The sequence below is a fragment of the Paenibacillus barcinonensis genome, assembly GCF_003217495.1.
Lineage (GTDB): Bacteria > Bacillota > Bacilli > Paenibacillales > Paenibacillaceae > Paenibacillus > Paenibacillus barcinonensis.
Genome location: NZ_QJSW01000029.1, coordinates 1 through 57671 on the forward strand (window position 1 = coordinate 1; position 57671 = coordinate 57671).

A 57671-nucleotide genomic window follows, 5' to 3' on the forward strand; every position below is an offset into this window, starting at 1 on the left:
TTCCAGAACATCGTGGAATCCTATCAGGATGCATGGCGTGAAGTTGTGGCAGCTGCAGTGAAGCAAGGTATTCCGGTACCAGGCTTCTCCAGCGCACTGTCCTACTATGACAGCTATCGTACAGAGCGTTTGCCAGCAAATCTGTTGCAAGCACAACGTGACTATTTCGGAGCGCACACATTCCAACGTGTGGACAAAGAAGGCTCATTCCACTTCCAATGGATGGATAGCAACGAATAATATAGGCATATAACAATAACACCTCTTCTGCCTTTCCTTTTGAGTATGCTTGCTCATGGGAGGCGGAGAGGTGTTTTGTTTATTTTAAAATTAAATATCATCAAATTGTAATAAAATGTACCCATCTGTAGTCTGCAAAAGATGCTGGAACCCCTCTATTTACGTTATACTAGTTCAGACGGTTTAGTATCCGTTAAAATAGCAGTATATAACTTTTTGAAGGTGGGGGTTAGGAAAGGCATGTTTGTATTTGTGGGTATTCTATTTGTGCTTGTATATGGATTATTAGTATTCTACATAGGCTGGAGCGGCTGGAGCTGGATGAAGCCGGTTGTCTCGGCCAGATTTCGCTGGTTGTATATTGTAGCGCTTGTGTTTCTGTCCGTTTCCTTTATATTGGCGAGATTGTTTGGGAGCGTATCATTTCTCGGTATTATCGGTTCTTACTGGCTGGCAGTGTTCTCGTTGTTGCTTCTAATTCTGCCGGTTATACATCTGACGCTTTGGCTGCTGCGGTTGACACGTATTCCGAGGCATCACGCTCATAAATGGGCGGGAGTTGTTACCCTGGTGCTACTTGTTACAACGATGGGGTATGGTATTTATAATGCATACAGCCCAGTCGTCAGACAATATAACATCCAGATTGATAAAAAGGTGGAAGGGCTGGACAAGCTGAACATTGTGATGGCAGCTGACATGCATTTTGGTCTGTTGTCAGGTCCTGCCCATGCGAAACGGATGGTGGAGGAGATCAATGCACTAAAGCCAGACCTCGTGTTATATCCAGGGGATCTGATTGACGACAATCTGGCTATGTATGAGAAAAGTGGAATTGCCGATATCATTCGTGACATCCACGCACCTTATGGTGTGTATGCTTCACTCGGAAACCATGACAAATTTGATGGACCCGTCGAGGAACTGATTGCAGCATTGGAGAAAAGCAACATGCAGGTGCTGTATGACGACAAGATCGTTTTGGACAACAAAATTACCCTGATTGGACGTAAAGATCGCACCGAACAGGATCGGGCAGATGTGGCAACCCTGATGAAAAATACAGATCTAAGTCAGCCTGTGATCATGATGGACCATCAGCCGTATGATCTGGATATCGCCGAGCAGAATAAAGTGGACCTGGTGGTGTCCGGTCACACCCATCGGGGCCAGATTGCTCCAGCACAGTGGATCACACAAGCCATCTATGAAAATGATTGGGGTTATCTGCAGAAGGGCTCCATGCACTCGATCGTTACCTCAGGCTTTGGTTTCTGGGGGCCTCCGATACGGACGAGCAGTCGTTCGGAGATCGTACAGATCAATGTGACCTTTGGGCAGTGAAAACAGCCCCTGTAAGGGCGAGAGGGCTTCTGGTAAGGTATAAGATGCTTCATGATAAAAGCAAGTAAAAGAAATGCATATGAGAACTAAGGGGCTTTGCTTCGTAGGATTTTGCTACGGAACAAAGCCTTTTTGTTACTGCACAATGTAAAAAGAATGACTGTATCCCAGATGAGATGATATACTGTGTTCGTATCAGGGAGGAATGGCGATGACAAAACCGATTATTGCCGTGGATATGGATGACACGATCTGTCATCTGGTCAAGCGGGCGATATACCATAACAACATTAGCTTCCCGAGCCATCCGCTTCAATATGAAGATATGGTGCACTGGGATACTACACATTTACGTCACCCGGACAGCACACATGAGGTGTTTTACGGTCGGCCGGGTCTGTTTGAGGAACTGGAGCTTTATGATGAGTACGTAGTGGAAGAGATGAGAAAGTTAAACGAGGCGTATGATCTGATTATCGTTACAGCAGCAGAGCCGAAAACGGTATTGGAGAAATGGAATTGGCTGCAGAGGCACATGCCATTTATTAGACTTGAACAGTTTATTACATGCAAACGAAAGAATCTGCTGGCCTTCGACCTTTTGATTGATGACGGGCCGCATAATCTGGTTCCGGCTTTTGAGAGTGGGCGGAAAGTGATCTGCATCCCGCATCCATGGAATAGGCAGCAGCTTGAGCATTACGGGTTTCCACAAATGTCTTCCTGGAAAGATGCGAAGGCACTCATTGATGAGCTCTTACATAACACCAGTGCTAGAATTTGATGTTGCCTGAGATCCTGAAGAATGACTAGCATATCATGAGGTGCTGGTGGATAGAAAGCAGAGCGCTGATCACAGCTATAGGAGATGGCAAACGCAGCTAAACCTTGTTTAATGAAAATTTTAGAAATATAGATTGTAATCTGGCCTACAGGTGATTAAAATAAAATTTGGAATCTGGATTGTAGCCGGAAACTATCTTTCTACTAACAGTCACAAGTGAGGTTATATGTATGAGTCAACCGGTTGATCGGCCCCGGCGCATAGAGTATCTGGATCTCTACCGTGCGATTGCGATTATGGCAGTTGTGGCAATTCATGCGACATCCACAGCTGTTGCGCATTATCCTAAAAATACGTTTGATCATGATTTGTTTTATTTCTGGAATACGTTTTTGCAATTTGCAGTGCCAGCCTTTTTATTTCTATCTTCCTTGGTGTTGTTTTACAACTATAACGGGAAGCTGAATGAACAGGGATGGGTGCGTTCTTTTTACAAAAAGCGTATGTTCTACATCTTTATTCCTTACATTGCGTGGTCCTTCATTTATTTTGTCATTAAGAAGCTGCTGGCCGGCAAGGAGCCAATGGAAGACAGTATGCAGCTTGTCAAGCAGTTGCTAATGGGCACGGCTCATACACATTTGTACTTTTTTTTAATTATCCTTCAGTTTTATATCGTGTTTCCCTGGATACTTGCCTTAACGAAACAATCTTGGTTTAAACGATATATGCCGTTGTACTTTATAGCGGGGCAAGCGCTGTTCTACATATTGCATTTACAATTTCATTTTGAACGAACAGGCAGCCTGTTACCGAGTTATTTGATTGTCATTGGTGTTGGGGCATGGATTGGGCTGAACTTTGATTCCATAATGAAACAAATGAATCGTTTCCGTTATTTATTACTAGGTGTGCTTTTAGGTACAGGGTCACTAACCATGTATGCCACCGAAACAATCAAAACCGTGCTGATGGAATGGCCGATTCTAACCTTTACGAGCCTGTTCTTCATTCGCAATGCCTTTACACTATCTGCTTGTTTGCTTTTGTTAATGGTTAGTGAACGAGTAGGCACGAGAAAGCGGCGGAACGAACACAAGTCTGCTCGTTTAATGGACTCTTTAGGCACTGTAGCTTTTGGTATTTTTTTAATTCATCCCTTAATTCTACTGTTTTGGAGACGAGAGTTTACGGATGATCTTGCCCGTCATTTTAATTTGGGAATTGTATTATCCTACATCGCAGCATTGCTGATATCCTGGTTATGCGCCATCGGGTTACGCCGTTTGAAGTGGGGATGGGTACTCATCGGACGTTAAGAATAGTCATCATCTGTTTAATAGAATAGGTTAATAAGTACAAAGAGAATTTAAGCACCTTTCTGCGGAAAGAGCTTGAATTCTCTTTTTTATTTGCGTGATAGCAGGTATGATGAATAAATGTCCAATAAATAGAATTTATGGGATGAGGATGCGTTGCTGCTCGATATATACTATACAATACAAAGATCTAGGGAGGGGCATATTTTGAAGCTGGTTATTATTTTTGGGCCACAGGCTGTGGGGAAAATGACTGTTGGACAGGAATTGGAGAAAATCACCGATCTCAGGTTGTTCCATAATCATATGACCATTGACCTGGTATCCCCATTTTTCAGTTACGGTACCCCGGAAGGGAAACATCTGGTCGGATTATTCAGGGAGGAAATGTTCCAGGCTGTTGCCAAGAGTGACTTGCCAGGGCTTATTTTCACTTATGTATGGGCCTTTGATCTCGAACAGGATGTTGCTTACATTCGAGATCTTACCAACATGTTTGCGGCTCGGGGTGCTGAGGTGTATTACGTAGAACTGGAGGCAGAAGTGTCGGAACGGCTGGAACGCAATAAAAGTGAGAACCGGCTTCAACATAAACCGACAAAGAGAGACCTTGCTTGGTCTGAGCAGGATTTGCTCGATTCCATGAAGTATTATCGATTGAATTCGAAACCGGGGGAGATTACACATGAGCCTTATCTTAGGATAAATAATACAAATATAAGTCCCGAGCAAACGGCACGGTTAATTCAGGAGTACTTCAGTTTGTAGTTTATTACAATTTACGAGATCGTCACAAGGAGGAGAACAATGTACTTTTTTATGCTGTTTTTGGTTGGTGTCGTATTATGTTTTTTGTTTCCGTATGGTCCAATCATCGTTGGAGGGATTGTTTTTGCAGTGGTCATTGATCACTATCGCCAAACGGCATATATGCGTGAAGATATTCAGGCAATCAAAAACCATTTGAAATTAATGAACAAGGCGGAGCAGGAGGAGTACGAGATGGAGCAGGCCTATCAAAGTGTAGATCGGATTCCGTCGGAAAGAATGGAGGTTATTAATCGTAAAATTGAAATGGAGCTTGAGCGGGAGCGCAAAAATAAAGAAACATAACAATTCTTTTGATGATTACAACATATTTAGGATAAAAACTATAAATATCCTTTTGTATCGTGTGCACGTTTGTTATCGGGATATGAGGATGGGATTTTACGTCATCAAGTGATTGTTTTTGTGTTGCATTAAACAGTGAAATGATATACCATGAACGCACATATAGTTCACATTGAAGAGATTAGGGCATTTCCAGAAACCTCAAGGCGCAGGTATGGTTTGCCTTTTTCTGTATATTGGAGTGATGAAGTGAAAATCGAGAAGGTGTTAAACAATAATGCGGTTGTAGCCATCAAGGATGAACAGGAAGTTATTGTTATTGGCCGAGGGATCGCTTTCCAGAAACGGGCGGGCGATATGATCTCGGACCAGCATGTTGACAAGGTATTTACTTTACAGAATGAAGATATTCAGGAAAACTTCAAGGCATTAATCGCCAGTATCCCGCTTGAGTACATGAAAGTGTCTGAAGAAATTATCGCTTATGCCAAGCTGAGGCTGGGCAAAAAGTTAAATGACAGCATTTATCTGCATCTGACGGATCATATTCATTTTGCTATTGAGCGTTACCGAAACAACCTTCCGATTCGCAATGGCTTGTTATGGGAGACCAAACAGCTGTACAAGGATGAGTATGAAGTAGGACTTGAGGCGTTAAATATGATTTGTGATCAGTTTGGTGTGCTTTTGCCTGAGGATGAGGCGGGGTTCATGGCGCTGCATTTTGTCAATGCTGCACTGAATGAGGAGATGCCTAACATTCGTAATATGACACAAGTGATGCAGGAGATTCTGACCATTATCAAATATCACTTCAAAATGGACTTTGATGAGAATGCACTGAACTACACTCGTTTTGTGACACACTTGAAGTTTTTCGCCCAGCGTCTGGTGAAGGGAAAACACTACAAGAGCAACAACGACGAGGAATTGTTCCAGATGATTAAGAAAAAGTACCCAGATGCACATAAGTGCTCTGAAAAAATAAAAAAATTCATTGAAAATAACTACACTTATCAACTGACTGACGAAGAAATGATGTATTTAACGATTCATATCGAGAGAGTAGTTAATGCGACTTCCGAGTAATCATGCGGATGGATGGATCAAATAAAAAAAATGCTTGCAAATGTAGTTCAGATGTACTATGATGATCCCAAGAAGTAAGCGCATACATGATCAAACGGGTTGTGACTGTTCAATCAGGCAATTCCGGCCGTAAGGCCCAAGGGTTGATCGTTGTGCTTGCCAAGCATCTTAATCAAATACCAATGTGTACAGCCTTACAGGGTTGCAACCGTTAAGGGCAAAACCTGAATTGCTGAATAACATGACTGATTTCCGGATATTCCGGTACGTTGTGATTGTTCAGTAGTTCAGGTTTTCTTTGTTTCACAGGCATGGGGAGTCTACTTAGAGAGGAAGAATGACAATGAGCAACTACGATCAATTGGCAAAAGACATTCTGTCACGGGTCGGTGGCCCGAAGAACGTAAACAGTGTATTTCATTGTGTGACAAGATTGCGGTTTAAACTGAAAGATGAAAGCGTAGCCAAAACAGAAGAATTGAAAAATATGCCGGGTGTCATTACGGTAATGCAGAGTGGAGGGCAATACCAGGTCGTAATCGGCAATGAAGTGCCCGATGTATATAAAGCGGTAGTTAAAGCAGGTAATTTGTCTGCTGAAGGCCAAGTAGATGAGAACGATGCCGATTCAGGCCCGAAGGGCAATTTATTTAACCGTTTTGTAGATATGATCTCCGGGGTATTTACCCCAGTGCTTGGATTGCTTGCAGCGACGGGGATGATTAAAGGTTTCACAGCGATGTTCGTGTCCTTGGGATGGATCACAAATACTGAAGGCACGTATGCCTTGTTAAACGCCATTGGGGATTGTTTATTTTACTTCTTCCCGATCTTCCTTGGATACACAGCCATTAAAAAATTTGGCGGAAGTCCATTCCTGGGTATGGCCATCGGTGCTTCGTTAGTCTACCCGACACTTGCGGGAATCCGCGCTGGTGAGCCGTTATACACCTTGTTTGCCGGCACCTTGTTTGAATCACCGATTCGGATTGAATTTCTAGGTATTCCGGTCATTTTGATGGATTATGCCTCATCCGTTATTCCGATTATCATAGCAACGTTCTTCGCAGTCAAAATTGAACGTTTCTTCAAAAAGGTAATGCCTAAAGTAGTTAGCAACTTCCTGGTTCCATTCTGTACTTTGCTTGTAATTGTACCCCTTACATTTTTGCTTATTGGCCCGATTGCGACATGGGCAGGTCAGCTGTTAGGTGCTTTCACATCTTCCATTTACGGATTGAGCCCTGTACTTACAGGACTTGTAATCGGCGGTTTGTGGCAAGTATTCGTCTTGTTCGGACTCCACTGGGGACTTGTGCCATTGGTATTTGTTAACCTGGCAACCCTTGGCTATGATTCGATTCTGGCGCTCTCTTTTGCAGCTTCCTTTGCTCAAATCGGTGCAGTGCTTGCGGTTATGCTGAAAACCAAAAGCCAAAAGCTCAAAACACTTGGTGCACCTGCTTTTATCTCGGGTATATTCGGTGTTACGGAACCAGCGATTTACGGTGTGACCCTGCCACTTAAAAAACCATTTATTATGAGCTGTATTGCCGGTGGTATTGGTGGCGGTATCCTTGGTCTTGTTGGTACGAAAGGTTACATCATTGGTGGTCTTGGCGTCTTCGGTTATCCGAGCTATGTGAGTCCTACAGAGGGAATGAACTCCGTATTCTACTGGACCGTGGCAGCAACCATTATCGCATTCATTCTTGGTTTCATCTTGACGTATGTTGTAGGCTTCAAAGATCCGGTTGAAAAAACAGCTGCTCCAGCGCCAGTGCTTGATCCTAACCCGAACAACCGTTATGAAATTGTAAGCCCAATGGCAGGTGAAGTGGTTGAACTGAAAGAGATTAATGACGTTACGTTTGCAGGAGAGCATATGGGTAAAGGCATTGCAATTCGTCCTGTCAGTGGCAGAGTTGTATCACCAATTACAGGTGTTGTGCAAACTGTTTATCGTACGAAACATGCGATCGGTCTTGTATCCGATGATGGTGTTGAAATGTTAATTCATATTGGTCAGGATACAGTTCAATTGAAGGGCCAGCATTTCACTGCACATGTGAAGGATGGGGATCGTGTCAATGCAGGTGATCTGATTATGGAGTTTGACCTTCAAGCGATCAAAGATGCAGGCTATGAGACGATTACTCCAATTATCATTGCTAATACTTCTAATTATCTGGATGTTGTCACTACCAAGATCGCCAGTGTGAACGAGAAGGATAAGCTGTTAACGGTACTCGGCTAATCGGGATTGATCTAGTCTGACTCATCCGATAGCAAGCCCAAGCCCTATGATGAATAGGAGGAATACTTCAATGCTTGAACAAATAAAGGCCTTCCCGGATAACTTCTTATGGGGAGGAGCAACGGCCGCCAATCAATTGGAGGGTGCCTATCTTGAAGGAGGAAAAGGGTTAACCACGGTTGACCTGATTCCGATTGGGGCAAATCGTTTTCCGATCGCACTCGGAAATCTGGATTCATACGAACCCAAAGAAGGAGAATTCTATCCCTCGCATGAAGCGATTGATTTTTATCACCGGTACAAGGAAGATATTGCGTTATTCGCTGAAATGGGATTGAAGTGCCTCAGGCTTTCGGTGGCCTGGGCACGGATTTTCCCGAATGGGGATGACGCCGAGCCGAATGAGGCAGGGCTTCAATTCTATGATGATGTCTTCGACGAGCTGTTAAAGTATAATATCCAACCTGTCGTAACAATCTGTCACTTTGATGTACCTGTAAGTCTGGTTCAGAATTATGGCGGCTGGAAAAATCGCAAGATGATCACTTTTTTTGAAACGTATGCGAAAACATTGTTTAACCGTTACAAGCACAAAGTGAAATATTGGATGACCTTTAACGAGATCAACATGCTGTTACATCTGCCTTACATTGGAGCAGGCGTTGTACTTCAGGAGGGTGAGGACAAGGAGCAGGTGCTCTATCAGGCAGCTCATCATGAGCTTGTTGCAAGTGCCTTGGCTGTCAAAGCTTGTCATGAGATCATTCCAGGCGCACAAATTGGATGTATGCTGGCAGCGGGGATGGTTTATCCTTATAGTTCGCATCCGGAAGATGTGTGGAAGGCGATGGATAAAGATCGCGAATCCTTCTTTTTTATCGACGTGCAGTCCAAAGGGGAGTACCCCGGATACACAAAGCGGTTTTTCAGAGAAAATAACATTTGTATTGAAATGCAGCCGGAAGATGCCGACATCTTGAAGCAGCATACGGTCGATTATATTGGTTTCAGTTATTATGCAAGTCGTTGCACAAGTGCCGATCCTGAAGTGCTGAAGAACTCTACAGAAGGTAATGTTTTCGGTTCAGTGAAGAATCCGTATCTTGAAGCATCGGAGTGGGGCTGGACGATTGATCCCAAAGGACTTCGCATCACATGCAACCAGCTTCATGACCGCTATGGTAAACCGCTATTTATTGTAGAAAATGGTCTTGGTGCAACCGATGTATTACTGGATAATGATACGGTTGAGGATGATTATCGTATTGCCTATCTGAACAGCCACTTTGCCGAGATGGCCGAAGCAATTCAGGATGGTGTAGAGCTGATCGGTTACACGAGCTGGGGTCCGATTGACCTGGTTAGTGCAGGCACAGGAGAGATGAAAAAACGTTATGGCTACATCTATGTAGACAGAAATAATGATGGGAGCGGAACACTTCGACGTGTGCGAAAGAAAAGCTTCCATTGGTACAAAGAAGTCATTGCAAGCAATGGTGCACAATATTTCGGATGAAGATGCTTAGCTTAGGCCTGAAAGCAAACAAAGAACATTCTCGTTATAACGGGATGTTCTTTGTTTGCTAAGGAGCATATTTGACCAGTGATGGAGTAACTTATATAATTTATTAATGTAGAAAATCTTGTAAACTAAAGTGGGGAAGTGGCCAGTCATGAAGAAAAGTCACTTGTGTCTATATCTTTCGGATATGGATACGCCACTGCGATATGTTTCCAGAATCCATTAAATACATGTCAAGGCATTCCCAGAAGTGCAGAGTTGATCGTGACCTCATTGGAATTTTGGCAGCCAATTCGTAAAATTAAAATAAAGAGTATCTAATAGAACTATGGAGCGTCTATTGTATAGAGGCTCCATGGTTTTTCATTTATTTGTGTACTGTTGTCAAAGAGATGTCGTTCGTTCTTACGCTTGAACGGATGGGGCTCAGGGTACTTGCAAGCTCTGATATGCATTAAGTCTTCCATAGGTCCAATAGATGCCGGAACCCGAGACCGGGTCTGAGGCGAAGCATAATGCATCTCGAATTTGTGCATTGTTTTTCCCTCTCGATGCGAGCAGTGCTGCTACGCCGGCAACTTGCGGCGCTGCCATTGACGTTCCGCTAAGATAGGCATATGAGCTGCCCAGATAGGTGGAAAGGATCGCATCCCCTGGTGCTGCTATATCAACCCAGGAGCCATAATTGGAAAAGTTGGATTTCAGGTCATACGAGTTGGTGGAGGCAACTGCAATGACGTTGGGGTATGATGCAGGAACGATAGGGTAGGATGTGTTATCATTGCCTGCTGCTGCAATAATGACAGCTCCGTGATCCCATGCATACTGAACAGCGGCCTGAAGGAACGCATCTCCTGTTGGTCCGCCCAGGCTGAGATTCACGACTTGAACTCCGTTATTTGCTGCAAATACAAGCCCATTGCCCACGTTGCCAATTGTGCCTTGGCCGTTATTATCCAGCACACGAAGCGGCACAATGGAAGCGAGTGGTGCTGTACCTGCGATACCAACGCCATTATTGGTTATGGAAGCGGCAATGCCAGCAACATGTGTACCATGACCATTTCCATCTTCAGGGATGTTGTCGTAATCAACATAATCGTAACCGGGCAGAAGTTTGGCGGCCAGCTCAGGATGGTTTAACTGCACTCCTGTATCAATGATGGCGATTTTAATGGAGCTGCTGCTCTGAGTGATGTCCCATGCAGCTGGAGTGTTAATTTTGTTCAAATTGTACTGATAAGGAAAGAATGGATCGTTGGGTGTAAACGAAGCATTAACGAGATAGTTGGGATGTGCATGTTCTATGAGCTCGTGATGCTTGTAATATTTCAGCATGCGGTGCATGGGGATGCGAGATTCAACTCGGTACCATCCCAGATTTTCATAGGTTTCAGCGACTTTGCACCTGCTCTTCCGATGAAGGGTGTGCATCTGATCAGCGGTTGTGCCTTCCTTGAACTTGAGTAGCAGCTGATGAGGGGCGTGGGGATCGAATGTACTTGCAGCTTTTTGGTCTGCATATCGAAGAGTGAACCAGGTGGAGAACAAAATGATAACTGCTGAGAAGCCAAACCATAACCACATGCTTGGTTTACTCCTTTCAGATTTGGATGGATGATACGCCTTATCGTATGCGCAGTCTATCAGAATGCGAGGGCCTTCTCTCAAAATGGTCGGGAGTATAGAGTTGATTGGTAGGTTTGTGTAAGCTCTTCAAGAAGAGAGGAGCAGCTCGAAAATGAGAATGAAGGGAAGGGATGTTTTGACAGAAGTTCACATGAAGCCTGTAGTAAAGCCTGTTCAATCCAACGAGATTGAGGAGGTGATTGAGTTTGCCATGCGTGTACGCGCCGAGGTGTTTCCCATGATTGATCCGAGCGTACTTCCTAAGGACTTTCAGCATTTTACCGAACAGTACCTGGATCGTGACGACGCCATTTTTCTTGTTGCCCGGTTGGGGGGAAAAGGAGTTGTTGGTTCCATCGGCGTTGTACCTTATGATGCACGTATCGAGGCCATTGAGGGCCGTTACCCGGTTGATGCCGCAGCTGAGATTGTAAAATGTTATGTTGATCCTGCCTACCGCAGGTATGGCATCGGTTCACTATTAGTACAAGAACTTGAACAGTTTGTAACCGGAATGCGGTATACAACGTTATATCTGCATACCCATCGTTTTCTACCTGGGGCTGTGGATTTTTGGGAACGTCAAGGATTCACATGTATTGCGGAAGAGCAGAATGAGTGGCAAATTGTGCATATGGACAAGCCCAGCAATTTTTAGATCAGAGAGATGTAAGAATGTAAACAAATTTGATATACGAACACCTGATGAACATGGGCAATTTGTAGTCAGGGGAATCATACCGTTTCAGACAGAGAATGCAATTGGGGGAAAACACAGATGAAGAGCATAACACGAAAAATAGTATTTATTGATATTGATGGAACGTTGGTTAATGACGATGGCAGCATCCCTGTGTCTGCACAAGAAGCGTGTAAACAAGCGCGTAAGAACGGACATCTGCTGTATTTGTGCACGGGTCGCTCCAAGGCAGAAATTTACGACTCCATCTGGGAGATTGGATTTGACGGATTAATTGGTGCAGGTGGAGGGTATGTAGAGTACGGAAATGAGGTCTTATATCATAAAAAGGTAACGGATGCAGATGTTCGTCATATGGTCGATTTTTTCAATGAACACGGGATTGATTTCTATCTTGAATCCAATTCGGCCCTGTATGCCAGCAGCAATCTTCAAGCGCATCTGGAGCGCCGAATCTATGGTGATGTTGAGAATGACCCGGCTGCACGAGCGAAAAAGGAAACGAAACCGCATCCGTTTATTACCGGATTAACCTACGGTGAAGCGGATCTGTACAAGAATGATGTCAACAAGGTGTGCTTTCTGGAAAGTCCGGTGGTTCCGTTTGAACGGATCAAACAGGAGTTTGAGGGCAAGTTTGAAGTCATTCAGTGTACGGTGCCTGTCTTTGGAGAGGGCAGCGGTGAGCTGATGATCCCTGGTATTCACAAAGCGATTGCCATCGCGGATCTGCTGGAGCATCTGGGCATGTCGCGAGAAGATACACTGGCGATTGGAGATGGCATGAATGATGCCGAGATGCTGGAATTCTGTGCAGTAGGTATAGCGATGGGCAATGCCAAACCGGGGCTGAAAGAAATTGCTGACGACATCACAGCCTCTGTCGAAGAAGATGGATTGTATCATAGCTTTGTGAAGTATGGCTTGATCAGGGAATAAATATTTTTGAGCGCAGAGAAAGGGAGCTGAGTACATGTTCGAAGGCATGAAAGTGGAATTTGAGATTAGTGCTTGGGGACATGCATTGAGTCAAGATGCCGGGGATTTTTTTCAAAAACATGAAATGCTGAGAATACGTATTTTGCCTAAAGAAACAGACGGCAACCTAACCTATCTGGGCTAACGATCTTATAAACGGATCAACTGTATTATCATAGGGTGTCAGGGTAAACAAATCGTAGTTGATGAAAATTCAAAATGCAGTTCATAGAGGAGCAGCCGCAACTGCTTCTTTTTGAATGTACCTTATTATCGGAGAGCTGGAAAATTACAGTTGCCGGGAATACTAAAACATTGGAATAGTCAGATAAATTCTGTGAAGTTATCAATGAGACAAAGCAATTATCAGCTTTACGTCAGTTTATTCATGGCATCGTTGAGACAAGAGCAGTATATAAGGCGTTACCCGATGCCATGGGCGGATATCAATAAAGGATATAATTGTAAATTTTATCTATAATGGTTAACATCTGATCCCGTCTGACCGATATAATAGGAGGTACATCAACTGTCAAGACGTTGTGAAAGGAGTGCAGATCATGGATATTGCAGCATTATCAATGGGCATGAGTCAGGCCACAACAGCGCAAGCAGCAAGTCTCCAAGTCATGTCAATGGCCAAAGATATGGCTCAGCAGCAAGGTCAGCAGATGGCTGAGATGTTAAAATCAATGCCCGCTCCTCACCCCAATCTGGGCGGTAGCTTGGATATTTCCGTATAGCCGAGCTCAGATTGCAGTACAACGCAAGCTTTTTGGTTGTTATCAAACATGCAGCAAGCAAAACCCCGTGCAGCTTCAATTCACAAGAATTGGGGCTGTTCGGGGTTTGCTCTGTCACACAGAATGTTGATTCAATGCACACGTCAATCGGTTCCGCAATTAGAGTGAGCCGGATAAGTTCGGGGCAGGGCTTTCAAAAGGCAGTGTATCCTTCATTGTCCACAGCTCGTCATAACTGGAGACTTGCAGATCGGCTTGGGACAGATTCTGGTTTCCTGAGCCTGGATTGCGATAGCCAATGCAGCGCATACTCGCACTCTTGGCAGCCTGTACGCCGTTACGTGAATCTTCTATGACCAGGCAATTCGCTGGTGATATGCCGATCTGTTTGGCTGCTGCAATGAAAATATCCGGCGCCGGTTTTCCGTGTTCAACCTCCTCGCCCGTCATGCGTACTTCAAAGTACGGCGCCAACCCTGTTTTGTCCATAATCAGATCAATCAGGGCGCGGGGGGATGAGGAAGCAACAGCAATGGGGATGCGCTGCTCATGCAGCCACTGTACCCATCGTTCTACGCCAGGCATAGGCGTAAGTCCGGGATGGGCAAGCATTTGTTCCATAACCTGCTGCTGATGATAGACAAGAATCTCCTCCAGCGGTGTGTTAACCTGATATTTGTCAATGACCTGCTGCCACATGGATTCAAGCGTTACCCCCACAAACGAATGATGCTCCTGGATGGTAACGTCTGCACCGAAATGATGAAATGAACTCCGCTCAATCTCAAAATAGATCGGTTCACTGTCAATCAGTACGCCATCCATATCAAAAATGACCGCCTGAATGGGTGCATGCCCATCCTCATTGATATTCCTATCCAGACATCCAGTCTCATGGTTTGCTGTCATGCTGCTTCCTCCTTCTGAATGATGTGCTCCTGTATTCTGTAAATCCAGTGTATCTGCTTTTGATTCAGCATTCCAGCCATAAGTCCGCGAAGAGAGTTAATTCGATTGCAGCACAACCTTGATCGCGCTGGATGAAGCCTGCAATGTGCGTCCTTGAATATCACATCCAAGTGTGCGAAATGCTTCTTCATAATCTTGCAGAGCGAAGGAGTGGGTAATGATTTTTTTGGCGGGTATAATCTGCTGCTCGATCATGTAATGTGCTGTTGCGAATGTTCCAAGTGAATCAATGGAGCCGATGATTTTTAAGCTGCGGTCCACCACTTCCTTCGGATTGAAGGAGGTATTTCCGTCTCGCAAACCAACCAGCATCAAATAGCCCCCGCTTGCAAGCTGGGATAACACTTGTGTGCCCACAACGCCAGTCGTATCCACAATCATGTCGACTTGCCCGGTTGAAGGAGCGATGTCTGCGATGGCCTGTTCGAAGGAGGAATGAACCTGCCAGCGGTCTGGTGCAATGGAGCCTGCAATAGCAAGACGTTCTTCCGAGATATCAACAATACTGCCGGTTACTCCTTTGGAAGCGAGGGCATAGCTGTACAGAATGCCAATCGGCCCGGCCCCGAGAATAATGGTTCTGAAATTCGGTAACAGATGAATCTGGTTGATACCTGTCAGCATGCAGCTTAGCGGCTCGGTTAACGTAGCTTCTTCATAGCTCACATGGTCTTTTAATTTGTATAAAAAGCGATCTTCCGTCACGTAATAATCTGTAAACGTTCCATCTGCACTTACACCCGTTTCCGTAATGGATTTATGAGTACAGTGGTTCTGTCGGCCTGTTCTGCACATCTCACATTGGCCACAGTAATACGTAGGATCAATGACGACACGATCTCCCGGCTGCAGTGTGGTAACAGCAGAGCCGACAGCAATCACTTCACCTGCTGATTCATGGCCTAGGATGACGGAAGGGGATGCATGATATTTTCCGCTAACAATGCCCAGATCCGTACCACATACACCGGTTGCTTTGATACGGACAAGGACCTGGTTATCTCTGGTGATTACGGGAACGGGACGTTCCTCCAGCGCAACATCCCATGCGGATTTATAGACTAAGGCAAGCATGATAAAACCTCCTAATCAGTTATAGTTGCTGCATATGTGCAGGGTATCTTTAAACGTATTTAATGCACGCTTGCCAGAACCGAGTCCAATCGGTCAACAATCTCAACAAGTTCTTCCTCCGTTGTGGTCAGGGCTGGCCGGACTTTAACAACGTTACCGAAGCCATAACGTGAACTGCGCAGAATCAGGTGCTGATCTGTAAAAGCGCGATCAATGATAGCATTGGTTTTGGGTGTATCCGGTTCGTTCTGATCACCGACAATTTCCAGCCCCCACATCAGACCGACACCGCGTGCTTCACCAATGATCGGGTATTTCTGCGCAAGCTCTTGCAGCAAGCTTTCGAGCAAAATGCCTTTGCGTTTCACCGCATCCAGAAAGCCGGGCTCAGAGACAACCTCCAGCGTGGATTTGGCTGCAGTAACCGAAATCAGATTACTTCCAGAGGTGAAGGAGTGCTCGTGTTTCTCCAGCACATTCAATCGGGATTGCATCAGTACAGCAGCTACGGGTACTCCGATGCCTCCCAGACCTTTGGCAAGTGTAATCATGTCAGGACGGATATCAAACAGCTCGCTGGCAAACATGGTGCCTGTCCGTCCGATTCCTGTCTGGACTTCATCGGCAATAAGCAGCATGTTGTTCTCATCACATAGCTTTCGAATACGTTGGAAGTATCCAAGTGGAGGCATGATGTTGCCGCCATTTCCGAGAATTGGCTCAATGATCATGCAGGCAACGGAGCCTGAACTTGCGTAGTCGATTGCATCTGATATGGCTTCAACACACTGATAGCCACATTCGCTGCTCTTGCTTTTGAACGGGCACCGGTAACAATACGGGGCGGGTACATGAACTGCATTGGCGGCAGAGGAGTTGGGGAAACGTTTGCGTCTGAAGGCATTGCCTGAGATGCCCGTTGCAAATTGGGTCTGCCCATGGTGAGAGAGATACAGGCTGACGATATCTGTTGAGCCTGTATACTTTTGAGCTATTTTCGTTGCGCACTCATTGGCTGTGGACCCGGTAATATCCCGCATCCATCCGGCATCAATATCGTTTGGAGCATATTCGATCAAGTGATCCAGCACCTCATTGACATAAGGTTCGGTGAAGGAGGAAGACATATGGGTAAGATTGCCGACCTGTTCCTGAATTTTATGGACGACATGTGGGTGATTGTAACCCAGTGACAGGTTAAACGTGCCTGAGACGCCGTCAAGGTATTCCACACCTGCATCGTCAATCAACTTAATCCCTTTTCCGACTGTGAAGCGGTTGTTGGTTAAAGTCTGCATGCGATTTCCTCCAATATAATGGTGTACAAGCTGGGGTAAACTACACGAATTTCTTCCGGATGGGCTCTGCATCACCCCTTTCAAGATTTCATGTAAAAATATTGTGATGTGCTTAAACCTATATTTCCCTCGTTTGATGTGTGAATGTTGAGCCTAACTTGTCGTTTCGAGTGTTAAAGAGATGGGAAAGCAGGAGGGTTAGTAATAAAAGGAGGCAGAATCCTGCCAAAATCCAGATGGTGCCAACGACAGGCCATGCACTCATGCTCCATCCGGTAAGATACTGCAAGACGGCTCCGCCGATGCCGCCGGAAGCGATCAAAATGCTGGTTGTTCTCTCCGTCATGCCGGGGATCAGTACGTTGGCATAGACCAGGGCGATACAGAATAACCCGGACATAAACAGTCCTGTTCCAAAAATCAGCACATACGTTACCCATTGTCCAGATACGAATACCATGGATAATGTGAATAGCAATGTACCGATGGTGCTCCAGATCAAGAACGGCATATATTGCACGGCTTCAGCAATTTTGCCTGAGAAGAGACGACCGACAATCATCGCAACCCACAGAATGGACACACTCAGCGAAGCGATAGATTCTGACAAATCCAGACGCTCCACAAGAATAGAGGGAAGGAAATTCATCAGACCAAGCTCAAGCCCCATATATACAAAGAAAAACAGAACAAAAATGGTGAGTAGCCCTAGCTGTTTTTTTGAATAACGGGATTTTTTTTCTGTTTGTGGGTCAGACATGTTTTTTCCGGCTTGCTCCAGATATTGTGCGGCAGATCGTGGCATCGTTACCCACAGCAGCATGAGAATCAAAGCCAGAATCGCAACGGTAAAAAAGGTGAGATGCCACTGTCCCAGCCAGATGAACAACGCAGCTGCCGCCGGAATAAGAAGGGCTCCCAGTGCGAAGAACACATCCAACTTGGACATAGCAACTGCTTTCTGGTTTTCTGTAAATTCAATGGTGAATGCGCCTACGGAAGGTTCGATAATCCCTGAGCCGAATCCCACGATCATAGTTAACAGCAGCACGATTCCCCATGTGGGTAGCCAGCCGAGCAGAAGATAGGCTGCTACAATACAGATTAATGCAAGAGTAAGCATCCATTTTCGACCGATTCGTGCTGTCATGTAGGGGGACACGAGAACACCGACAAGAAATCCGAGGAACTGCAAAAATAGCAAAAATCCACCGTCACTGTAACCTCGTTCGTAATGCGGCAGCAAAACAGGCAGAAGTGCACCAAGCACAACGCTGGTTATGCCGATTAACAAATAGAAACCGCAGCTCAAAGCGAAAATGGTTCTCAAATGTCTACCTCCTGGATGGATATAAATTTTATAAATTGAAATAAATGTTTATTTTCACATCTAATTTATACCATAAATTTGAAATTGTACAAGCCTTTTATTGTAAAATTATGTTAAAGCTTGACGAAGAGACGTTTTTCCTCCCCTAATTTGACATGTATTTGATGTTGAAGGGGTGCAACGTTGCTTCATGCGACGATCCATGAGAAGATGGAGTTTGGTTGTGGATGATGAGTACATGTACCTATAGATGAGACCCGTAAATGTGCTTATAGATGAGATAAGGGAATGTGGTGCACGATGTTAATCAACAAATATATAAGTGAGACGGGATACTGCTCCCGGAGGGAGACCACAAGGAGAATTGCAGCAGGCAGAATTACGATTAACGGCAAGGTATGTGTAAAGGGAGATATGGTGCAGCCTGGGGATGTTGTGCTTATGGATGGGGAGAGCATTCCGAGGATAAACGCGGAGCCGGTATATATCGTTCTGAATAAACCTGTGGGCATCGTCTGCACCGCTGCTGAGCATGTGGAAGGAAACATCATTCAATATGTCAATTATCCTTCACGGATATTTGCAGTAGGACGATTGGATAAAGCGTCGGAGGGCTTGATTCTGCTGACCAATGACGGAGATATTGTGAACAAAATGATGCGCTCAGAGTATAATCACGAAAAAGAATATATCGTCACGGTGGATAAGCCCATCTCGGATTCATTTGTAGAGCAGATGTCAGCAGGTGTGGAAATTTTAAATGTGGTGACCAAGCCTTGTGAAGTGCAAAGGGAGAGCGAGAAGGTGTTTCGCATCATTTTGACACAGGGGTTGAATCTGCAAATTCGCCGAATGTGTAAAGCGCTTGGATACAGGGTGCTGAAGCTGGAACGGGTTCGCATGATGAACATTACCCTGGATGAGCAGTTAAAGCGCGGAGAATGGAGACACTTGCAGGAGCAGGAGCTGGAGCAGTTCATGTCTCGTTTGAAGCATTCTGATCATGAGGAATAATCAAATAATCGGTTCATTCAATGGTAGAGAAGTGTAGCGTATTCCACAAGGCAGCACGGTATGGCAAGCAGACAGGAAGACACGGTCCCAAGGAAAGGGGGCGTGTCTTTCGTGTCTGTACACACCCGTTCAAACTTCACGATTCATGCTGCACCTTCATCAGGGAATTCATTTGAGTTCAGAACAGGTTTAATTTAAAATAATATAAACAGGTGACAGAAGTAAGATTTTCTTCGAAGGAGCTGGAACTGCATGTTCGAACACTTGGTCGTTTTCAAGTTTAATGACAAGATTACTCCTGCCAAGCAGCAGGAGTTTGTATCACAGTTGCTTGCGCTTCAGGACCAGATTCCGGGCATTATTGACCTGACAACCGGGGTGAACGTCACGGAAGAGACCGATCGCATTCAAGGGTTTACGCTAGGATTAAGAGTGACATTTGAAGATCAGGAGGCGTTGCGCGCATATGGTCCGCATCCTGCTCATCAGGCGTTTGTCACCTCCTTGAACGGCTGGATCGAGAATGTTATCGTAACGGATTATCCGATTCCTCCCAAAGTAAGTGCAGAATAAGCTGAATGCCGTTAATTCCGTCTGATATGAAAAGGATTGACCTTGGAATGTCCATGTGACTACATAAATGAGCATGGGTTCACAAAGGCCACAAGAAGATAAACAAAGGATCGCCCTTTGTTATGGAGAAGGAGTGTGACCCATGGAAAAGAAAGCTACAGCAGCAGGCTGGAATCTGGAGCATAGCTATGCTGAGCTTCCGGAAGCCTTTTATACTAGCCAGAATGCTGTGCCTGTTCAGTCAGCTGAATTGATTATATTCAATAAAGCCTTGGCGGCCAGCCTTGGATTGCAGGCAGATGCCCTGAACAATGCTGAAGGCGCAGCTATTTTTGCAGGCAATACTATGCCTGAGGGCGCAAAGCCCCTTGCGCAAGCTTATGCGGGCCATCAATTTGGCAACTTCAATATGCTTGGGGATGGACGTACTCTGCTGCTTGGGGAACAGATTACCCCACAAGGGGAGCGAGTTGATATTCAGCTAAAAGGCTCGGGACGTACACCATACTCTCGCGGTGGCGATGGACGTGCTGCTGTCGGTCCGATGCTTCGTGAGTATATTATCAGTGAAGCAATGCATGGTCTGGGTATCCCGACAACACGGAGTCTGGCTGTCGTGTCTACGGGAGAGCATATTTACCGTGAAACCGAACGCCCAGGAGCTATCCTCACCCGGGTTGCAGCGAGTCATATCCGTGTGGCTACATTCCAGTATGCAGCGAGGTGGGGGGCGGTAGCGGATTTGCGTGCCTTGGCAGACTATACCTTGCAGCGCCATTTCCCACAGATTGAAAATGACGAGCAGCGTTACCTGCGTTTACTTCAGGAAGTAATCCAGCTTCAGGCGCAGCTTGTCTCGAAATGGCAGTGTGTAGGTTTCATCCATGGTGTGATGAACACGGATAATATGGCCATCAGCGGAGAGACGATTGACTATGGACCGTGTGCCTTTATGGATACGTATCATCCTGCGACGGTGTTTAGTTCTATTGACACGCAGGGCCGTTACGCTTATGGCAATCAGCCGTACATTGCAGGCTGGAATCTGGCACGTTTTGCGGAAACCTTGCTGCCGCTGCTGCATGAGGATGAGGAGCAGGCGGTACAAATTGCTCAGGATGCCATTGCACAGTTCTCGGAGCTGTACCATCAGTACTGGTTAAAGGGTATGCGTGCGAAGCTGGGACTATTTTCCGAAGAAACGGAAGATGAAGTGCTGGTGAAAGACCTGCTGGATTTAATGGAAAAACATGCAGTGGATTACACAAATACGTTTGTGAGCCTGACGTTGGGCAGGTGGGAAGGCTTCACGCTGAAGGGTCATTCCGATTTTGATGAGTGGCATTCACACTGGCAGGCCAGATTAGGCAGACAGCCGGAATCCAGAGACGAAGTGATGCAGCAGATGAAACGGAACAACCCTGTGGTTATTCCACGGAATGAAAGGGTAGAGGAAGTGCTGGAACGAGCAGAAAAGGACGGAGACTACAGCTTGATTCAGCCTTTGCTGGATATGCTTCAACAGCCGTACGCGTACACGGAGGAACAGCAACGGTATGGAGTTATACCTGTGTCATGTGATCCTTCGTATAAAACATTCTGTGGAACCTGACATGTACGAACTAACATAAAAGAGATGACAGAGCTGCCGCAGGGCAGCTTTTTCATTAAGGTGCAATAGAAGGGTGCAACAGACAGCGGGGGCATCAAGGCATGGTGACATGTAAACCTGCTGAATAAAAGATACAAAGAAAGGACCATCCGCTAAGGGTGGCCCTAAAAACATGCCGTTACAGATCATACGGTTGAATCGCATGATGTTTCAATTCCTTGAATTAAAGCGCTCTCTTTAATGCAGTTTTCCAGCGACAAAACCGCCATCAACAGGTAAGATTACGCCGTTAATTTGACTTGCTAAATCGGAGCAAAGAAATACGACGGCATTAGCCTGATCCTCAGGTTTGGTTGCTTTTCCGGAAGGAATGTTCCCCAGTGTCGCTTTTGCTTGTTCGGGAGCTGCTTCAAACCAAGCTTCGACTTGTGGGGTTAAGGTCAGACCAGGAGCAATAGCGTTTACCCGAATATTCTCTTTACCGTATTCCAACGCAACCGATTTGGTCATTCCTGTAACTCCCCACTTGGAAGCCGAATAAGGAACAATGTTTGTCATGCCTTCCAATCCTGATCCAGATGAAGTGTTAACTATGGAGCCACCGCCTGTTTTTAACATTTCGATAATTTCGTATTTCAATGCGTAATACATGCCGTAAAGATTTATTTTGATAACTCTATCAAAATCTTCAGACGGGGACTCCGCAATAGGAACTGGTTTAGGTCCCATACCGGCATTATTGTGGGCAAAATCAAGCTTCCCGAATTTTGCCACGGTTGCTTCAACGAGTCCTTTAACTTCTTCTTCGATAGCAACATTGCATTTGAAGAATGAAGCGCTTCCACCAGCTTCCTCAATTAAACGTACAGTCTCTTTACCGGACTCCTCGTTAATATCGGAAACCATAACTTTGGCTCCTTCTTTAGCAAGAGCCATTGCACTGGCTCTTCCTATACCTGAGCCTGCGGCAGTTACCAAACCTGCTTTATTTTCTAATAATCCCATACCCTTACCTCCAGTTTAGACATCTGTCTATTAATAGTATAGATGTACTGTTATTTAACGATTGTCACTTAAATTATAATATCTTGAATTCAATATTCAATAATCATATAATTTCAATTGTATGCATTTTAGATATTTGGATTCAAAATGTCTAAAAAATAAAATAATGTTTTTCTTCGAAGGGGATTACATGTCCGATATCAAAGAAGATCGCAGAGTAACTCGTACTAAAAGAGATTTAAAAGAAGCTTTCTTTTCCTTGCTGAAGGAAAAAAAAGATGTTAAAAAGATATCCATTATTGAAATTACCAATAGAGCAAACTATAATCGTTCCACATTTTATGTGCATTATCAAGCAAAAGAAGAGCTGATTGATGAAATTGTAAATGAGGCGATCACGGGCTTTTTACGTACATTTGAAAAGCAATTTACGGGTGTTACGTCTTTTAATCCTAAAGTTTTATCAAGCAATGCGGTGAAGATTTTTAAATACATTGAAGAACATTCACAAATGTTCGGATTATTATTTCGATCCAATTCCTTCCTTTATTTTGAGTTGCAATTCAGAAGTGCATTGGAAACGATCTATGATGATCTGTTTTTGTATGAAGAGGATTATTTTAAAGATATTAACAAGGGTTTGTATATTAGAGGTCATGTCAGTCTGCTTATTGGTTTGATATCGTATTGGATCGAGCATGACTTTTCCTTCTCGGCTGATTATATGGCAGATCAATTGTTGAAAACGGTGAACATCATCCCCTCAGATGTGAAAATTTCAAGGGGGAACAAATGATGCAAACACTCGTCGAGCAACTCCATGAACTATTATCACTGACTTCGTATCCGAAGGAACAAACGGAGAGTTATGTGAACCGATTGCTGGAGGCCTTTAAGTGGGAAGGTGTACCTTACGTGGAGATTAAAGGCGAGCATTATATCGTTACGATTTACGAACGCGGTGTACCTTCTTTGACTAAAAAGCTGAAACAGAAAGAAGAAGTGTTATATTGGCTACTGGAGGATATCCTTTTCACAGCTGCACATGTCAACCTGCTCAAGAAATATGGTGTTGATAATGTCAATACACATCTCGATTATACAAATGAAGTGTGGCGGGAAATAGAGCACAACGTTCGTGCGGCTTTTGACAATATCGGTGATCCTTATCTCTCCTGGCACCTAAACGGCAAACGAAGGGAACTGGAAAGATATCAACCTAAGAATGAGGGGGAAGCTTCTTCATGAGTGAGCGGAATATCCAGGATGTGTATGGTATGACTTTGCACTCGCTTTTGTAGAGAAAAAGAATAGCGCTGAAGGGGGCTGGGCCGCGCTTTCTGCACATGAACAGGAGATTGCGCAGCGTCTTGACGAACTGGACCAGCAGCTTTGGAACAACGACGATCAAGTTGCCGAGAAGGCGTACGTTTATTACCATGTGACCAGCGTAAGGTCTAATCTTGCGCTTGCAATGCCTCTAACGTTCCGCTATACTGGCTATAATTCAATACATGAAATACGTTGATAGAGCGCAGTAGCGGCTTTGTCCCTGTTACAGAAAGTCAGGGGGTGATGGAACCTGATACATACAAGGGCTGCGAATTACACTCTGGAGTACTTGGGTAATGCCAAGCGGATGGGCAAACGATAACTTGCTGAAAGTGGTATGGATTTCGGATTGGAACGCTGAGATGGTTCCCGATGTGTTGTCCATGCAATTTGGGTGGTACCACGGTTATTCTAATCGTCCCTGTGTCTATGTAGACAAGGCGGCGATTTTTTTGTGTCCAAAAACGCCGTTGGCAATGTTTTTTGGTACTAGAACGTAGGTCATGGCTACATTTTAATTATTGAAAAGGGGTTTAATACATGAACATTATTGATGAACTACAGTGGCGCGATGCCATTAACCAGCAAACGGATGCAGAAGGGCTGCGTGAACTGACAGAGACGAAAGCCATCTCGCTGTACTGCGGTGTAGACCCAACGGGTGACAGTATGCATATCGGACATTTGATTCCATTCATGATGCTGAAGCGCTTCCAGCTGGCAGGTCACCGTCCAGTGATCCTGATCGGCGGTGCAACAGGTACGATTGGTGATCCAAGTGGTCGTCAGTCCGAGCGTTCATTGCAGACGCTGGAGCAAGTGCAGGCGAATGTGGACGCCCTGACGGCACAGATGAAAAAGCTGTTTATGACCGAAGGTGACAATCAGGTTCGCATGGTGAATAACTATGATTGGACTCACAAGATTAACATCATCGAGTTCCTTCGTGACTATGGCAAAAACTTTAACCTGAATACGATGCTTGCCAAAGATGTGGTGGCGAGCCGTCTTGAAGGCGGAATTTCGTTCACCGAATTCTCCTACCAGATTCTGCAGTCTCTCGATTACCTGCACCTGTTCCAAACCGAGGATGTGCAGCTGCAGATTGGTGGATCGGATCAGTGGGGCAACATTACCAGCGGTCTGGATTTGATTCGCAAAAAAGAAGGATCAGAGGCTAAAGCTTACGGCTTGACGATTCCGTTGATGCTGAAGTCTGACGGTACGAAGTTTGGTAAAACGGCGGGCGGCGCAATCTGGCTTGATCCGAACAAAACGACACCGTTTGAGTTCTACCAGTTCTGGGCGAACACGGATGACCGGGATGTCATCAAATACCTGAAATACTTCACGTTCCTGAGCAAAGAAGAGATTGAGGCTTTGGCTGACAAGGTGGAGACCGAGCCGCATAAACGAGAAGCACAGAAGGCACTTGCCGAGGAAATGACCAGATTTGTGCATGGTGAAGAGATGCTGGAGCAGGCGAAACGTATTACAGCTGCACTGTTCAGCGGGGATATTCGCTCCCTGACAGCAGATGAGATTGAGCAGGGCTTCAAGGAAATGCCCACCTACGAAACCGATGGCGAAGCCAAAAATATTGTAGACTGGCTTGTGGATTTGGGTCTGGAGCCATCCAAACGCCAGGCGCGTGAGGATATTACCAAGGGCGCAATCTCCATGAATGGTGAGAAAATCACAGAGCTTGATTTTACAGTATCGGCAGAGCATGCCATCGGCGGCAAATTCATTATTATCCGCAAAGGTAAAAAGAACTACAGTCTGGTTAAGCTTCAATCCTAGGCTTCATAACAAAAAGACCGTCTCCCATCTCTGTCATACAACAGAGGGGAGACGGTCTTTCGTATAATAGCCCAATGGTTGACCTGTTAGTTTTGTTGATTCACAATCGCTGTAATCTCTTCATCGAGATCCAGAGTCACATCTTCACGGTACGCTCGAATGTTATATTCGCTGTGCAGGTAACGCAGAATCGCTTCAATCATGTTGGACTCTACCAAAAACTGACTGCGGCCTTGAATCCAGACCTCTGCGGAATATCCTGTATCTTCTTCCCAGCTCAGCTCTACATCCACGTCCGTAGGTCGTACACCCTTACGCTCTGCCATGTGAATACAGATCGCATTTACAATCTCATCCATACTCAGAACCATAGAGCTTAGTACCGTCCGTTTCTGTTACGATCATCGTCGCGATCATCGCGGCGGTCATAACGGCCATCAGCTGCAGGTTTGCGGCGATTCGTAATGGCTCTGAACAGTGCCATAGCCAGCATGACAATCAGCATAATAGCAGCCACGTTTACGAGCAGACCGAGAATGTTACCAAATGCTCCCATGTTGCCGAACAATCCGCCAAACAACATACCTGCCAGACCACCCAGCATCATACCTTTCATAAATCCGCCGCCACCGCCGAAGAATCCACCACGGTTGTTGGCTGCTGCGCCAGTATTGGAATTGTTACGCGAATTGGACTGACTTACGTTATTGTCTGATTTTTTAGGGGTGTTAGTATAACTTTTAGTTCCAGATTTGAAACCGCCGCCGCCCCGTCTTGCATCAGCACTGTCCGGATTCGTAACACCAACGGTTGCAAACAAAAGGGTAAATGCCATAAAAACCATCATGAGATGTTTCATTCCGAATTTTTTCTTCATTGTATAGATCGTAACCCCCTGATTAAAATTGTTTGATTCGCCCAAAAATGGGCCTTACTCAAGTAATACGGTTAACTTGCTGGAACGTTTCAAAATTTAAATTAAATTTCTGAAATACTTGGAGTGGGGTCCTGAATGGCCGCTTGACCATCGAGAAGCTGTGTCACCCAATTACACCATTCCAGACCGGTTTGGGCGTTCATGAGCCCTTTCTGTACCAGGATGTAACTGCCGAATTCACGGCTGCCTACGCGAAGGTTGTCCTGAGGTATACGTGATTTCAGATCTTCAAAATACCGTATCCGCTCCATAAACCAGCTCTTGCGCTCATTCAGAATACGTCTCATGCTTCCATCTTCAGCGATGCCAACACAAAGAATACGCAGATTGAATTCATCACGTGTCACGGGTGCAGTAACTGGAGTAATCATCCACTCCAGCAACTTTTGAATGCCTTTATCCGTAACTGCATACATTTTTTTGTCCGGCTTGTCAGACTGTTGTACCCAGCGGGAGGCGAGTAACTCATTGTTTTCCATCTTGGACAGGAGCGGGTAAATCTGGCTGTGTTTGGCCTGCCAATGCGGCTGAATCTTCAGCATCAGATCATAACCGGAAGACTCCTCGCGGGTAAGCAGCCCGAGCAATCCGTAGGAAAGTATGTTCATGCACATGTCTCCTTAATATTAGGGCTGGGTCAAGGAAAACAATCTTTTTGCTTTCGTTGACCGCTTTCATAAAAGTGTACACTGAAACTGTATGGTTTGACAACCTGACAGCTTAACTGCCTTAATTTAGACAAAAAAAAGCAGACCCAAGGGTCCGCCAGTGTAAAATATTTTTAGAGAGATGCCTGTTCTTCGTACCCGTCAGCAACAAGATCGAGCTTACCTGTGTAAGAATCAATAACCATGCCGTGAACAGGCACATTTTGTGGAAGCAGGGGATGCTTCTTAATGACTTGCACAGTACCTTTTACCCCTTCTTCGACGCTGTCAAACCCGCGCAGCCATTTTTGCAGACGAATGCCGGAGTTTTCCAGTGTAGACATGACTTCCTTGGAAACACCGCGTTCCTCCATATGACCAATCATCGTTTCTGCATGCAGTGACGCCATGCCACATTCCGTATGTCCGACGACGAGAACCTCATCTGCGCCCAGTTCATAGATGGCTACCAGAACGGAACGCATAACACTTCCGAAGGGTTGAGAGATAATCGCACCGGCGTTTTTAATAATTTTCACATCGCCATTCTTCAGATTCATGGCTTTGGGCAGCAACTCGACCAGACGGGTATCCATACAAGTGATGATGACCATCTTTTTGGTTGGAAACTTGCTAGCCGTATACTTCTCGTATTCTTTAGTCTCGACAAATGATTGGTTGTGTTGCAAAATCTCTTGAATGTTATTCATGTCCATTGCCTCCTGTTATCCAATACGACGAGCACGGCTACTTGCATGAGCAGCTTGTCCTACACGCCCTTGATTAGTGTTTGGGATATCGTCATCCGCAGACCACGATCCTTTTTTTAGAAGAATAATGCAATATGCTTCTGTCAAAAGTTGATTATACGCAATGCAAAAAGTATCATCAATAGGGTGTACACATTTTTTTTTGAAGAGGTGAGCGTTACCATGGAAAAACAAATACAGCAGCAGCTGCAATCCTTCCTTATTTTGACCCGTAAAATTAAAAGTTATCATGAAGCCATTGGTTTGCTTCACTGGGACTTGCGCACAGGTGCGCCGAAAAAAGGCGTGCCAACCCGTTCGGAAACCTTAGGTATGCTATCTACCGAAGCCTTCAAACTGCAAACATCGGATGAAATGAAGGCATATCTGGAACAATTGTCTCAGCCGGAAGTGCTGGAGCAGCTTGAAGATCACGACCGTCGTCTCGTACAAGAGTGTAAAAAGGAATATGACCGCAGTCAGTCGGTTCCGCCGGAAAAAGTACAAGCCTATACCGTGCTTACAGCCAAATCGGAGACGGCCTGGGAGGATGCCAAACATCAAAGTGATTATGCTGGCTTCTCACCTTACCTTACGGAGATCGTCAAGCTCAAACAGGAGTTTATCGACTACTGGGGTGTGAAGGATACAAGATATGATACGTTGCTTGATATGTATGAACCAGACCTGACTGTTGAAAAGGTGGATGCTGTGTTTGCACGCCTCAAAGCTCGTCTCGTTCCACTTCAGGAGAAGATTAACGCTTCCGGGAACAAGCCGAAGACGGAGTTTCTACAGCAAATGTTTGATCCCAAGCAGCAGGAGAAGTTCAGTCTGTTCATTCTGGAGCAGATGGGGTATGACTTTGAAGCAGGTCGTCTTGATGAAAGTGTGCATCCATTTGCGACAGGGCTTAATCCGGGTGACGTTCGTATTACAACGAACTATCTGCAGGATGATGTCACCAGTGCGATTTTCAGTTCATTGCATGAAGGTGGACATGCGCTCTACGAACAAAATATTGACGAGAGCCTGGCGGGCACACTGCTTGCTGAGGGTACCTCGATGGGGATACATGAGTCCCAGTCCAGATTGTGGGAAAACATGATCGGTCGCAGTCTGCCGTTCTGGACGCGTTATTATCAAGATCTGCAGCAACACTTTCCGCAGCTGAGTGAAGTGAAGCTGGAGGATTTCTATCGTGCCATTAACCGGGTGGAAAGCTCACTGATTCGGATCGAAGCGGATGAGCTGACCTACAATCTGCACATTATTATTCGCTATGAAATTGAGAAGATGCTGTTTAATGAAGGTCTTGCGGTGAAGGACTTGCCGGAAACGTGGAATGCCAAATATAAAGAGTATCTTGGAATTATGCCGACCAATGACGGTGAGGGTGTTCTGCAGGATGTACATTGGTCCGGCGGCGATTTCGGTTATTTTGCCTCCTATTCTCTTGGTAACATGTATGCGGCGCAAATGATGCATACGCTGCGTAAGGAAATGCCTGAGCTGGACAGCCTGATTGCTGCAGGTAATCTGATCCCGATTAAAGCGTGGCTTACTGACAAAATCTATCGGTACGGCAAGAGCCGCACACCTTCCGAATTGATTCTGGCTGTTACGGGTGAAGAGTTGAATCCGGATTATCTGGCTGACTATTTGGAAGCCAAATATACTGAAATTTATAATCTGTAATGTGCTATAAGCAGGTCCGCCGGAAACTTTCTGGTTGACCTGCTTTTTTTTGTGTGCAAGTTCTTAACCTTTTACTGGGCCCCGGCATATCCATAGTAGAGAGAAATGGCTAAAAGGAGGGACATGTGATGAAATATACGCCATGGTTTATTCGGGGCATTGTGATCCTGCTGATTCTCATTGTTGCGCTGACGAGCTGCAATAAGGAAGAGAACGAAGCCAGGATTACGATTGGTGAAGTAACACGCTCTGTATTTTACGCGCCAGAATATGTTGCAGCGGCTCAAGGTTTTTTTGCAGAGGAAGGGCTTGAGGTTGATATACAAACAACGGCTGGCGGAGATAAAACGATGGCTGCCTTGCTTGCGGGTTCGGTAGATATTGCGCTCGTTGGCGCGGAGACCTCCATCTATGTGTATCAGCAGGGAGCGGAGGACCCGGTCATTAATTTTGCTCAGCTGACCCAGACGGACGGAACGTTTCTGTTTGCACGAAATGCTCAGGACAGCTTTGATTGGGAGCAATTAAAGCAGAGTGTATTTCTCGGTCAACGCAAGGGCGGAATGCCACAAATGGCTGGAGAGTTCGTATTAAATAAACATGGCATTAACCCGTCCAGTGATCTGGAGCTGATTCAGAATGTAGATTTTGCGAATATTGCGTCAGCCTTTGCTTCAGGCACGGGTGATTACGTACAGCTGTTTGAGCCACAAGCGTCAATCTTTGAACAGGAGGGCCGCGGTAAGGTGGTGGCATCGTTCGGAACGGAGAGCGGACATCTGCCTTATACCGTTTTTATGACAAAGCAAAGCTATTTGAACGAGAACAAGGAGCTTGTGCAGAAATTCACGAATGCACTTCACAAGGCTCAATTGTGGGTGGATTCACATACAGCAGAAGAGATTGCGGAAGTGATCAAGCCATTTTTCAAAGATATTGACCCGGCGATTTTGACCAGCAGTGTGAGTCGTTACAAGGAACAGGGAACTTACGCAACAGACCCGATCATTGATGAGCAGGAATGGAACAATCTGCTGGATGTAATGACCGCTGCGGGGGAATTAAAACAAAAAGTCGAACTGAATACCATTGTAGATTCAACCTTTGCAGAACAGGCGAAAGCCTTGGCTCCCTGAGTAATGCAAGTAGAACCAGTAGAGCAACAAGCCCAAGAAGTAGGATGGATGCAACGATAGCAATACAAGCTAGAGTAAATTCAGGATTCAGGGAAGGAAGTGAGCCGTCATGCCTGATTCCGGGAATGTGATCCGACTGGAAAATATCTCTCAAGTCTATGTCAGTGAGCGCGAAGCATCATTAGTCATTGAGGATGTCAGTCTGGAGATCGGGCAAGGGGAGTTTGTCAGTCTGGTTGGCCCCAGCGGCTGTGGCAAAACTACGTTATTGTCCATCATTGCTGGACTGCTTCCTCCTACGCGAGGAAAGGTTGAGGTGGAGGGAAGCTCGGTTCAAGGGCCTTCATCCCGGATTGGTTACATGCTACAGCAGGATTATCTGTTTCCATGGCGTACCATTCTGGATAACGCACTGATCGGACTTGAGTTGACGGGCAATCTGAATGCACAGAGCAGGGAACGGACGCGGGAGCTTCTCGCAAGTATGGGCCTTGGCGGGACTGAAGAGCAGTACCCTTCTGAATTGTCCGGGGGCATGCGACAGCGGGTGGCTCTGGTGCGAACGCTTGCTACCGATCCTGCCATTCTGCTGCTGGATGAGCCATTCTCGGCGCTGGATTACCAAACGAAGCTGCAGTTGGAGGATCTTGTCTCCGATACGTTAAAAGAGTACGACAAAACCTCCGTGCTGGTTACGCACGATTTGTCTGAAGCCATTGCGGTCAGTGACCGGGTTATTGTACTGGACCGTAATCCTGGCCGTATCCGGCGCGAGTTTGTTATCCCGGACAACATTCGTATGGCGCAGCCCTTTTATGCAAGGGAGCAGGCTGGCTTTAATGAGCTGTTCCAATCACTCTGGAACGAACTCGTTCAGTCTGGAGGAGGTGAGAAAGATACGTGAGACAGAACGAATCGAAGCAACGGCAGCAGGAAACAAGGGAGGACTGGCTGGAAGAGCTCCATTATAAGCACTTGCGCAAGATGGCAAAGTGGCGGCATCATATTCTTGCGGTGCAGCTGTCGATATTAGTCTGTATGTTCTTGCTGTGGGAGCTGGCTGGCAGAATGCGATGGATTGATGTGCTGCTCTTTAGTTATCCGAGCAAAATTTTCGGTCAAATTGGCAAGGATGTTGCCAGCGGTGAAATATGGGCACATGTCGGGGTGACCGTTGGTGAGACGGTCGTCGGGTTTTTACTGGGGACTCTTGTCGGAACGCTGCTTGCTGTTCTGATCTGGTGGTCTCCTTTTTTGTCCAAAGTGCTTGATCCGTATATGGTTGTGTTCAACAGCATGCCCAAGGTTGCGCTGGGTCCGATTTTTATCGTGATGTTCGGGGCGGGATTTACGGCAATTGTGATGACAACGTTATCCATTACGGTAATTATTACTACACTGGTGGTTTATAATAGCTTTAATGAGGTTGATCCGAATTATGTTAAGGTGATTCGCACATTTGGCGGGGAGCGCTCCGAGATTTTTGCCAAAGTGGTGTTCCCCGCTTCATTTCCCACGATTGTATCTACGTTGAAGGTTAACGTGGGCATGGCTTGGGTCGGGGTCATTGTCGGGGAATTTCTGGTAGCCAAACAGGGGCTGGGTTACTTGATCATATACGGATTCCAGGTGTTTAACTTCACACTGGTGTTATCAAGCCTGCTGATTATTGCGGCGGTAGCTACTGCGATGTATCAAGCGGTGGTATATGCAGAACGAAAGCTGCTGGCCGGGAGAAGATAGAGAAGTGCAGTTAAAGTAAAGCAGCATATGTATACAATTTCACAAGAGGTGTCACGTTGCCCGTGACCGCAAAATAAAGTACGATATTTGGTAGGAATGATGTGTGCGTGCCAAACAAGAACAACGTATGGACTGACAGGCCGTTTGCAGGTTCTGGTGCTGATGCCGTAGCTGCCATGGCAGTATTTCTTCTCTGGGCACATTTCGTGACCGGCATGTTGTGCGCATGCCGGTTGGTGTCGTCTAGTTTGTTACAGGTTGAGTTATACTACGGATGTGGATGTCGTTACAACTTGATTGAACAGGCGAATACGCTCTGGACAAGCATAACTATAGAGAACGGATGTTACACGGATCGCAAACTTTTTTACAGCTTAGAGGAGATGGAATGAGAAATGGGCTTTAGAGTAATTAAAACCGCAATCGCAGCGTTCATGGCTGTTCTGATTGCTGACTGGTGTCGCTTGCCAGGGCCAACGTCAGCGGGCTTGCTTGCGATTCTCGGCGTGGATGTCACCAGAAAAAGGAGTATTCGCACCATATCCGCACGGTTCTTTGCATCCGTGGTCGGACTTTTATTTGCAAGTGTACTTTTTCACTTTCTCGGCTTCCATTATTGGGTGCTTGGTGTTTACATATTAACAGCGTTCCCGGTCATCGTGCGGGCAGGCTTTAAAGAAGGTATAGTCACAGGGTCTGTCGTTGTGTTTCGGGTGTTTAGCGGCGGGGAGATGGATCTGCATGTGATTCTTGTTCAGATTGCGTTGCTGTTAATTGGTCTCGGTTCAGCAATGGTAGTCAATCTGGCATATATGCCAGCGGCCGATCCGCAGATGCTGCGCATACGCAAACGGATTGACGAGCTGTTCTCGAAGATTTTCCAGGAGTTCGCCGCGACATTGCGTAATCCAGATGAGGTGTGGGCAGGCAAGGAGTTAATCGAAGCAGATAAAGCGGTTCTGGGCGGAATTGAAGCAGCCAAGCGTTCACTTGAAAACCAGGTCATTCATCCGAATGAAGGCTGGAGCGTATACTTCTATATGCGCAAAACGCAGCTGGATTCCATCCAGCATATGATGCATCTGGTATCCCAGGTATATCAGAGGATGCCACATGCCGAGATGGTATCAGAGCTGTTTGATCAGCTTAGCCGGGATGTATTAACTGAATCGTACACGGGACGAACGGAAAAATTGCTGGCAGATGTGCAGGAGGAATTCAAGCGAATGGAGCTGCCGGATACGAGAGAAGAGTTCGAGATGCGATCAGCAATTCTCCAGCTGTGCCGCGAACTAGAGATGTATCTGAAAATCGCCAAGAAGGACAAAGCGCCATCTCCGATATCAGACCGGCCCCAATCTACAAACGGATCATAGAAAATAGTTGTCACCCTAGACGGATGTCCTGCATACACTTTATTGAATGATTGTATGGAGGAGGTTTAAAGATGTCATTGAGTCATAAACATCAATGTAGAGAGATTATCACGAAGGCGATCTGCGGCAAAGGTCGTAAGTTCTCTACCGTAACACATACCGTGACTCCGCCTAATGGTCCGACCAGCATTTTGGGGGCTTGGATTATCAACCACCAGTATGAAGCTGTATCAGCGGGGGACGGAATTGAAGTTATTGGTACTTACGATATCAACATTTGGTATTCCTATGACCAAAATTCACAGACCGATGTAGCCAAAGAAACGGTATCGTATGTAGAACATGTGCCTTTGTCCTATCTGGACCCGAAACACCGGACTTCCACAGTCGAGGTATCTGCGGATGCAACGCAGGAGCCGAGCTGTGTGGAAGCCACAGTGTCCGCGGGCGGCGGCAGCGTAATTATCCGGGTTGAGCGGGAATTCGCTGTAGAGCTCGTAGCTGAAACGAAAGTCTGTGTAAAGGTGTGCACAGATGGCTGCGGTGATTACGAAGACAAGGATTATGACTATGGCAGCGCTGATGGAGACTATGATGATCTCGATCCGGATCTGCTGGATGATGAGCTGTAAAGTCGCTCAATCCCTGGTTTGAATGTTTTTCTTATAACCTAAGGTATTATATGCACCATCAGGTGCAGTGAAGAGGGCGTAAGCCCTCTTTCTTTCATAAAAGATGAAAAATGGGTTGTGGCGAGCCTGAATTGGCCTGAAGAACCTTGACGGGAAGGCTCCGCAGCTGTGGGGTCTTTTTTTCAACGGAAAGAAAGGTCTGATTATATAAGCTGCACTACTCATTTACAGGTGAACGGAGAAGACAGGAAGGGGGGACGAGATGAATGTTATGCAGCAAGCTGAAGAGGCTGTCCGGGCGTATGCGCGGTTAGGTTCCAGTGAACGAATGGCAAGGCTGAGGCAGGCGGGAATTGAGGCATTGTCCAGCAGCGAGCAGCGACGGCGGGAGCCTGGGCTTCGTGTGCGATACGATGTGCATATCAGCTGTCTTGAGGCGATACGCATCAGACGTAAGGATACAAGCGGCATGGGTGCCAAGCAGGAGGAAGAGCTGGGTCGTGAAACATCTCCATCGGTCTATAAACGGGTGGAGAGGCTTGCGATCAAGTCGTTATACACGTTAGGGCTGGAGCATGGGCGGGTTCGCCTGGAGGCATCGGGAAGTGGCGGCTTTGCTGTCATTGCAGTTGATCCTTGTCCGTGGAACGATGAAGGTGAGCTTGGTGCAATGTACAAGGAGAGCTGGCAGCGGCATACAGCGGCATTGAACGAGGAGAAGCGGTTTAGCCGAACGCCTGTAATTGGCATGGACCCTGAGTTTTTACTGGTGCAGATGCCCGAATCCAAAATCGTGCCGGCTTCTCGTTTTCTTGAGCGTACGGGTGTAGCAGGCTGTGATTCGGTTACAATTGGTGGCAGACGTGTATATCCCGTCGCAGAGCTGAGGCCAGCACCTAGTGCAGAGCCGCGAGAGCTGTTAACACATCTGATGCGAGCCTTCGCTGCAGCTTCGCGTAGCATCAGTGACTCGTCTCTGGTCTGGCAGGCGGGCGGTATGCCGCAGCGTGGGCTTCCGCTTGGGGGGCATATTCATTTTAGCGGCGTACAGCTGACAGGAGAATTACTTCGTGCTCTGGATAATTATTTGGCACTGCCGCTGGCTGTGCTGCAGGACCCGCGTGGATCAGGCAGACGACCGAGGTACGGGGCGCTAGGCGATTTTCGCCTGAAATCCTACGGTGGCTTCGAGTATCGGACCTTGCCAAGTTTTCTGGTCTCTCCGGTTGTAGCAAAAGGAGTCGTTGCTCTGGCCGGTCTGATCGCTTGCAGCTACGATGAGTTGAAGCAGCGCCCTCTATCGACGACAAGGGTGCATCTGGCGTTCTATGAAGGGCAACGTGAAGTCATGATGCCCTACGTGACTCCGCTGATGGAGGATCTCAGGCAGTTGAACGGATATGCTCGTTACGAGCGGTATGCTGCGCCGTTAATGCGGCTGTGTAAACGAGGGCAGACCTGGGATGAGAGCCGGGATATCCGTAAACTATGGAATATTCGGGCAGGCTCATGAAGAAGAAGCTTTTTTTTGTTATAATGAAATATAGCACTTTTCTAACGTCAAGATATGACTGATAGGAAGCAACGCGGCAAGAAGTAGTAATGACAGAGAACAGAAAGCCCTTAAATAACTATAGGAATTAGGTAAGTGGTAAGCCCTTGAAGAAAAAGGTGTATAGCCTGCACATAAGGCGGAGGTGCGATCCAGGTGCCTAACCGCCTTATTGGGTTCCAAGGGATACGGCTGCCTGACATCACAGGAACGGACGGTGGATCAATATCATGGCTCAGTACACGCCAATGATTCAACAATATTTGCAAGTAAAGGCTGAAGCACAGGATGCTTTTCTTTTTTTCAGATTAGGTGATTTCTACGAAATGTTTTTCGATGATGCCATTAATGCTGCTCGAGAACTGGAGATTACGTTAACTGCACGTAACGGTGGAGCAGATGACAAAATTCCAATGTGCGGCGTGCCTTATCATTCGGCTGAAAATTACATACAGCGTCTGATCGAAAAGGGATATAAAGTTGCAATCTGCGAGCAGATGGAGGACCCGACAGTAACAAAAGGCATGGTACGCCGGGAGATCGTTCGTGTGGTTACACCCGGAACGGTGATGGAGGGCAAGACACTCGGAGACAAGTCCAACAACTATATGGTATGTCTGACGGGTAATCAGAACACACTGGCGCTGGCAGCTTGTGACCTGTCTACCGGGGAGCTTTATGTCACATCCGTTCCTTATTCGAAGGAATGGCTCAAGGACGAAATAGGCATCTATGAGCCATCGGAGCTTGTGGGGGATGCTTCCCTGCTTGAACTCGTAGAATCCGAGTCTTCTCCCATCGGCCGCCCGGTAGTGTATACCGCTTGGACGAAAAGCAAGGAGGACCTCGTACGTCAGCAGTTTGGCGAATCGGTGTGGGCCAGATTGGAGCCGGAGCGTCAGGCATGTGTTGCCCGGTTGTTCTCTTATCTGAGTGAAACACAGAAGCGCTCGTTGGGGCAATTGACGCAAATATCAACATATGAGCCGGACCATTACATGATACTGGACCCGTTTACACGTCGTAATCTGGAGCTGGTGGAGACGGTGCGCGAACGCTCGAAGAAGGGTTCGCTGCTGTGGCTGCTGGACCGTACGCAGACGTCCATGGGAGCACGTATGATGCGGCGCTGGGTGGATAAACCTCTTTTGCAGAAAGGGAAAATCAACGAGCGGCTGGAAGCGGTAGACACGCTGTATAACCAGTTTATTCTGCGCGAGGACCTGCGAGCCGAGCTTAAAGATATCTATGATCTGGAACGATTGGTGGGTCGCATTGCTTTTGGTAACGCCAATGGACGTGATCTGAATGCGCTCAGATCATCTCTGGACAAAATTCCAACTCTGCGCCAGCACTGTGCCAATTCATCCTCCTCGACACTTCGGCATATTGCCGAAATGATGGATGACTGTGCTGATCTGCGTGATGCGATCGGACAGGCGATTGTGGACGAGCCTCCAGTGTCGGTCAGAGACGGCGGACTTATTCGTGAAGGGTATCACGCTCGTCTGGATGAGCTGCGGGAGGCTTCCGTGAACGGGAAACAATGGATCGCTGAGCTCGAAGCCAGAGAGCGCGAAGCGACAGGTATTCGCTCGCTGAAGATTGGGTACAACAAAGTGTTCGGATATTATATCGAAATTACGAAGTCTAACTTGGCTTCACTGCCTGAGGGGCGCTATGAGCGCAAACAAACACTTGCTAACGCGGAACGTTACATTACACCTGAACTTAAAGAGAAGGAAACACTGATTCTTGAGGCTCAGGATAAAATGGTGGACATTGAGTACAGCCTGTTTGCAGCGCTGCGCGATCGTCTCAATGAGGAGATTGCAAGGCTTCAGAAGCTTGCTGAGCAGGTGGCCGAGATTGACGTCTATCAATCGTTTGCGGTCATTAGTGCGGAGCGTAATTTCGTGAAGCCTGTGCTGACGGACGGCTATAATCTGGTTGTTGAGCAGGGGCGTCATCCGGTCGTTGAGGCAGTGATGCGGGAGGGAGCTTTTATAGCCAACCATACGGCGATGACTGAGGAAGAGGCACGTATTCTGCTGATTACCGGACCGAATATGGCGGGAAAAAGCACGTATATGAGACAGGTGGCGTTGATCTCGATTCTGGCACAGGTCGGATGTTTTGTACCGGCGGGACAGGCGGAGGTGCCTATTATGGACCGAATCTTTACTCGGATCGGTGCGGCGGATGATCTGATCGGCGGACAAAGTACGTTTATGGTAGAGATGGCTGATATTCAGGTGATGACGGAAAAAGCAACCCCGCGCAGCTTGATTATCATTGATGAGCTTGGACGTGGAACCTCGACCAGTGAGGGGATGGCCATTGCCCAGTCCGTTATCGAATATGTGCATGATGTAATTGGCTGTAAAGCACTCGTCTCTACCCATTTCCATGAGCTGGCTCATCTGGAGGAAAGTCTGGACAAGCTGGCTAACTATTCAATGGCAGTTCAGGAGAGTGGCGACAAGGTGAACTTCTTACGCAAGCTGATTGCGGGAGCGGCGAGCAGCAGCTACGGCATTTACTGTGCCCGGCTTGCGGGTCTGCCTGACAGCATTATTGAGCGTGCCAACGGGCTGCTGCACGGGTTCGAACAAGCGGCGTCTCAAGTGGCGGTTGGCAGTGAGTTCATGAGCGAGAGCAAGCCACTGACTGCACAGCAATACCCGACACTGGACGCAGAGCCATCTGTATCGGACGATGTGAAGGACCAGTTGATTCGGGAACAGCATGTAGATAGAACGGCTGCAAGCGTTGAAGCGACGCTAACATCAAACCAAGCAGAGCAGGATGCGCTAACAAAAATACTAACCCATGATTCATCAAATACAGATACTTATGATAATACACATCATAATCCGCTCGAAACAAAGGCTTCTTCCAGTCAGGGAAGGCAGCAGGTCGTGCAGTTGTCGATCTTTGATGAAGAGGAGCCGGAAGCTTCGCAGGCTTCTCAGGCTGTGGTGGTGGAAGATAAACCTGCGCGTGAGTTAATCCGTCACATGAAAGAGATTGATGTTATGAATATGACACCTTTACAGGCAATGCAGGTATTAAACGAGCTTAAAATGAAGGCACAGCAATTATCCTGAGTAACCGGGAGGAGGAGAACCTGTGGCGAAAATCCATGTGCTTGATGAACATATTGCCAACCAGATTGCGGCAGGTGAGGTTGTGGAACGGCCTGCATCGGTCGTGAAGGAGCTGCTTGAAAATGCAGTCGATGCGGGAGCCACAAAGATTGAGGTAGCCGTGGAGGAGGGCGGGCTGCTCCGCATCCGGGTAAAAGATAACGGCTCGGGCATTGAGCCAGATGATCTGGAGACAGCCTTTTACCGTCATGCGACCAGTAAAATAACCCACGGCCGTGATCTATTTCAGATTACGAGTCTCGGGTTTCGCGGCGAGGCTCTGCCCAGTATTGCGGCTGTCTCCAAGGTGGAGGTGCTGACTGCCAGCGGAGACGATGGACGAGGCCGGCGAATCGTTATTGAAGGCGGCAAGTTGTGTGAACACGAGGACGCTGCATCACCGCAAGGAACGGAGTTTGTGGTGAAGGAGCTGTTTTATAATACACCTGCAAGGCTGAAATATATGAAAACGATCCAGACCGAGCTGGGACACATCTCGGATGTGTTGTATCGGATGGCGATGTCACATCCTCACATCTCATTTACGCTTCGTCACAATGAAAATACGCTGCTGCAGACGCTGGGCAATGGGGATCTACTGCAAGTTGTTGCAGCGATCTATGGAACGAGTGCGGCGAAAGCGATGCTGCCTATTCAAGGTGAAAGTCTGGATTACAAAATTAATGGTTTAATCAGTTTGCCAGAATGGACACGTGCAAACCGTGCGGGGATGTCTACCATTGTGAATGGTCGATATATTCGCAACTATGGGTTGAATCAGGCTATTCTTAAAGCCTACCATACACTGTTGCCTATTAACCGCTTCCCGCTGGTTGTATTACAGCTGGAGATGCACCCTTCGCTTGTTGACGTGAACGTACATCCGGCGAAGCTTGAAGTTCGCTTCAGTAAAGAGGCAGAGCTATACGAATTTGTGGAAACGACATTGCGGAGCATTTTGCGGCAAGAGGTATTGATTCCGCAGGTGCGTAAGCAGCAGATCAGGCGCGGAGATGACAGCTCGTTCATTCAGGAGCAGTTTCTGTTTCCAAGAGGTCCAGTGAAAGAGCAGGAAATCAGCGAAGGCTATGGTCAAGATGGGCCGCTCGGTCGAGTGAGACCGAATACGGATGCAAACACAAACACAAACACAAACACAAACACAAACACAAACACAAACACAAATACAAACACAAAAGAAACGAAGGATATGCAGCTGAACCAAACGCTTCCTTCAACACCTCTCTCATCCACAACGGGATTCTCTCTGCCTCCTTCCAAAACAGCAGAGGAGGATCATTCGGATCTGGATGCACCTGCAGAGCCAGGAACGGTGCTTGATCAGAAACTGGAAGAGCAGTCGGGACAGAAGTTGAATCAAAATTCGGATCAAAAGTTTTCTGGTGGTAGTATGACACCGCCTTTACCTGAGGCTCCGCCAGAGACATCCATCGTCTATGGCCATGAGGAGCAGCTGAATGGGACCGAGCTGCATCAAGCGAATGCTGTCAGTGACGCGCAACAGTCTGATGGAAGTTTAAGCAAGGCGTTGATCGGACCAGGTGATGAACTGAAGGTGGATGAAGGCAGAGAAGTTGGGAAAACACAAGCGACGGCTAATCGTGCGCCTTCTTATGGCACTCCTGTAAGGGAGAACCGAATGTCTTATACCTCCAATGCTGGACAAAGAGGAGAGCGAGGCTGGAAAAATACATCCATGCCTGATCCCGCCAAGCTGGCGGCTGCAATGCAAACCGATGCATCCATGCCTGCGTTTCCTGAGCTTAGTCTGATTGGACAGCATCACGGAACGTACCTTATTGCCCAGAACGAAGAAGGTCTGTATTTGATCGACCAGCACGCGGCCCATGAACGGGTGAACTACGAATACTATTATGAGAAATTTGGCAACCCGGCTCAGGCATCACAGGAGCTGCTGCTGCCGATTACGCTGGAATTCACACCTTCGGAGACTGAAAAGCTGAAAGCGAGACTTTCCTGGTTTGAACAGGCGGGCGTGTATCTGGAGCATTTTGGCGGGCAGACATTCCGTGTACGTTCTCATCCGTACTGGTTCCCGAAAGGGGACGAGAAGGATATTATTGAGGAAATGTCCGAATGGGTTCTCAGCGAGCGCAGCATTGATGTGGCGAAGATGCGTGAAGCGGCTTCGATTATGTGTTCCTGTAAGGCGTCTATTAAAGCGAACCAGAAGCTGACCGATCAGGAGGCGGAGGTGCTGATTCAGCGACTGGGGGCATGTCGTCAGCCATATACGTGTCCACATGGACGGCCGATTGTGATTTCATTTTCAACGTATGATCTGGAGAAATTATTTAAACGAGTGATGTAGTTTTATAGGGGGATATTATGTATATAACAACGGGTGACAAGGAGGCAGCCTCACTGGTGCAGCGTGCTCGTGAGCTGGCGGCTGCGACTGGAGGAACATATGTACCACGCAGCAGAACTTCTCTGCCAAAACTTTTGGAGCAATATGGTGTCCAGGAGATTCTGGTAGTGCTGAAAGGGAGGGCGCGCTTGTTCCGTAAGGATGCATCCGAGCTTGAATTTCACCCGAGTATGGGGTTTGTACGTGCCAAACGTGTATTAAGGGGAGAGCCTGACCCCATGCTGGAAGCTGGTGCAGTCATGGAAGGGGATACGGTTGTGGATTGCACGGCCGGGCTGGGTTCGGATTCTTTAGTCTTTGCGGTGGCAACAGGTACTCAAGGGCATGTTATTGCGTGTGAGAGCTCTGAACCGCTCTATACCTTGCTGCTGGATGGAATGTCACATTATGAGAGCAACGAGCCGGATATCGACCAGGCCTTTCGGCGGATTGAGCTCCGTAATCGGGATCATCTGGAGCTGCTTCGTTCCTTGCCGGATCGTAGCTGTGACACCATATATTTTGATCCGATGTTCCGTGAGCCGATGATGGATTCGAGTGCAATCAAGCCTTTGCGAAACTATGCAAATGCCCATGCATTGGCCGAAGAAAGCATTATAGAGGCGAGAAGAGTCGCCCGCAAGCGAGTGGTTATGAAAGAAAAACGCGGCAGCGCAGAGTTTGACCGACTTGGATTCCAAGTGCTGGATCGGGCCAATGCAAAAACGTTGTACGGAGTGATTAATGTTGAAAGTGGAAGCTGAACAAAAACCCAAGCTGCTGGTGCTGGTAGGACCAACGGCAGTGGGCAAAACAAGATTAAGCATCGAGCTGTCACGTGCCTTTAACTGTGAAGTCATCTCGGGAGATTCGATGCAGGTCTATCGGGAAATGGATATTGGAACCGCGAAAATTACACCCGAAGAAATGAAGGGTATTCCCCATCACCTCATTGACATTCATGAACCGGAATATCCGTATTCCGTTGCGGAGTTTCAGGAGAGCTGCACACGTCTGATTCCTGAGATCCATGGACGAGGTAAATTGCCCTTTATCGTTGGCGGCACGGGATTGTATGTGGAATCGGTCTGTTACGGCTTTCAGTTTTCGGACAGCGGTTCGGATGAAGCGTTCAGGGAAGAGCAGTTCAGTTATGCCGAGCAGCATGGAGCCCAGGCGCTTCATGACCGGTTAAGAGAAGTTGATCCAGCCAGTGCAGAGCGTCTCCATCCGAATGATCAGCGGCGAATCGTACGCGCACTTGAAATCTTCCATCTGACGGGCGAGAAATGGTCGGATCAGCTGGCTGTGCAGAAAAAAGAGTCACCGTACGATCTGCTCATTGTGGGTCTTACGATGGATCGTCAGAAGTTGTACGCCCGTGTTGAGGAACGAATCGATCTGATGATTGAGCAGGGACTTGTGCATGAGGTGAAGGCGCTGCTGGAGCGCGGGGTAGCGAGAGGGCATATTTCGATGCAGGGCTTGGGATATAAAGAGATTGCCGCGTACCTGCAAGGTGAAGTGAGCTGGGAGGCCGCGGTGGAGTGGTTGAAACGGGATACACGCCGCTTTGCCAAACGGCAGCTGTCCTGGTTCCGTCATATGAAGGATATTCAGTGGATTGATGTGACGGATGCTGCTGATTTTGAAGGGAATTATAGACAAGTGAGTGAATTGATTACACGTCAGTTCACCTGATTTTCACTGGAATCTACAATCTTGTTTTTCTATAAAAGGAGTATTGCTCTACCTCCAGTGGGCTGTTATTAAGTTGAAAAAGATAGCTCACCATGATTCAAACAGGAGCATAGAGGATAAGATTTAAGTGGGATTACGGCTCTAAATATGATGGATTATACAGATGTCATATGTCGATAAAATATTGTTAAGTGATTTTCAATTAGAAATTGTTCCTCTTTTGCAATTCTGTAAGGCAGTGTATAATGGATAGGTCTTCTAGTTCTAATCTTGCTTCGAATGGAGCGGTGAAACGGGGGACAAGGGGTTTTTGTGGATTATATGAAACTGTTCATGATATAATAGCACGAAAGCTACTCAGCGATATTGAATATTTCTTACACTTCGAATTCAAATGAACCAATGGGGGTACGGCTAATGAACAAGTCCATCAACATCCAAGATACGTTCTTGAACCAACTGCGGAAAGAAAATATTCCGGCTACGGTCTATTTGACCAATGGCTTCCAAATCCGCGGGACGATCAAAGCATTTGACAATTTTACGATCGTCATTGACAGCGACGGACGCCAGCAAATGGTCTACAAGCATGCCATCTCCACGTTCACGCCGCAACGCAGCGTATCGCTGATGCAGCAAGACAACGGCGGCGAAGCTTAAAAAATCCGAAACTTTTTTACAAACCATTTCGTCTAGATGTATAGGCAATGAAACAGAGCAACCTGATATGGGTTGTTCTTTTCATTCCGGGCAAAATAGCTTTAATGCAAGCCTATGCTGTCAGAGGAATAGAAAACATGCAATTGAAAGGGAGTCAGGAGGTAACATGCCAAACGATCCGTTATCGAGGTCTAATAATCGCAACACCAACAACAAGTCAAGCCAAAAAGCGAAGCCAAAGACCTCTAAAAAGAAAAAAATTACGGGTAAACGCGTCGGATGGACTTTGTTTTTCACCATGGCTATCGCCATATTTTGTGCGCTAGGTGGATATTTGTTTATTTTGATTAGCGGTGAGCGTTTGCTTACAGCCAACATGGACAAAACAACAATTAATGAAACTTCAAAGGTATATGACCGCAACGGTAATATCATGGGTGAGCTTTCAATCAAAAAGCTGGAGCCTGTGGAATCAGATGATATACCTAAACTGGTCAAGGAAGCATTTGTTGCAACGGAAGATCGACGCTTCTATGAGCATCAGGGTGTAGATCTCTGGTCTATTGGCCGTGCAGCCGTCAAAGATATCATGGCACAATCCATGGTGGAGGGTGGCAGTACGCTGACCCAGCAACTTGCCAAAAATATGTTCCTGTCTCGTGACAAGACGTTCTTCCGAAAAGCGACGGAGGTGTCGATTGCGATGGCGCTGGAACGTAGATTTTCCAAAGACGAGATTTTGACGATGTACCTGAACCGGATATTCTTCGGCCATCAGCGGTACGGGATTAAAGCTGCGTCGGAATTTTACTTTGGAAAAGGGGATTTGAATGAGCTGAAGTTATGGCAGATTGCTACTTTGGCAGCCATGCCTAAAGGGCCGTCAGCATATAACCCGCTTAGCAATCCCAATGATTCAAAAGCGCGTCGTGGTGTCGTTCTTCAATTGATGTATGAGCAAGGCTATATTACTGAGGCAGAGATGAACGAAGCGAAAGCCGTGGATTACAAATATACGCCGCCTGAGAAGGACAGAAAATATCAAGCCTTCATTGACTATGTTCTTCGTGAAGCGGAACGTGTTACAGGTATGACGGAAGATGATCTGAACATCGGCGGATTCAAAATCTTTACTACGATGGACGCACAGGCACAAACCGCAATGGAAAATGCCTTCTCGGACGACAGCCTGTTTGAAGCAAGCAAGGATGATCAGCAGGTCCAGGGTTCGATGGTTATTATGAATCATGAAAACGGCAGTCTCGTTGCATTGATGGGTGGACGTGATTATCAGACCAAAGGCTACAGCCGGGTAACGCAAAGCCGGAGACAGCCAGGCTCAGCGTTTAAACCGATCGTATCCTATGCTCCGGCGCTGGAAACAGGACAGTATAGTGCGAACTCAGCGCTTAGTAACGCGAAGCAATGCTTCGGGAATTATTGTCCAGGCAACCTGCATGGATACTCTTCCACGATCAGTATGACGGATGCAATTACGAAGTCCGAAAATATCCCGGCAGTCTGGCTGCTGGATAAGATTGGGGTAAATACTGGAGTTAATTTTGCGAAAAGTGTTGGTATTCAGCTGACAGATCAGGACAAAAACCTGGCTATTGCTCTGGGAGGTTTAAGCAAAGGCACCAATACGCTGGAGATGGCTCAGGCATACAGTGCATTTGCTAATCTGGGTGAGTACCAGCAAGCATATTCCATTAAAGAAATTAAGGATAGCTCTGGTAAAATAACGTATAAACACGATAAATCAGACACTAAACGTGTGATGACAGAACAGAATGCATACCAGCTTACACAGATGCTGCAAAATGTTGTTAATGACGGTACGGGACGTTCAGCTCGACTCAATCGACCGGTTGCTGGTAAAACGGGAACCGTGCAAAGTGGCATCGCTGGCAACAGTTCTAACCGTGATGTCTGGTTTGTAGGTTATACGCCAGAATGGACCGGAGCTGTCTGGATGGGTTATGACAATCCGGATGCGAAACATATGCTCAAAAATAGCAGTAAGTTATCTGCAGCCTTTTTTGCCAAGGTGATGGGAGATGCGTTAAAAGGTGTTCCTGTGAAGGAATTCAAAACGCCTAAGGGGGGGCAAGCGCCTCCGCCTGTAGAGGAGCCACAACAACCTCAACTTTCAGTCAGTGGACTGAGCGCATCGTACAATGCTACGAGTCAGACGGTTTCACTGAACTGGACTGGAACTGGCGATGCGAATACACAGTATCGTATCTACCGAAAAGAGACTTCAGAAGCTCAGTTTACCCATCTGATCGACTCTGTGGGATCAACAACTGCGCAGGATTTGAGTGCATTACCAGGTCTGACCTATGAGTATTATGTAACGGCTTATGATCTGGCATCTGGTCAGGAAACTAGCCCATCCAATACTGTCTCGCTTATGATCGAAGCTCAGGAGATTGAGCCGCAGCAGCCTGATCCGGGAACAGACCCTGGAACGGGGACTGATCCAGAGGTGCCGGGAACGGATAATCCGAACAACGGAGGAACGGATAACGGGAACAATGGCAATGGCGGCGGTAACGGTAATAACGGCAATGGAAATGGTAATAATGGAAACGGGAATGAAAACAACGGAAATAATAATGGCGGCAACGGCCCTGGTAGCGGTCAGCCAGGTGGCGGCACGCCTCCGGGGCAGGGAACAACAGACCCTGGAAGTGATGGTTCGAGTGACGGGGCCATAACAACTCCAGGTGAAGTGGTTCCACCCGATAGTGGAACCAATGGGGATACCGGAGGGACAGGGACTCCTTCCTCCCCTCAAGCAGGTTCAGGAGGTTAAGAAGCCGCTGCTTCACAATTGAATATCGCATCATCAGACTGCTTCCCGGTTCGCCGGTGAAGCAGTTTTTTTAATGCTCCAAAGACAGGCTGATCGACGATATCAAAAATCGCGTAGCACATGATAAACTGTACAGAAGACTTCGTTTTGAGTGTATACGTTAAATATGGTAAGCTGTAACTATTCGAATACGTTGTGTAGAGCAGGCTGGTCGTCCTGGCTTCAATGCATACGTATCATTGTTTACCAATCTAAATGCAGATCGGGGATCTGCAGTCGGCAAAGAGGGGTTCGTATGAAACGGAAATTCGGGGATCGCGCAAATTGGCGCCGGATTACGAACCGACAATTTACATGCCGGTTCGTTCAGTCCAAAATTTTTACAGGTTACATTACGCTGTATACCATACAGGATTTGAAAGAACCCTTGTGGAAAACGTATGGAGGCACTACCTTCTGTATTGCGGATAAGGGATACTCCTGGCTGCAATACTATCCGAAGGGAGAACATTTTGTGGTGACGGCGATGTTTGATGATCAGCAACGGATTGTAGAGTGGTATATTGATACATGCCGCAGCCAGGGAATAACGGATCAGGGTGTTCCATGGTTTGACGATCTGTACCTGGATGTTGTTGTTCTGAAGGACGGAGAGATTTTTTTGCTGGATGAGGATGAACTGGAGGATGCCTTGTCTCGTAAACATATTACAACGGGGGATTATGATCTCGCGAACAAAACGGCCAAGGAACTGCTGCATGCCATTGATGCGCATGTTTTTCCATACTTTCAATTATCATTGAAGCATAGACAGACGTTATTCGAGAATGGTGAGTTCCGCAAAAATATACAGGTCTAGGATGTGATCCTGCTCCCGGAACTTTTGTTGTACATCCTTCTAATATCTGGGCAACTGATAGAATACATTAATAATCAGGAGAGATCAGCCCGATAAAATAGAGGTGATGGCGAATGAACGGACGGGTCATGGCTGCAGGAGGGCAACCGGGAGGCAGACCATCCAGACAAATTAATGTGGTGTTACGTAACCAGGAGCCTCAAAGCCTTGCCAAAGATGAAGCACTGTCAGTACAGGCGGCCAAAAGTATAACAAAGCACACTCACTTTCAGGAGATTCAAGGTGAGCTGGAGCAGCTGGTCGGGCTCGAAAATATCAAGGAACTGGTATTTGAAATTTATGCCTTCCTTCAGATTGCACAGATGCGTTCAGAGGCAGGGCTGCTTAGCGGGGCACACGTGTATCATATGGTTTTCAAAGGCAATCCTGGGACGGGGAAAACAACGGTAGCCAGAATTGTAGCCAAAATGTTTCAGAAGATGGGTGTGCTTAGTAAAGGGCATCTGATTGAAGTGGAACGCGCCGATCTGGTCGGCGAGTACATTGGCCATACGGCGCAGAAGACTAGAGATTTGGTCAAAAAGGCCCTTGGCGGTATTTTGTTCATTGACGAGGCATACAGTCTTGCCCGTGGTGGTGAGAAGGATTTTGGCAAGGAAGCAATTGATACTTTGGTCAAGTCCATGGAGGATCACAAAAACCAGTTTATTCTGATCCTCGCCGGGTACTCGGAGGAAATTGATTTTTTCCTGCAGACGAACCCCGGTTTACCCTCCCGCTTTCCAATTCAGCTTGAATTCCCGGACTACACGATTGATCAGTTGATTCAAATCTCTGAAATGATGGCTAAAGAGCGTGACTATATTTTGATGCCTCAGACTATACTCAAGTTAAAGCAGCATCTTCTTCAAGAGAAAAATGATTCGCTCCATGCGTTTAGCAACGCCAGATATGTGAGAAATGCGATTGAAAGGTCAATCAGGCATCAAGCTGTTCGGTTGCTGGAGCAATACTCGGATGCAAGTCCGGGCAAGCTGGAGTTAATGACAATTCGTACAGAGGATTTGAAGTTTGAGCGAAAGTAAGCGATAATAGCCTTTTAACAGAGCCGGCCGGGCTAACCGGTTCGGCTTTAGCATTGCCAAGGATCATTTGTATCCGAGGCAGCAGAGACGGAACAAGGGAGTGAAGCTATAGATGACAACGGGTACACATAATACAGATACAACGAAAAAAGATCGTGCAATACTGGTGAGTCTGGTTACGGATGAGGTCAAGCGCTCCGGTATTAATCATGAATATTCGCTTCAGGAGCTTGTAAAGCTTGCTGAAACAGCAGGTGTGGAAGTACTTAGCGTTTTAACGCAGAACCGGGAAACACGGGATACCAAGTGGTTTATCGGCAAAGGCAAGGTAGAGGAGCTTCGTCTGGTTGCGGATGAGCTTGGTGCAACTACAGCCATTTTTGATCAGGAGCTGTCCGGGGCTCAGGTTCGAAATCTGGAAGAGACGCTGGATCTAAAAATTATTGACCGTACGCAGCTGATTCTGGATATCTTTGCTCAGCGTGCGAGCACTCGTGAAGGCATTATCCAGGTAGAGCTGGCACAGCATAGCTACTTGCTGCCGCGATTGTCCGGGCATGGTAAAAATCTGTCGCGGCTTGGTGGCGGGATTGGTACAAGAGGGCCGGGGGAAAGTAAGCTGGAGACTGATCGCCGTCACATTCGTGGACGCATTGATGACTTGAAAAGGCATTTGGAAGAGGTTACGCGTCATCGCAAACTGCACCGGGAGCGTCGTAAAAAAACGGGTATTATTCAAGTAGCTCTGGTGGGTTATACGAATGCCGGCAAATCAACACTGCTCAAGCAGTTAACAGATGCAGATGTGTACATTCAGGATCAGCTCTTTGCAACACTCGATCCAACGTCACGTACGATGGAACTGCCGAGTGGTAAAGAAATTGTGCTGACAGATACGGTTGGTTTTATTCAAAACCTGCCTCATGATCTGGTGGCGGCTTTTCGCGCTACGCTCGAAGAGGTGAACGAAGCTGATCTCGTCCTGCATGTTGTAGATGCTTCTTCCGAGATGCGCGAGGATCAGATCAATACTGTTCATGCGATATTGCAGCAGCTCGGTGCGGGGGACAAGCCTCAGCTGGTGCTGTATAACAAAAAAGATGCCTGCACGCCGGAGCAACTTGAGATGTTACCTTTGGATAAAAATCATATTAAAGTAAGTGCACTGGATGCAGCAGACCTGATCAGAATTCGTGAATTGATTCAGGCTGAGCTTACAGGCGATACGAAGCGCTTCCGCATTCCGGCTGAGCGCGGTGATCTAACCTCTGTGTTATACAAGATAGGGGATGTCGTAGCAACTGAATATGATGAGAATGATGTCATTTATCAGGTTGAGCTACAAAAGGGCGAATATGAGAAATATGGTTATTTGCTTGAAGATTTCATCGAAGCGTAACATTCATGACATACTAATGTGATAAGTTGACACGAGAAAGGATTAGTTACATCCGTTTCGTGCGATAAAAGGGGAATGAAGGCAAGATGGTAAGGTTTGATTCAAATATTGTGGAGTTGCAGCATCAGGTTGAAAGCCAGATTCAAGGTCAGCTCCAGCAGGTTGACCGGATTGTAGATCATAACCAATGGAAGGTTATTGATGCGTTTCAACGCAGAAAAGTGAGTGATTATCATTTTGCCGGCTCTACGGGATATGCCTATAATGACCGGGGGCGTGAAGTGCTGGATGAGGTGTATGCCGATGTGTTTGGTGCGGAGGCTGCGCTCGTCCGCCCTCATTTTGCGTCGGGCACACACACGATTAGTACAGCATTATTCGGTGTGCTGCGTCCTGGAGATGAGTTGTTGTACATCACGGGTAAGCCTTATGACACATTACATAAAGTAATAGGCAAGCCTGGAGATGGTACAGGTTCTCTTCGTGATTTTGGTATAGGATATGCTGAAACGGCACTAACATCGACAGGGGCGGTGGATTGGCATGCTGTGGAGAAGCAGATAACATCAGCTACGAAGGTCATCGGCATTCAGCGTTCCCGTGGTTATGACTGGCGCTCTTCGTTTACCATTGCTGAAATTGCCGACATGGTGACACGTGTTAAAGCGTTGAAATCGGACGTTATCGTGTTTGTGGATAATTGTTATGGCGAATTTACGGAGGAACGTGAGCCGACAGAAGTCGGCGTGGACCTGATGGCAGGTTCTTTGATCAAAAACCCAGGCGGCGGGCTTGCGGAAACCGGGGGATACATATGCGGCAAAGAAAAGTATGTACAGCTCGCGGCTTATCGTTTGACTGCACCTGGCATTGGAGGTGAGGTAGGTGCGATGCTCGGAACAACGCGTGGCATCTATCAAGGACTTTACATGGCTCCGACAGTGGTTGGACAGGCGGTCAAAGGCAGCATCTTCGCTGCGGCAATGTTTGCTGCAACTGGATTCGTGACCAAGCCTGCTTGGAATGAGCCACGTACGGATCTCATTCAGGCTGTTCAGTTCAGCTCTGCCGAGCATTTGATCGCTTTTGTACAAGGTATTCAGCAGGCGGCTGCAGTAGACAGCCACGTTGTGCCGGAGCCTTGGGATATGCCAGGATATGAGCACCCTGTTATTATGGCGGCAGGTACATTTATTCAGGGAGGAAGTCTGGAGTTATCTGCCGACGCACCGATCCGAGAGCCTTTTATTGGCTATATGCAGGGGGGATTAACCTACTCTCATGTTAAATATGGCGTTTTGATGGCATTACAGGCGATGAAAGATCGTAAATTATTGTGAGTTTATCTAACATGTCATTGACACTTTGTAACAACTAAATGTACAATAGTGTCAAGAATAGATGACTGGAAGGTTGATGAACATGGGTGACGAGATCCGCAGAAATATGGCCTTATTCCCAATAGGCATTGTAATGAAGCTTACCGATCTGTCCGCGAGACAGATTCGTTATTATGAGCAGCACAGTCTGATTGTTCCTGCGAGAACATCAGGTAATCAGCGACTGTTTTCCTTTAACGACGTTGAGAGATTGCTAGAGATTAAGGCTTTGATTGAAAAAGGGGTTAACATTGCAGGCATCAAGCAGGTGATGAATCCTGTTTCGAAAGAATCGGAAGAAGCGACGGTTATTACACCGGATACGGAAGTGAAGCGCAGAGAGCTGTCGGATAATCAGCTGCATCGTTTGTTAAAGCAACAGCTCGTGTCAGGTAAAAGACCTGGTCAAGTGTCTCTCATCCAAGGTGAGCTTTCTCGTTTTTTTAATAAAAAATAATCGTTTCGCCTAACGAGGCGGGTCAGGTAAATTTCAAACTTCTGATGTCAGACTCCTTGACCCGTGGAGCTTTCTAATGTACAAATATAACATGCAAGCCAAATACGCAGATAAGAAAGGGAGAGGAATCATGAGTTATACAAAAGAAGACATTCTCCGCATCGCACAAGAAGAAAATGTACGATTCATTCGATTGCAATTTACCGATTTGCTTGGATCGATCAAAAACGTTGAGATTCCAGTAAGCCAGTTGACGAAAGCGCTGGATAACAAAATGATGTTTGATGGCTCTTCCATTGAAGGTTATGTTCGTATCGAAGAATCCGACATGTACCTCTATCCGGATCTTGACTCTTGGCTTATTTTCCCATGGGTATCCGACAATCGTGTTGCACGTTTGATCTGTGACGTATATCTGCCTGATGGCAACCCGTTCCCAGGTGATCCACGTGGCATCTTGAAACGAAACCTGAAGGAAGCCGAAGAAATGGGATTCACTTCCTTCAACGTTGGTCCTGAACCAGAATTTTTCTTGTTCAAAACGGACGAAAAAGGAAACCCAACAAACGAACTGAATGACCAAGGTGGGTATTTCGACCTTGCACCAACAGATCTTGGTGAAAACTGTCGTCGTGATATCGTTATTACACTTGAAGAAATGGGCTTTGAAATCGAAGCTTCTCACCACGAGGTAGCTCCTGGTCAGCATGAGATCGATTTCAAATATGCAGATGCTTTGAAAGCAGCAGACCAGATCCAAACGTTCAAGCTCGTTGTTAAAACGATTGCACGTCAGCATGGATTACATGCTACATTTATGCCAAAACCATTGTTTGGTATGAACGGTTCCGGTATGCACTGCAACCAATCCTTGTTCCGTGGAAATGAAAACGCATTTGTTGACGAGTCGGACGAGCTGGGCTTGAGCAAAACTGCACGTCACTTCATGGCCGGAACGCTGAAGCATGCACGTGCGTTTGCAGCAATCACTAACCCGACTGTGAACTCATACAAACGTCTTGTACCAGGTTACGAAGCACCTTGTTACGTAGCATGGTCTGCAAGTAACCGTAGCCCGATGATCCGTATTCCAGCTTCACGTGGTTTGAGTACACGTGTTGAGGTTCGTAACCCGGATCCGGCTGCTAACCCTTACCTGGCTTTGGCTGTATTATTGAAAGCGGGCTTGGACGGAATCAAACGTGAGCTTTCCTTACCAGCTCCGATCGACCGTAACATCTACATCATGTCAGAAGAAGAGCGTGTGGAAGAAGGCATTCCTAGCTTGCCAGCTGACCTGAAAGAAGCATTGAACGAATTGATCCGCAGCGAAGTGATCTGTGACGCTCTCGGCGACCACGCCTTGGCTCACTTCTACGAGCTGAAAGAAATTGAGTGGGACATGTATAGAACACAAGTCCACCAATGGGAACGCGATCAATATATCACGTTGTACTAATCCCCGAATCCCTTGCGCCACCTGGCGTGAGGGGTTTTTCTTTTTGTGGGCAAAACATTATGAATTCAAATAATACAAGAGTGCCCACAAAATGCCCACAAAAATTTAATCTTGAAGAATACCTTTAGTAAATACTTCGAACTTATCCATGTTGTTTTTCTGAATTTTAGAAGAAATATGGGCATAGACATCCGAAGTAATTTGAATGCTGCCGTGGCCCAATTGCTCTTGTACGAATTTCATATCTGCTCCAGCTTCAAGCAACAATACAGCACAGGTATGTCGGAGTGAATGAATGGGGAGGGAGGGAAGGTCGCTTCGGTCTAATATCCGAGAGAAAGCATTGAACAAGGATGACTTCGGCATATAGTTACCGTCTTCTCTGCATAACACTAGATCAAGGTCAAGATGATATCGTTCCCCTAAAACCCCTTTATTCTGCTTTTGCCACTCTTGGTGATACTTTAAATCATTAGCTAATGATTGGGATATTTTAATCGTTCTCTCTGATTTGATGGTCTTGGTTTCTCCGAATAATCCTTCCTTATCTTTAGCGGTAAAATCTAAAGTTTCGTCAATGGTTATTAACTGATTTTCTAGATCAATATCAGGCCATTTCAAGGCGGCAGCTTCACCTTTTCTCATTCCTGTTTCAATTAAGACTTTGAAAAAGATCCAATAGATGTAGCCGTATTCGTAAGCGTTTTGTAAAAACCTTGAGATGTCTGAAGAATCAATAAAGTGAACCTCTCTCTTTTTCCTTTTAATTTTTATTTCAACGCCTATACATGGGTTTTTTTCGATCTTACCGATAATAACTGCTTTTTGTAGCGCGTTGTGCATAGTAGCATGTATTAACTCAACTGTTCTGCGGCTGGGACCTTTTTCTGAGATCGAGTTAATGAAATTCTGATACATAATTGGTTTAACATCTCGAAGTAGTATGTTTCTGAAATAAGGTAAGATATGATTCTTGATGTTGTTTTGATGTAGAAGTAATGTGTTTTTTCGAACACTCCCTTTTTTGTATTGATCAATCCAAAAATTCAGATAATCTTTTAAACTCAAATCACTCTGCTCATAGCCAGAAGAGAGACTTCTTTCGAACTCTGCAGCAGCTAATTGAGCTTCCTTTTTGGTTTCGTATCCCCGCTGAGACTTTTCACGAAAAGTTTGTGTGAATGGATCTTTGAACCTTAGACGATATTCCCAACCAGTAGCATGTTTCTTGAAGCTTGCCATAAAGTAATCACCTCTATCAGAACTTATGTTCTTTTTTTGTATATGTAAAACCGCCTTACAGCGGTGTAAGCGCATGTTAATCAATTATGAACAGAGCAGTGAAATATTGTTGTTGAAAGATATAAAACAAGATACATCAAAAAACGAGCCCTTAGTAGCTAAGGCTCGTTTGTTTAGGAGTCAAATTTGGCTCCAAAAGTTATGTTTGGATTAGTACAGAGGTTCCTTGGTGAAAGAGTTGCTACTAGAATTGTACCCCATTTCAGAGCATTTGCCTATACCTATGCTTAAAAATTTGCGACTTAACAGTATCCCGCAAGAACTTTCACATAATGATAACTAACTAAGGGAAAGTGTTTGCAATGGAAACGCAACTTAACCTCAATGTATATTCTGCTAACATAATATTCATCTTGAGAACGAAATTTCTATAAATATCCGAATTGGTTTTCTTCACAAAAATGTTCTAGTTGCAAGACTGCTCATGAATCTTAAAATGAAAAAATAGTACTGTCGATGCTAGGGTGGATGATTTCTTTTTTAGGGATTTAGTGAATTTGAGTAAAAAAGACTTGAGTGAATTAAAAATTAAATTAAAATTGAAGTTAACATATTTAAATATTTCTATAATTACTGTACGAAGATATTAAGGATGCAAAATTCGCCGATTTAAAAAGAAAGATGAATAAGAGGTATTCTGTGAATGAAATGAGTGTCAAATGATTAGCTAAAGAGAATAGTGCTGAATTAGAAAAGTAGCTTAAAGTCCGTAATATTTATGAGACTAATGTTTTCAAGTAGTAATACTTTTACCCTTTTAAGGTCAATGTAACTTAGTCATAATTATTTAGTATACACTAGTCAGTAAATCTAGTTGATAAAGGAAGGGAAAATAAAATGAATTTTGAAGAAATTTATATTAAATTTAAAGAGCAAGAGCATATTCAACCTATCAAATTACATAACAAAAAGAAGTATTATACAGACCTTTCTAATTTAGAGGATAGCTGGACAGTTAGAGTAGATGCTTGGTTATCCAATACCTTTATACAAGAGGCGATAAGACTAATAATCAACGCCATTGTTTTATTTGAAAAGGGCTATCTAGACTGTGCATATTATTCATTAAGGCAATCACTAGAAGTATCAACAACAATGGTCTACCTTATAGAACTTGACGAAGAGAAGAAAGAAACTGAGTTGTCGAAGTGGAGAAGAAAGAGCAAGTTTCCTATGTATGGGCAGATGATAGCATTTCTTACCGATAATGAAAAAAATTTTGCGGATATGAAAAATGAAATGAGTGAATATTTTAATGAGCTACAAAAATTAAAAAACAGACTTAATAAGCATGTTCACAAGCAAGGCTTTAATACCTTCTATGTCTCAAGAAATCATATGATTTCAATAAGAAACGATCGGACAGATATGACATTAGAGTTTGAAGAATGTTTGAAAGGTTGTATTGGCTCAATAGCCATCTTTAGACTTGCGATAGATCCTTTTCCTATATTGTTAATGGATTATGAGATTTATGCAAGGACGAGCGATCTACTTACAGAGGCGTTTTCATATGAGTTTGTACAATTTTATATTGGTGAGGAAGCTATTGAAAGCTATAAAAATACAGAGATTTATCAAGAACTTTATGAAGAGATAATGAAAGATGAAAAAAGATTACCAAGCGTTGTAGATGTTGTTAAAAACAAATTTATTGATATAGAAAATATCGAAGAAATACTTTCTCAAGTGCATCTACTATCTAAAATAGATTCTTTAGCAGTTATAGTGACAGGTTTTTCAAAAAAAATATCACGAATTTATGCTAATAATGGTTTATCGTTCTATCTGACAAGTAATAAATCAGTAAGAGAAAAGATTGATTTTAATGGGGAGATGTTTTTAAAAATCAGGGCTTCTGATGTACAGGTTAATATATCATTCGATGAAGCATATTTGACATACTTAAATATATGTAATGAAGATTTCTTTCTTGAACACAATAAGCAGTTAGAATTGAAAGAATTTGATACTCTAATTGATAAAATTAATATTGTTTGCAGAACAATGAATTTAAATTGAATAATAAGGTAAATATTATTATGATGTTATGTGAAGCCTTCGAAAAATATGAATGAAATGATATCAGGTAGAGATAAAGGGAGGAATTATGTTTGAGGAAAAACTTCATTATATCAAAGCAAAGTGATTTTGATGGTTTCAATTCTTTTCAATGTTCGTTATGTGGGGCAGGTTTTAAGCTTGATTCGGAAGAAGTTCAAGCAGGTGATGTCTTGGAATTGTTTTGCCCAAGTTGTGGGATTCCAATGCCTAAGTCATCTTATTTGACTGATGATATATTGAAACATGCGCGTCAAGTAGCCAAAAATGAAGCGATAAAAGAGTTGAGCAAGATTTTTAAAGGACTTCAGAAGAGTTCAGGGAAAAATAATGGTTTAACCTTTAAAGCTGGAAAGCCTATCTTGACCACTAACACTACACCATTATATGAACAAGATGATCTTGACGAAATAAAGTTTACTTGCTGTGACAAAAATGCGAAGCTTGATATAGCCGACAAAATTGGGAATCCATTTTGTCCATATTGTGGGGTGAACTGATATGGAAAAAATCATCGATATTAAGGAATTTAAAATTATCTCAAGGCAATTTAGAAGGGTAGCTGGAGATTTATTAAATGCTCAAGATACTCATGAAGCTATGAGATTAGCGAAACGATTTATCCAACATATAGAAAATGAACCTATACTGGCAGATTTCATTAGTAAGAAAAAGAGTAAGGAATTCGATATTGAAGTTGTTTTAAAGGAAAAACATATTACAAGTAGATTTGATATCCCTACTTCTAT

Annotated in this window: 51 protein-coding genes, 1 pseudogene and 1 other annotated feature (1 of these 53 running past the window's edge); of the genes and pseudogenes, 41 read left to right on the forward strand and 11 right to left on the reverse strand. The window is 45.8% G+C overall.

Going from position 1 to position 57671, the window contains the following annotated elements; translation table 11 throughout:
• The 9 genes and pseudogenes from DFQ00_RS25775 to DFQ00_RS25815 form a co-directional block, all read left to right on the forward strand.
• Window positions 1-240 (forward strand): annotated as a pseudogene (locus DFQ00_RS25775) (NADP-dependent phosphogluconate dehydrogenase); the annotation flags it as partial.
• 240 nt (window positions 241-480) lie between these two features.
• Window positions 481-1584 (forward strand): metallophosphoesterase, encoded by a 1104-nt coding sequence (locus tag DFQ00_RS25780; protein ID WP_110899307.1) that lies wholly within the window; start codon window positions 481-483, stop codon window positions 1582-1584.
• 211 nt (window positions 1585-1795) lie between these two features.
• On the forward strand, window positions 1796-2368 hold the full coding sequence (locus tag DFQ00_RS25785; RefSeq protein ID WP_110899308.1) for a 5' nucleotidase, NT5C type: 573 nt from the start codon (window positions 1796-1798) through the stop codon (window positions 2366-2368).
• Between the two features lie 230 nt (window positions 2369-2598).
• The gene (locus DFQ00_RS25790; protein ID WP_110899309.1) at window positions 2599-3687 is read left to right on the forward strand and encodes an acyltransferase; all 1089 of its coding nucleotides are present in this window, start codon (window positions 2599-2601) and stop codon (window positions 3685-3687) included.
• A 207-nt stretch (window positions 3688-3894) separates the two neighbouring features.
• The gene (locus tag DFQ00_RS25795) at window positions 3895-4455 is read left to right on the forward strand and encodes a DEAD/DEAH box helicase family protein (RefSeq protein ID WP_110899310.1); all 561 of its coding nucleotides are present in this window, start codon (window positions 3895-3897) and stop codon (window positions 4453-4455) included.
• Window positions 4456-4494: 39 nt separating this feature from the next.
• On the forward strand, window positions 4495-4800 hold the full coding sequence (locus DFQ00_RS25800) for a hypothetical protein (protein ID WP_110899311.1): 306 nt from the start codon (window positions 4495-4497) through the stop codon (window positions 4798-4800).
• A 249-nt stretch (window positions 4801-5049) separates the two neighbouring features.
• Window positions 5050-5889: a BglG family transcription antiterminator LicT gene (gene licT / locus DFQ00_RS25805; protein ID WP_110899312.1), complete on the forward strand. Its 840-nt coding sequence runs from the start codon at window positions 5050-5052 to the stop codon at window positions 5887-5889.
• Window positions 5890-6232: 343 nt separating this feature from the next.
• On the forward strand, window positions 6233-8146 hold the full coding sequence (locus DFQ00_RS25810; RefSeq protein ID WP_110899313.1) for a beta-glucoside-specific PTS transporter subunit IIABC: 1914 nt from the start codon (window positions 6233-6235) through the stop codon (window positions 8144-8146).
• A 70-nt stretch (window positions 8147-8216) separates the two neighbouring features.
• A complete protein-coding gene (locus tag DFQ00_RS25815) occupies window positions 8217-9662 on the forward strand; it encodes a 6-phospho-beta-glucosidase (RefSeq protein ID WP_110899314.1) in 1446 nt (481 codons plus the stop codon).
• Window positions 9663-10094: 432 nt separating this feature from the next.
• Here DFQ00_RS25815 and DFQ00_RS25820 read toward each other — a convergent pair whose 3' ends face one another.
• Window positions 10095-11255: a S8 family peptidase gene (locus DFQ00_RS25820; protein ID WP_110899315.1), complete on the reverse strand. Its 1161-nt coding sequence runs from the start codon at window positions 11253-11255 to the stop codon at window positions 10095-10097.
• A gap of 193 nt (window positions 11256-11448) precedes the next feature.
• Between DFQ00_RS25820 and DFQ00_RS25825 the strand changes: the two genes are divergently transcribed.
• The 4 genes from DFQ00_RS25825 (at window position 11449) to DFQ00_RS25835 (ending at window position 13718) form a co-directional block, all read left to right on the forward strand.
• Window positions 11449-11955 carry a GNAT family N-acetyltransferase gene (locus DFQ00_RS25825; protein WP_244213999.1) on the forward strand — a complete coding sequence of 169 codons (507 nt, stop codon included), beginning with the start codon at window positions 11449-11451 and terminating at the stop codon, window positions 11953-11955.
• A 120-nt stretch (window positions 11956-12075) separates the two neighbouring features.
• Window positions 12076-12936 (forward strand): Cof-type HAD-IIB family hydrolase, encoded by an 861-nt coding sequence (locus DFQ00_RS25830; protein ID WP_110899316.1) that lies wholly within the window; start codon window positions 12076-12078, stop codon window positions 12934-12936.
• A 34-nt stretch (window positions 12937-12970) separates the two neighbouring features.
• Entirely contained in the window at window positions 12971-13120 is a 150-nt protein-coding gene (locus tag DFQ00_RS29330) for a hypothetical protein (protein ID WP_167433837.1), read from the forward strand.
• Window positions 13121-13535: 415 nt separating this feature from the next.
• On the forward strand, window positions 13536-13718 hold the full coding sequence (locus DFQ00_RS25835; protein WP_110899317.1) for a YjfB family protein: 183 nt from the start codon (window positions 13536-13538) through the stop codon (window positions 13716-13718).
• 159 nt (window positions 13719-13877) lie between these two features.
• Here the strand turns inward: DFQ00_RS25835 and DFQ00_RS25840 are convergent, their stop codons facing one another.
• The 4 genes from DFQ00_RS25840 to DFQ00_RS25855 form a co-directional block, all read right to left on the reverse strand.
• Window positions 13878-14627, reverse strand: a complete 750-nt coding sequence (locus DFQ00_RS25840) for an HAD family hydrolase (protein WP_110899318.1) — start codon at window positions 14625-14627, stop codon at window positions 13878-13880.
• A gap of 96 nt (window positions 14628-14723) precedes the next feature.
• Window positions 14724-15761: a zinc-dependent alcohol dehydrogenase gene (locus DFQ00_RS25845; RefSeq protein ID WP_110899319.1), complete on the reverse strand. Its 1038-nt coding sequence runs from the start codon at window positions 15759-15761 to the stop codon at window positions 14724-14726.
• A gap of 59 nt (window positions 15762-15820) precedes the next feature.
• Entirely contained in the window at window positions 15821-17059 is a 1239-nt protein-coding gene (locus tag DFQ00_RS25850; RefSeq protein ID WP_110899320.1) for an aspartate aminotransferase family protein, read from the reverse strand.
• A gap of 118 nt (window positions 17060-17177) precedes the next feature.
• A complete protein-coding gene (locus tag DFQ00_RS25855; RefSeq protein ID WP_110899321.1) occupies window positions 17178-18389 on the reverse strand; it encodes an MFS transporter in 1212 nt (403 codons plus the stop codon).
• A gap of 300 nt (window positions 18390-18689) precedes the next feature.
• Between DFQ00_RS25855 and DFQ00_RS25860 the strand changes: the two genes are divergently transcribed.
• From DFQ00_RS25860 to DFQ00_RS25870, 3 genes are all read left to right on the forward strand, one after another.
• Entirely contained in the window at window positions 18690-19403 is a 714-nt protein-coding gene (locus tag DFQ00_RS25860) for a pseudouridine synthase (protein WP_110899356.1), read from the forward strand.
• A gap of 252 nt (window positions 19404-19655) precedes the next feature.
• Window positions 19656-19976: a Dabb family protein gene (locus DFQ00_RS25865; protein ID WP_110899322.1), complete on the forward strand. Its 321-nt coding sequence runs from the start codon at window positions 19656-19658 to the stop codon at window positions 19974-19976.
• Window positions 19977-20118: 142 nt separating this feature from the next.
• Window positions 20119-21588, forward strand: coding sequence for a protein adenylyltransferase SelO (locus DFQ00_RS25870; protein ID WP_110899323.1), 1470 nt, complete (start codon window positions 20119-20121; stop codon window positions 21586-21588).
• A gap of 237 nt (window positions 21589-21825) precedes the next feature.
• On the opposite strand, the gene DFQ00_RS25875 is transcribed toward DFQ00_RS25870, so the two are convergent.
• The gene (locus tag DFQ00_RS25875) at window positions 21826-22593 is read right to left on the reverse strand and encodes an SDR family NAD(P)-dependent oxidoreductase (RefSeq protein ID WP_110899324.1); all 768 of its coding nucleotides are present in this window, start codon (window positions 22591-22593) and stop codon (window positions 21826-21828) included.
• Between the two features lie 190 nt (window positions 22594-22783).
• Here DFQ00_RS25875 and DFQ00_RS25880 point away from each other — a divergent pair, with 190 nt between their 5' ends.
• From DFQ00_RS25880 to tyrS, 3 genes are all read left to right on the forward strand, one after another.
• Window positions 22784-23389 carry a TetR/AcrR family transcriptional regulator gene (locus DFQ00_RS25880; RefSeq protein ID WP_167433838.1) on the forward strand — a complete coding sequence of 202 codons (606 nt, stop codon included), beginning with the start codon at window positions 22784-22786 and terminating at the stop codon, window positions 23387-23389.
• Entirely contained in the window at window positions 23389-23841 is a 453-nt protein-coding gene (locus DFQ00_RS25885; RefSeq protein ID WP_208643826.1) for an Imm63 family immunity protein, read from the forward strand. Before DFQ00_RS25880 ends, DFQ00_RS25885 begins: the two co-directional genes overlap by 1 nt.
• Window positions 23842-24108: 267 nt before the next feature.
• Window positions 24109-24351 (forward strand) — a binding site (T-box leader).
• A 114-nt stretch (window positions 24352-24465) separates the two neighbouring features.
• Window positions 24466-25728, forward strand: a complete 1263-nt coding sequence (gene tyrS, locus DFQ00_RS25895) for a tyrosine--tRNA ligase (protein ID WP_110899328.1) — start codon at window positions 24466-24468, stop codon at window positions 25726-25728.
• Between the two features lie 86 nt (window positions 25729-25814).
• Here tyrS and DFQ00_RS25900 read toward each other — a convergent pair whose 3' ends face one another.
• The 4 genes from DFQ00_RS25900 to DFQ00_RS25915 form a co-directional block, all read right to left on the reverse strand.
• The gene (locus DFQ00_RS25900; RefSeq protein ID WP_110899329.1) at window positions 25815-26099 is read right to left on the reverse strand and encodes a YxcD family protein; all 285 of its coding nucleotides are present in this window, start codon (window positions 26097-26099) and stop codon (window positions 25815-25817) included.
• A gap of 5 nt (window positions 26100-26104) precedes the next feature.
• Entirely contained in the window at window positions 26105-26605 is a 501-nt protein-coding gene (locus tag DFQ00_RS25905; RefSeq protein WP_110899330.1) for a hypothetical protein, read from the reverse strand.
• A 101-nt stretch (window positions 26606-26706) separates the two neighbouring features.
• Entirely contained in the window at window positions 26707-27273 is a 567-nt protein-coding gene (locus DFQ00_RS25910; protein WP_110899331.1) for a PadR family transcriptional regulator, read from the reverse strand.
• 173 nt (window positions 27274-27446) lie between these two features.
• Window positions 27447-28022: a beta-class carbonic anhydrase gene (locus DFQ00_RS25915; protein ID WP_174812100.1), complete on the reverse strand. Its 576-nt coding sequence runs from the start codon at window positions 28020-28022 to the stop codon at window positions 27447-27449.
• Window positions 28023-28244: 222 nt separating this feature from the next.
• Here DFQ00_RS25915 and DFQ00_RS25920 point away from each other — a divergent pair, with 222 nt between their 5' ends.
• The 19 genes from DFQ00_RS25920 (at window position 28245) to glnA (ending at window position 53559) form a co-directional block, all read left to right on the forward strand.
• Window positions 28245-29759, forward strand: coding sequence for a carboxypeptidase M32 (locus tag DFQ00_RS25920; protein ID WP_110899333.1), 1515 nt, complete (start codon window positions 28245-28247; stop codon window positions 29757-29759).
• A gap of 128 nt (window positions 29760-29887) precedes the next feature.
• On the forward strand, window positions 29888-30895 hold the full coding sequence (locus tag DFQ00_RS25925) for an ABC transporter substrate-binding protein (RefSeq protein ID WP_110899334.1): 1008 nt from the start codon (window positions 29888-29890) through the stop codon (window positions 30893-30895).
• Window positions 30896-31004: 109 nt separating this feature from the next.
• Window positions 31005-31799 carry an ABC transporter ATP-binding protein gene (locus DFQ00_RS25930; RefSeq protein ID WP_110899335.1) on the forward strand — a complete coding sequence of 265 codons (795 nt, stop codon included), beginning with the start codon at window positions 31005-31007 and terminating at the stop codon, window positions 31797-31799.
• An 80-nt stretch (window positions 31800-31879) separates the two neighbouring features.
• The gene (locus tag DFQ00_RS25935) at window positions 31880-32638 is read left to right on the forward strand and encodes an ABC transporter permease (RefSeq protein ID WP_174812301.1); all 759 of its coding nucleotides are present in this window, start codon (window positions 31880-31882) and stop codon (window positions 32636-32638) included.
• 395 nt (window positions 32639-33033) lie between these two features.
• On the forward strand, window positions 33034-34014 hold the full coding sequence (locus DFQ00_RS25940; protein ID WP_110899337.1) for an aromatic acid exporter family protein: 981 nt from the start codon (window positions 33034-33036) through the stop codon (window positions 34012-34014).
• A 71-nt stretch (window positions 34015-34085) separates the two neighbouring features.
• Window positions 34086-34646, forward strand: a complete 561-nt coding sequence (locus DFQ00_RS25945) for an outer spore coat protein CotE (RefSeq protein ID WP_110899338.1) — start codon at window positions 34086-34088, stop codon at window positions 34644-34646.
• Between the two features lie 262 nt (window positions 34647-34908).
• Window positions 34909-36159, forward strand: coding sequence for a putative amidoligase domain-containing protein (locus DFQ00_RS25950; protein ID WP_244214000.1), 1251 nt, complete (start codon window positions 34909-34911; stop codon window positions 36157-36159).
• A 269-nt stretch (window positions 36160-36428) separates the two neighbouring features.
• Window positions 36429-39308 carry a DNA mismatch repair protein MutS gene (mutS, locus tag DFQ00_RS25955; protein WP_110899339.1) on the forward strand — a complete coding sequence of 960 codons (2880 nt, stop codon included), beginning with the start codon at window positions 36429-36431 and terminating at the stop codon, window positions 39306-39308.
• A 22-nt stretch (window positions 39309-39330) separates the two neighbouring features.
• Window positions 39331-41700, forward strand: coding sequence for a DNA mismatch repair endonuclease MutL (mutL, locus tag DFQ00_RS25960; protein ID WP_110899340.1), 2370 nt, complete (start codon window positions 39331-39333; stop codon window positions 41698-41700).
• A 17-nt stretch (window positions 41701-41717) separates the two neighbouring features.
• Window positions 41718-42503 carry a class I SAM-dependent methyltransferase gene (locus DFQ00_RS25965; RefSeq protein ID WP_110899341.1) on the forward strand — a complete coding sequence of 262 codons (786 nt, stop codon included), beginning with the start codon at window positions 41718-41720 and terminating at the stop codon, window positions 42501-42503.
• Window positions 42484-43440 carry a tRNA (adenosine(37)-N6)-dimethylallyltransferase MiaA gene (miaA, locus tag DFQ00_RS25970; protein WP_110899342.1) on the forward strand — a complete coding sequence of 319 codons (957 nt, stop codon included), beginning with the start codon at window positions 42484-42486 and terminating at the stop codon, window positions 43438-43440. The genes DFQ00_RS25965 and miaA overlap by 20 nt, the downstream gene beginning before the upstream one ends.
• A 417-nt stretch (window positions 43441-43857) precedes the next feature.
• The gene (gene hfq / locus DFQ00_RS25975; protein WP_090916826.1) at window positions 43858-44100 is read left to right on the forward strand and encodes an RNA chaperone Hfq; all 243 of its coding nucleotides are present in this window, start codon (window positions 43858-43860) and stop codon (window positions 44098-44100) included.
• Window positions 44101-44266: 166 nt separating this feature from the next.
• Complete coding sequence (locus tag DFQ00_RS25980) at window positions 44267-46921, forward strand: transglycosylase domain-containing protein (protein ID WP_110899343.1); 2655 nt, start codon at window positions 44267-44269, stop codon at window positions 46919-46921.
• A 295-nt stretch (window positions 46922-47216) separates the two neighbouring features.
• Window positions 47217-47780, forward strand: a complete 564-nt coding sequence (locus tag DFQ00_RS25985) for a ribonuclease FAU-1 family protein (protein ID WP_110899344.1) — start codon at window positions 47217-47219, stop codon at window positions 47778-47780.
• Between the two features lie 113 nt (window positions 47781-47893).
• Entirely contained in the window at window positions 47894-48865 is a 972-nt protein-coding gene (locus DFQ00_RS25990) for an AAA family ATPase (RefSeq protein ID WP_110899345.1), read from the forward strand.
• Window positions 48866-48977: 112 nt separating this feature from the next.
• Entirely contained in the window at window positions 48978-50264 is a 1287-nt protein-coding gene (gene hflX, locus DFQ00_RS25995; RefSeq protein WP_110899346.1) for a GTPase HflX, read from the forward strand.
• Window positions 50265-50350: 86 nt separating this feature from the next.
• Window positions 50351-51604, forward strand: a complete 1254-nt coding sequence (locus tag DFQ00_RS26000; RefSeq protein WP_110899347.1) for a methionine gamma-lyase family protein — start codon at window positions 50351-50353, stop codon at window positions 51602-51604.
• Window positions 51605-51686: 82 nt separating this feature from the next.
• On the forward strand, window positions 51687-52100 hold the full coding sequence (locus DFQ00_RS26005) for a MerR family transcriptional regulator (protein ID WP_110899348.1): 414 nt from the start codon (window positions 51687-51689) through the stop codon (window positions 52098-52100).
• A 130-nt stretch (window positions 52101-52230) separates the two neighbouring features.
• Window positions 52231-53559, forward strand: coding sequence for a type I glutamate--ammonia ligase (gene glnA / locus DFQ00_RS26010; RefSeq protein ID WP_110899358.1), 1329 nt, complete (start codon window positions 52231-52233; stop codon window positions 53557-53559).
• A 105-nt stretch (window positions 53560-53664) separates the two neighbouring features.
• Here glnA and DFQ00_RS26015 read toward each other — a convergent pair whose 3' ends face one another.
• Window positions 53665-54801 (reverse strand): tyrosine-type recombinase/integrase, encoded by a 1137-nt coding sequence (locus DFQ00_RS26015; RefSeq protein WP_110899349.1) that lies wholly within the window; start codon window positions 54799-54801, stop codon window positions 53665-53667.
• 897 nt (window positions 54802-55698) lie between these two features.
• Between DFQ00_RS26015 and DFQ00_RS26020 the strand changes: the two genes are divergently transcribed.
• The 3 genes from DFQ00_RS26020 to DFQ00_RS26030 all read left to right on the forward strand — a co-directional run.
• Complete coding sequence (locus DFQ00_RS26020) at window positions 55699-56883, forward strand: teicoplanin resistance protein VanZ (RefSeq protein ID WP_110899350.1); 1185 nt, start codon at window positions 55699-55701, stop codon at window positions 56881-56883.
• 92 nt (window positions 56884-56975) lie between these two features.
• Complete coding sequence (locus DFQ00_RS26025; protein ID WP_110899351.1) at window positions 56976-57422, forward strand: hypothetical protein; 447 nt, start codon at window positions 56976-56978, stop codon at window positions 57420-57422.
• A gap of 1 nt (window position 57423) precedes the next feature.
• Window positions 57424-57671: the beginning of a hypothetical protein gene (locus DFQ00_RS26030; RefSeq protein WP_244214001.1), read on the forward strand. It continues 571 nt past the right edge of the window; the window shows 248 of its 819 coding nt (coding positions 1-248); it begins with the start codon at window positions 57424-57426; its stop codon lies off the right edge, out of view.

Coding starts and splice junctions, on each gene's coding strand:
- DFQ00_RS25780 (WP_110899307.1), top strand. CDS start 481: ATGTTTGTATTTGTGGGTATTCTATTTGTGCTTGTATATGGATTATTA.
- DFQ00_RS25785 (WP_110899308.1), top strand. CDS start 1,796: ATGACAAAACCGATTATTGCCGTGGATATGGATGACACGATCTGTCAT.
- DFQ00_RS25790 (WP_110899309.1), top strand. CDS start 2,599: ATGAGTCAACCGGTTGATCGGCCCCGGCGCATAGAGTATCTGGATCTC.
- DFQ00_RS25800 (WP_110899311.1), top strand. CDS start 4,495: ATGTACTTTTTTATGCTGTTTTTGGTTGGTGTCGTATTATGTTTTTTG.
- DFQ00_RS25810 (WP_110899313.1), top strand. CDS start 6,233: ATGAGCAACTACGATCAATTGGCAAAAGACATTCTGTCACGGGTCGGT.
- DFQ00_RS25815 (WP_110899314.1), top strand. CDS start 8,217: ATGCTTGAACAAATAAAGGCCTTCCCGGATAACTTCTTATGGGGAGGA.
- DFQ00_RS25820 (WP_110899315.1), bottom strand. CDS start 11,255: ATGTGGTTATGGTTTGGCTTCTCAGCAGTTATCATTTTGTTCTCCACC.
- DFQ00_RS25825 (WP_244213999.1), top strand. CDS start 11,449: ATGAAGCCTGTAGTAAAGCCTGTTCAATCCAACGAGATTGAGGAGGTG.
- DFQ00_RS25830 (WP_110899316.1), top strand. CDS start 12,076: ATGAAGAGCATAACACGAAAAATAGTATTTATTGATATTGATGGAACG.
- DFQ00_RS29330 (WP_167433837.1), top strand. CDS start 12,971: ATGTTCGAAGGCATGAAAGTGGAATTTGAGATTAGTGCTTGGGGACAT.
- DFQ00_RS25835 (WP_110899317.1), top strand. CDS start 13,536: ATGGATATTGCAGCATTATCAATGGGCATGAGTCAGGCCACAACAGCG.
- DFQ00_RS25840 (WP_110899318.1), bottom strand. CDS start 14,627: ATGACAGCAAACCATGAGACTGGATGTCTGGATAGGAATATCAATGAG.
- DFQ00_RS25845 (WP_110899319.1), bottom strand. CDS start 15,761: ATGCTTGCCTTAGTCTATAAATCCGCATGGGATGTTGCGCTGGAGGAA.
- DFQ00_RS25850 (WP_110899320.1), bottom strand. CDS start 17,059: ATGCAGACTTTAACCAACAACCGCTTCACAGTCGGAAAAGGGATTAAG.
- DFQ00_RS25860 (WP_110899356.1), top strand. CDS start 18,690: ATGTTAATCAACAAATATATAAGTGAGACGGGATACTGCTCCCGGAGG.
- DFQ00_RS25865 (WP_110899322.1), top strand. CDS start 19,656: ATGTTCGAACACTTGGTCGTTTTCAAGTTTAATGACAAGATTACTCCT.
- DFQ00_RS25870 (WP_110899323.1), top strand. CDS start 20,119: ATGGAAAAGAAAGCTACAGCAGCAGGCTGGAATCTGGAGCATAGCTAT.
- DFQ00_RS25875 (WP_110899324.1), bottom strand. CDS start 22,593: ATGGGATTATTAGAAAATAAAGCAGGTTTGGTAACTGCCGCAGGCTCA.
- DFQ00_RS25880 (WP_167433838.1), top strand. CDS start 22,784: ATGTCCGATATCAAAGAAGATCGCAGAGTAACTCGTACTAAAAGAGAT.
- DFQ00_RS25885 (WP_208643826.1), top strand. CDS start 23,389: ATGCAAACACTCGTCGAGCAACTCCATGAACTATTATCACTGACTTCG.
- tyrS (WP_110899328.1), top strand. CDS start 24,466: ATGAACATTATTGATGAACTACAGTGGCGCGATGCCATTAACCAGCAA.
- DFQ00_RS25900 (WP_110899329.1), bottom strand. CDS start 26,099: ATGGTTCTGAGTATGGATGAGATTGTAAATGCGATCTGTATTCACATG.
- DFQ00_RS25905 (WP_110899330.1), bottom strand. CDS start 26,605: ATGAAGAAAAAATTCGGAATGAAACATCTCATGATGGTTTTTATGGCA.
- DFQ00_RS25910 (WP_110899331.1), bottom strand. CDS start 27,273: ATGAACATACTTTCCTACGGATTGCTCGGGCTGCTTACCCGCGAGGAG.
- DFQ00_RS25915 (WP_174812100.1), bottom strand. CDS start 28,022: ATGAATAACATTCAAGAGATTTTGCAACACAACCAATCATTTGTCGAG.
- DFQ00_RS25920 (WP_110899333.1), top strand. CDS start 28,245: ATGGAAAAACAAATACAGCAGCAGCTGCAATCCTTCCTTATTTTGACC.
- DFQ00_RS25925 (WP_110899334.1), top strand. CDS start 29,888: ATGAAATATACGCCATGGTTTATTCGGGGCATTGTGATCCTGCTGATT.
- DFQ00_RS25930 (WP_110899335.1), top strand. CDS start 31,005: ATGCCTGATTCCGGGAATGTGATCCGACTGGAAAATATCTCTCAAGTC.
- DFQ00_RS25935 (WP_174812301.1), top strand. CDS start 31,880: ATGGCAAAGTGGCGGCATCATATTCTTGCGGTGCAGCTGTCGATATTA.
- DFQ00_RS25940 (WP_110899337.1), top strand. CDS start 33,034: ATGGGCTTTAGAGTAATTAAAACCGCAATCGCAGCGTTCATGGCTGTT.
- DFQ00_RS25945 (WP_110899338.1), top strand. CDS start 34,086: ATGTCATTGAGTCATAAACATCAATGTAGAGAGATTATCACGAAGGCG.
- DFQ00_RS25950 (WP_244214000.1), top strand. CDS start 34,909: ATGAATGTTATGCAGCAAGCTGAAGAGGCTGTCCGGGCGTATGCGCGG.
- mutS (WP_110899339.1), top strand. CDS start 36,429: ATGGCTCAGTACACGCCAATGATTCAACAATATTTGCAAGTAAAGGCT.
- DFQ00_RS25965 (WP_110899341.1), top strand. CDS start 41,718: ATGTATATAACAACGGGTGACAAGGAGGCAGCCTCACTGGTGCAGCGT.
- miaA (WP_110899342.1), top strand. CDS start 42,484: ATGTTGAAAGTGGAAGCTGAACAAAAACCCAAGCTGCTGGTGCTGGTA.
- hfq (WP_090916826.1), top strand. CDS start 43,858: ATGAACAAGTCCATCAACATCCAAGATACGTTCTTGAACCAACTGCGG.
- DFQ00_RS25980 (WP_110899343.1), top strand. CDS start 44,267: ATGCCAAACGATCCGTTATCGAGGTCTAATAATCGCAACACCAACAAC.
- DFQ00_RS25985 (WP_110899344.1), top strand. CDS start 47,217: ATGAAACGGAAATTCGGGGATCGCGCAAATTGGCGCCGGATTACGAAC.
- DFQ00_RS25990 (WP_110899345.1), top strand. CDS start 47,894: ATGAACGGACGGGTCATGGCTGCAGGAGGGCAACCGGGAGGCAGACCA.
- hflX (WP_110899346.1), top strand. CDS start 48,978: ATGACAACGGGTACACATAATACAGATACAACGAAAAAAGATCGTGCA.
- DFQ00_RS26000 (WP_110899347.1), top strand. CDS start 50,351: ATGGTAAGGTTTGATTCAAATATTGTGGAGTTGCAGCATCAGGTTGAA.
- DFQ00_RS26005 (WP_110899348.1), top strand. CDS start 51,687: ATGGGTGACGAGATCCGCAGAAATATGGCCTTATTCCCAATAGGCATT.
- glnA (WP_110899358.1), top strand. CDS start 52,231: ATGAGTTATACAAAAGAAGACATTCTCCGCATCGCACAAGAAGAAAAT.
- DFQ00_RS26015 (WP_110899349.1), bottom strand. CDS start 54,801: ATGGCAAGCTTCAAGAAACATGCTACTGGTTGGGAATATCGTCTAAGG.
- DFQ00_RS26020 (WP_110899350.1), top strand. CDS start 55,699: ATGAATTTTGAAGAAATTTATATTAAATTTAAAGAGCAAGAGCATATT.